This is a genomic window from Streptomyces sp. NPDC007872, assembly GCF_042868165.1.
In the GTDB taxonomy this organism is placed as follows: Bacteria; Actinomycetota; Actinomycetes; order Streptomycetales; family Streptomycetaceae; genus Streptomyces.
The window spans coordinates 171,294-227,533 of sequence record NZ_JBIAEA010000010.1; the positions used below are offsets into that span (position 1 = coordinate 171,294).

The following is a 56,240-nucleotide window of genomic DNA, read 5'->3' on the forward strand; positions in this document are numbered from 1 at the left end:
GCAGCCGCTCCAGGTTCTCCGGGCGGGTGTACTCGGGACCGTAGACGATCCGCAGGTACTCCCGGCCGCGGACCTTCACGCCCGGCTGGACGAGCCGGCCCTTCCCGTCGCGGACCAGCGCCGCCAGCGGCTTGACGACCATGCCCTCGCCGCCCGCGCCGGTCAGCTCCAGCCACCAGTCGACGCCGGCGCGGACCGAGGCCTCGTCGCCGGTGTCGACGACGAGCCGGCGGGTGACCCGGACGAGGCCGGTCGGATCGTGCTCCACGAGCCGGTCGAGCCACGCGAGCTGCTCGTCGTGCGGCACGGCCGCGAGCGAGCGCCCGCGCGCCGCCAGGAGCTGGAAGGGCGCGAACCGCACGCCCTCCAGGCCCTCGGTCGGCCAGCAGTACCTGCGGTAGGCGGCCGTGAAGGCCGCCGCGTCCACCGCCCGCTCCCGCTGCCGGTCGAGCAGCCCGCCGACCCCTTCGACCCCGCGCTCGGCCGCCCGCCGCAGGGCCTCGACCGCGCCGGGCAGCACCGCGCCCGAGGCGGCGCCGACGGCCGCGTACTGCGCGCGGAGCAGACCGGCCGACTTGAGCGACCACGGCATCAGCTCGCCGTCGAGCAGCAGCCAGTCCGTGTCGAGCTCCTCCCAGAGTCCGGCGGCCCCGATGGCCGCCCGCAGCCGTGCGAGGACCTCCTCGGTGACGGCGGCGTCGTCGAAGAAGGGGCGTCCGGTACGGGTGTGCAGGGCGCCCGTCACCCCGTCGGCGCCGAAGCGCTCGCGGGCCGCGTCGGCGTCCCGGCACACCAGGGCCACGGCCCGGGAGCCCATGTGCTTCTCCTCGCACACGACCCGTGCGACGCCGTCGGCCCGGTACTGGGCGAAGGCCTCGGCCGGGTGCTCCAGGTAGCCCTCCTCCTTGGAGGTGGCGGTCGGCGCCATGGTCGGCGGCAGGTGGGCGAGCAGGCGCGGGTCGACCGCGAACCGGCTCATGACCTCCAGGGCCGCCGCCGCGTTCTCCTCGCGCACGGCGACGTTGCCGTGGTGCCGGGTCTCCACCGTCCGCCGCCCGTGCACGTCGGCCAGGTCCAGGGGGCGCCCCTGGTGCCCGCCGGGCGCGGCGGTCGCGAGCGGCCGGGCCGGCTCGTACCAGACCCGCTCGGCCGGTACGTCGACGAGCTCGCGCTCCGGCCAGCGCAGCGCGGTCATCCGCCCGCCGAAGACGGCCCCGGTGTCGAGGCAGAGGGTGTTGTTGATCCAGGAGGTGTTCGGCACGGGGGTGTGTCCGTAGACGACGGTGGCCCGGCCCCGGTACTCCTCCGCCCACGGGTAGCGCACGGGCAGCCCGAACTCGTCGGTCTCGCCGGTGGTGTCCCCGTACAGCGCGTGCGAGCGCACCCGGCCGGAGGTGCGGCCGTGGTACTTCTCCGGCAGTCCGGCGTGGCAGACGACGAGGTCGCCGCCGTCGAGGACGTAGTGGCTGACGAGCCCGTCGACGAACTTCTCCACCTCGGCCCGGAACTCCGCGCTCTCGCCCTCCAACTGCTCGATGGTCTCGGCCAGTCCGTGGGTCCGCTGGACCTTGCGGCCCTTCAGCCAGCGGCCGAGCTTGTTCTCGTGGTTGCCGGGGACGCACAGGGCGTCGCCGGAGGCCACCATGGACATCACGCGGCGCAGGACGCCCGGGGAGTCGGGGCCCCGGTCGACGAGGTCGCCGACGAAGACCGCCGTGCGCCCCTCGGGGTGGTGCCCGTCGACGTAGCCGAGCTTGCCGAGCAGGGTCTCCAGCTCGGAGCTGCAGCCATGGACGTCGCCGACGACGTCGAAGGGGCCGGTGAGGTGGCGCAGGTCGTTGAAGCGGCGCTCCAGGACGACCTCGGCGGCCTCGACCTCCTCGACGGACCGCAGCACGTGGACCTTGCGGAAGCCCTCGCGCTCCAGGCCCCGCAGCGAACGCCGCAGCTCGCGGCGGTGGCGCTGGATCACGTGCGCGGGCATGCCGGCCCGGTCGGGGCGGGCCGCGTTCCGTTCGCGGCACACCTGCTCGGGCAGGTCGAGGACGATCGCGATCGGCAGCACGTCGTGCGTCCTGGCCAACCGCACGAGCTGCCGCCGCGCCTCCTGCTGGACGTTGGTGGCGTCGACGACGGTGAGCCGTCCGGCGGCCAGGCGCTTGCCGGCGATGTGGTGGAGGACGTCGAAGGCGTCCCGGCTGGCGGACTGGTCGTTCTCGTCGTCGGCGACGAGGCCCCGGCAGAAGTCGGAGGAGACGACCTCGGTGGGCTTGAAGTGGCGCCGCGCGAAGGTGGACTTGCCGGAGCCGGTGGCGCCGACGAGCACGACGAGGGAGAGGTCGGTGACGGGCAGGACCCGGCGTGCGGCGGTGGTGTCGGTGACGGCGGTCATGCCTGCCCCTCCTTCTCGTTCTCGTCGTCTCCGGTGGCGGTGCGGGTGAAGACGGCCATCTGGGTGGGCGGTCCGACCTCGGGGTCGTCGGGGCCGACGGGGGTGAACCCGGCCTCGTACCCGTACTCCTCCGCCACCCGGGCCGCCCAGCTCCGGAACTCCTCGCGGGTCCACTCGAAGCGGTGGTCGCTGTGCCGGACGCGCCCGGCGGGCAGGGTCTCCCAGCGCACGTTGTACTCGACGTTCGGCGTGGTCACGAGGACCGTACGGGGCCGGGCCGAGCCGAACACCGCGTACTCCAGGGCCGGCAGCCTCGGCAGGTCCAGGTGCTCGATCACCTCGCTGAGCACGGCCGCGTCGTAGCCGGTCAGCCGCTTGTCGGTGTACGCGAGGGAGCCCTGCACCAGGGTCACGCGGGCGGCCTGCCGCTCCCCCATCCGGTCGAGCCGCAGCCGGCGCGCGGCGACGGTCAGGGCGCGGACGGACACGTCGACGCCGACGACCTCGGTGAAGCGCGGGTCCTTGAGCAGGGCCTGCACCAACTGGCCCTGTCCGCAGCCCAGGTCGAGCACGCGCGCCGCCCCGGCCCCGCGCAGCGCGGACAGGATCGCGTCCCGCCGCCGCTGGGCGAGCGGCACCGGGCGCTCCTCGGTGTCGGTCGTCTCGTCGACGGCGTTGTCCACGTCCTCGACGTCCAGGCCCTCGGCCTCGGCGAGCCGGACCAGTTCGAGCCGCTCCGTCGCCTCCCGGGCCAGGCCCCGGCGGCGGGAGAGGTAGCGGTCCGTGATCAGCTTCCGCTCGGGGTGTCCGGCGAGCCAGCCGTCACCGGCGCGCAGCAGCTTGTCGACCTCGTCGGGCGCGACCCAGTAGTGCTTGGCGTCGTCGAGGACGGGCAGCAGGACGTAGAGGTGGTTGAGGGCGTCCGCGAGCCGCAGCTCGCCCTCCAGGACGAGGCGCACGTACCGCGAGTCGCCCCACTCGGGGAACTCGGCGTCCAGCACGACCGGTTCGGCCTCCACCGCGGACCAGCCCAGCGGACCGAACAGCGCGCGCACCAGGTCCGCGCCGCCCCGGGCGGGGAGCGCGGGGACCTCGATCCGCAGCGGCAGCGGCGCGGCGGCCCGCTCGGGCATCGCCTTGCAGTCGCCGTGCAGCGCGCTCTTGAAGACCTTGGCGAGCGCGACGGCGAGCAGCGAGGACGCGGCGTAGGGCCGGTCGTTCACGTACTGCGCGAGCGCGGAGTCCGGGGCGCCGCCCCGGCCCTTGCCCTTGCCACGGCGCACCAGCGCCACGGGGTCCACTTCCAGGAGGAGCGCCGCCGTGCACCGCTCGGCGCTCGCCTCGGGGTAGAGGACGTGCGCGGTGCCGTGCGAGGTCGGGAACGACTGCGCCCGCTCGGGATGCTTGTGCAGCAGGAAGCCGAGGTCGGTCGCGGGTCGCTCCGGGTTGCCGGTCGTACTGATCGTCAGGAACACGTCTTCGAGTATGGTGCGGCCCTCCCCCGCCCCACCAGGCATTTTCCGTGCGCCCGGAGGGGCGGGTCCGGACGTGCGGGGCCGAATGCGCGAAGCCGGACGCACGGGGCCGGACGCGCGGGGCCGGACGCGCGGGAGGCTTCCGGCTCAGCCGGTGCCGTCGGCTCCGGCGTCGGCCAGGGCCGCGGCGAGGGCGGTGATCGTGTCCGGGCCGACCCGGCAGCAGCCGCCGACGAGCCGGGCGCCGGAGCGGACCCAGGCGGCGGCCCGCCCCGGGTCGAAGGCGGACCCGCCGCGCCAGTCCCGCGCCCCGGCGTCCCAGCGCTCCCCGCTGTTGGGGTAGACCACGGCCGGTTTCCCGGTCACGGCGACGGCCGTCTCCACGGCGGGTCCCGCGTCGGCCGGGTCGCAGCAGTTGACCCCGACCGCCACCACCCGGTCGTTCCCGGCGGCGACCGCGAACGCCTCCGCCAGGTCCTGACCGGCCCGGGTCCGCCCGCCCTCGACCGTGTACGACAGCCACACGGGCATCCCGCACCCCTCGGCCGCCCGCAGCAGCGCCTCCGCCTCCTCGGCGTCCGGCACCGTCTCCAGGGCCAGGACGTCGGGCCCCGCCGCCGCGAACACCTCGATCCTCGGCCGGTGGAACGCCTCGAGTGCGCGCACGGAGAGCCCGTACCGTCCCCGGTACTCGCTGCCGTCCGCCAGCATCGCGCCGTACGGCCCGACGGACGCGGCGACCCAGACCTCCTCCTCCGCGACGTCCGCCGCCGACCGCGCGAGCTCCACGCTCCGGGCGAGCAGCCGCGCCGCCTCCTCCCGGCCCGTGCCCCGCCGGGCGAAGCCCTCGAAGGTGGCCTGGTAGCCGGAGGTGATGAGCACCCGCGCCCCGGCCCGCACGTACGCCGCGTGCGCCTCCTCGATCCGCTCGGGTCCGTCGGCGAGGAGCCGCGCGGACCAGAGCGCGTCCGAGAGGTCGCAGCCCTGGGCCTCCAGTTGATCGGAGAGCCCGCCGTCGAGGACGAGGACCTCCGCCCGGAGGGCCTCGTCGAGCGCACGGACCGGTCTCATCGGCTCGCTCCTCCCGCTCAGCCCAGTTGCGACTGGACCTGGGCGGAGATCAGCTCCAGATGGTCCAGGTCGTCCAGGTCCAGGACCTGGAGGTAGACCCGGGAGGAGCCGATGGCCGCGTACCGGCCGAGCCTGTCGACGACCTCGGCGGGCGAGCCGGCCAGACCGTTCGCCCTGAGCTCGTCCACGTCCCGCCCGATGGCGGCGGCCCGGCGGGCCACCTCGGCGTCGTCCCGGCCGACGCAGACGACCAGCGCGTTGGAGTACACCAGGTCGTCGGCCGACCGGCCGATCGCCTCGGCGGCGGCCCGCACCCGTCCGAACTGCTTCTCGCTGTCCTCCAGGGAGGCGAACGGGATGTTGAACTCGTCCGCGTACCGCGCGGCGAGCCGGGGGGTGCGGGTCGCGCCGTGCCCGCCGATCAGGACCGGGATCTTCTCCTGGAGGGGCTTGGGCAGCGCCGGGGAGTCGGTGAGCCGGTAGAACTCCCCCTCATGGGTGAACGTCTTGCCGACCTCGGTCTCCCACAGACCGGTGACGATCGCCAACTGCTCTTCGAGGCGGCCGAACTTCTCCTTCGGGAAGGGGATGCCGTAGGCCTTGTGCTCCTCCTCGAACCAGCCCGCGCCCAGGCCCAGTTCGACCCGGCCGCCGGACATCCGGTCGACCTGGGCGACCTGGATGGCGAGGACGCCGGGGAGCCGGAAGGTGCCGGCCGTCATCAGTGTGCCGAGGCGGATCCTCTTCGTCTCCCGGGCCAGGCCGGCCAGGGTGATCCAGGCGTCCGTCGGACCGGGCAGGCCGTCGGCGGACCCCATGCTGAGGTAGTGGTCGGAGCGGAAGAAGGCGTCGAAGCCGAGCTCCTCGGTGGCGCGGGCCACGGTGAGGAGGGTGTCGTAGTCGGCCCCCTGCTGGGGCTCGGTGAAGATGCGAAGATCCATGCCTCCATCCTGCACCGTCGCGTACGGGCCGACCTCCCCGCCGACACCCCGGCCGGGCGCCTTGACCGGGCCGGACAGGCAGGGCCGGTCGAGCCGGGCCGGGCGCCTTGGCCGGGTCCGGCCGGGCCGGGCGGATCGGTCGAGGCGGCAGGCCCGGTCGAGGCGGCCGCGCCGGCCGGGCCGGAGCGCGTCAGCACGACGGCTCCCGGCGTGGGGTCGCGCGGCCCCGGGCCGGGTCGGGCGGGCGGGCCCGCTCGCCGTCGCGGACGGCCAGACGCCGTAACATCCCGCGCACCCGGTCACCCGACTCGTCGGTGGCGTCGATCGCCTCGATGCACTGCCAGTAGAGCCCCTCCTCGTCGGTGGCGCAGGCCACGCCCACCAGGGCGATCCCCACCTCGGCGAGCAGCTCCCCCAGCGCGGTCAGCGTCCGGTGGGGGTCCGTGACCTCGGTCAGCCGGGCCGCGCGCGGCCCTCCGGCGCCCCACACCGCCGGATACTCCCCGATCTCCCCCAGCCCGCGCGCCTCGCCGCGCAGCTCCTGCGGCCCGCAGAGCGCGAGACGACTCCCTATCGCCTGGGCGAGGGCCTGGGCCTGCCAGGCCTCCGCCACGATGTCCTGTGCCGTCCCGCTCTCCACCAGCGCGTGCCGGCCGAGCGCGATCAATCGCTCCGCTTCCATCAACACCGCCCCCGTTCCCACGACTTGCCACCCACTCAGTCATTACCCAGAGTGAGACAGCCTGAGCCCAAACACCAGAGGAATTCGGAAATCTGTGGACAGGAAGCCTGACGGGGAAAAGTCGATCACTCCGAAGAGTGACGATCTTGATTCAGGAGCCCTCCTCACCCCCTCCGCCCCGCCGCTTGGCGGGGAATCGGAGTTCGTTGCGGTCGATCTTGGCCGCGAGCGCCGCGAGCGGGTCGATCCCGAGCGCGTCGCAGAACTGGAGGAGGTAGGCGAGCACGTCCGCCACCTCGTCGGCGACCCGGTGGGCCGACTCCGGGTCCTCCATCACCCGCTCGGCCTGCTCGGGCGTCAACCACTGGAAGATCTCCAGGAGTTCGGCCGCCTCCACGCTGAGGGCCGCCGCCAGGTTCTTGGGCGTGTGGTAGGGCTGCCAGTCGCGGGCCGCCGCGAACGCGACCAGCCTGCGCCGGAGCCCCGCCACACCGTCGTCCGTCACACCGCCGCCCGTCGCGTCGCCGTCCGTCACACCGTCGTTCTTCGTGTTCTCGTCCGTCACCCGTCCAGGTCTACCACCGTCACCCCGGGCGTCCGGCGCGCTTCCGCCGCCGTCCGGTCCCCCACCGTGCCCGCGAGGCGGATGTGCCCGTCCCCGGCGATCTCCACGGCGAGGCGGAGCAGTCCGCCCGACTGGCGCCGGTCCAGGCCCCGGTCGAGGCCGTCGGCCAGCAGCGTCAGGCTCTGCATGGCGTCGGGCACCTCGGCGACGCGGTCCATCTCCAGGACCCCGGGGCCCGTGAGCAGGGTGAGGGCGAGCGCCAGGTAGCGCAGTTCGCCGTCGCCGAGGCGGCCGAGCGGGGTCTCGGGCCGGCCGCCCCGTTCGAGCACCGTCCGGACGGTGCCCTCCGGGAGCTCCCGCACCCCGAGCCCCGTGACGGTCCCCGCGCAGCCCGCTCCCGCCACGGTGGCCAGGCGGTGGTGGCGGCGCGGGCAGTCGTTGTGGGTGCGGTGCAGGACCTCGGCGAGGTTCCGGCAGTCGCGCCGCAGCCTCCCCTCGCCGGGCGGCACGGGGGCCCGCATCCGGTCGGGCCGGGGGTCGCAGGCGAAGGCGGACCGCAGCCCGACGACCACCTGCTCGGCGGCGGCCAGGACCTCCAACTGGCCGGGGGTCTTGCCGGCGACCCGCAGCGGCAGCAGGGCCGTGCCGAGGAGGTCGTCGGGGAGCGGGGCCCTGGTGACGGGGGTGGCGCCCGCCGTGTGCCACTCGGCCTGGACGGTGCTGCGGCCGGGGTCGCGCAGGGCGGTGGCGAGCAGGGTGCGGCCCCGGGCGGTGAGCCGTTCGCCGACGATGCGGAGCCGGGGCTCGGCCTGCACGGCGAGGTCGAGGCGGACGGGGCCGCACGGTCCGTCGACGGTGCACCCGATGCGGAAGCCGCGCCGGCCCTGGGCGTCGGGCCGGGCGCGTTCGGGGACGAGGTCGGCGGCGTCCGGGAACACCTCGTCGAGCGGGTCGCCCGCGCAGAGCCGGGCCAGCGCCTCGTACGCCCGCAGGGTGGTGGTCTTGCCGCTGCCGCTGGGCCCGGCGAAGAGGGTCACGGGCCCGAGCGCGTGCGTGGCGGAACGGCGGCCGGCGAACGCGGAGAGGCGCAACTCGGTGACGGCGGGCCGGGCGTCGGACCGCCCCTCCTGCCCTTCCCGGGACTCCTGCCCTTCCCGGAACTCCCGGGCTCCTCGGGACTCCCGGACCTCCTGAGTCTCCCGGGCTTCCGGTACGACCGGGCCCCGCGCCTCGGGGACCGGGGCACGGGGCCGGGTGACGCGCGGAAGGGGAGCGCCCCTCCCGGGAGCGGGCACGGACGCGGGCACGGACACCGACGCCGGCACGGACACCGACGCCGGCACGGACACGGGTACGGACGCGGACGCAGGCGTGGGCGCGGCGGAGGTGCGGGCCTCCGGGACGCGCGGCCCGGCAGAGGGGACCGCGTCGGAGGAGGGAACGGCGCCGGGAGCGGGAGCGGCGTCGGGGACGGAAGCGGGAGCTGCGGGGGAAGCGGGGTCGGAGGGGCGGTTCTTCGACGTGCTGGCGAGCGCGGAGCCGCAGGTGAGGTCCATGTCCGGACCGTACGCAGCCCTTTCCGCGACGAACCGTTACGCCGGGGGGACCTTCCTACGATCGGGGGACGCCGGCGGCCCGGCCGCCCACGACCTCCTCCTCGTCCGCACCCTCCGCGCCCTCGACCTCCGTGCCCGCCGGGGCGAGGAGGAAGACGTTCCGGTCGACGCGGTGCATCCCGCTGCCGAGCCCGAAGACGACGCCGCTGCTGAAGTCGAGGATCCGCTTGGCGACCTCGGTGTCGGCGCCGGTCAGATCGAGGAGCACCGGGATCTGGGCGATGAGGTACTCGGCGACCTCGCGGGCGTCGGCGAAGACCTGGACGCGGAGCACGACCATGCGGCGCTGCTCGGCGGATTCGTACTGCTCGGGGATCGTGCGGTGGTCGACCCTGGACGGCCATTCGTCACGGCCGCGCAGGGGCACGACCTGCGCGAGGCCCTCCCACTGCTCGTCGGTGACGTCGTACCTCTCGTACCTACTCATGGGTCCATCCTCCCGCTCCTCACCCGTTCGGCCCAACAACGACACGACGTGATGACGGCGTGGCGGCCGGTCGGGCCCGAAGCTCACCCGGTCGGCCCACTCCCCGACCCGCTCCCCCGCCCGTTCACCGACCCGCTTCCCGGCTCGTTCCGGGCCGGTGGCGGGACGGAGTACGTCACGGTGGCCGAGGCCGCCAGTTCGTCACCTTCGTCGCGGAGTTCGGCGAGGACCACGCAGAGGCGCCGGCCGAACTTGGCCATGCGCGCGTGGGTGCGGAGGAGGCCGGGCCGGGGGCGGTTGAGGTAGCTGATCTGGAGGGAGGTGGTGAGCGCCATGGGGGTGGGGCGGCCGAGCCGGGCGTTGATCAGGAGGAAGGCGGCGAGGTCGACGAGTCCGGCCTGCTCGGGTCCGGAGACCGTGCCGCCGGGCCGGGTGCGCAGCCGCGCCCCGTCCGCCTCCATGAGCAGGTGGGTCCCGCTCGCCTCGGTGACCCGGCAGGCCGTGTAGTCGGGGAACTGACGCCGGACGAGGGCGTTGAGCTCGTCCGGTGAGAGCGGGGCGGGGGCCGCCGCGCCCACGACCGCGCCCACATCCACACCCCCAGCCGCACCCGCACCCGCACCCGCACCCGCACCCGCACCCGCACCCACGACCGTCACCTCCGCCCCCGCCCCCGCACCCGCCCCCGTCATCAGGCGAAGCTCTTGGCGAGCCTGCGGAGGCCCTCCCTGATCTCGTCGGGCGAGTGCGTCGTGAACGAGAGCCGCATGGCGCCCGGGTCCGGGTCGCCGCAGAAGAACGGTGCCCCCGGCACGTACGCCACCTCGTGGCCGACGGCGGTCTTCAGGAGCTCCGTGGCGTCGTACCCCTCGGGCAGGGACGCCCAGATGAACATGCCGCCCTCCGGCCTGTTCCACCGGCTGCCCTCCGGCAGCGCGGCCGGCAGGCCTTCGAGCATCGCGTCCCTGCGCTCCTGGTAGGCGGCGCGGATCACCGCCACGTGCGCGTCGAGGTCCCTGTCGCGCAGGTAGCGCGCGGCCGCCGCCTGGTCGATGGTCGAGGTGTGCAGGTCGGCGGCCTGCTTGGCGATGACGCAGGAGCGGCGCAGTCCGGCGGGGGCGCGGAGGTAGCCGAGCCGGAGGCCGGGGGCCATCACCTTGGAGAAGGAGCCGAGCAGGACGGTGCGGTCGGCCGCCGCGGGATCGGCGGCGATCCAGGGGACGCGCTCGCCGTCGTAGCGCAGTTCGCTGTACGGGTCGTCCTCGACGATCCAGAAGCCGTGGCGGGCCGCGGCCTCGGCGACGGCGGCGCGCCGCTCGGCGGGGAGGGTGCGGCCGGTGGGGTTCTGGAAGGTGGGGACGACGTAGAGGAGGGTCGGCTTCTCGCGGGCCGCGATCTCCTCCAGGGCGGCCGGGAGGAGGCCCTGGTCGTCGGTGGGCACGGGGACGACGCGGGCGCCGGCGAAGCCGAAGGTCTGGAGGGCGGCGAGGTAGCAGGGGTTCTCGACGAGGACGACGGCGCCGGGTTCGACGAGGGCGGTGGTGAGCAGCGTGAGGGCCTGCTGCGAGCCGGTGGTGACGAGCAGGTCGTCGGCGCCCGTGGGCAGCCCGCGCGCGGTGAGCCGCTCGGCGACGGCGGTGCGCAGCTCCGGGTCGCCCTCGGTCGTCGAGTACTGGAGCGCGTGCCGCGGGTTCTCCGCGAAGACCCGGTCGTACGCGTCCCGCATCCCGGCGACGTCGAACAGCTCGGGGGCGGGCAGGCCCCCGGCGAAGGAGATCACCTCGGGTCGCGCCGTGAGCGCCAGGATCTCCCGTACCGGCGACGAGCCGACGTTCGCCAGCCGGGAGGCGGCGGCCGGCACGGGCGCGGAGGGGGTGGCGGAGGCGGCGTTCGCGGGCGTGGAGGCGGCAGAAAGCATGGCGTCAGCATATAGAGATTCAAGGCGGTGTCCAGGTCGTTCGATTCGCGCCCGGCGTGACCGAGTTGACGCACTCCGGGGCCGTCTCCGGGGGAATTCCGGGTCCGTTCCGGCCACACTGCGGGCCGCAGGATTCCGGCCGCGCGGACCGAATTCGGAAGATCCCCCTCCCCCGTTCCTCTCCGCTGGTCGCCACCGGAAAGGGTGCCCTCTTCGATCTTCTCCGGTGCTGTCCGAAGCGCTACGGTCCGCCCTTGATCGAAAGGGGTGCGCGGGGCGTCCGCCTCCGGGAAATCGGCCATTCCGGTACGGGGTCTCATTGATGGGAGACAGCGTCGTGGATACCGTTCCCCCGCTCCACCACCGCGAGGTCCGCGGGCTCCTGGTCGCAGTCGAACGAGCGAGGCGAGTGGATCACCATGGCATCTTTCCTTCCCGCCGACGAGGTCGTCGTCGTCCGCACTCCCGAGGAATTCCTCGCCATGCCCGAGGAGTACCGGGAGATCGCCGTCCGGGGAATGATCGTGAACACCGAGGGCGAGCTCTCGGGGGCCGACGACTACATCCAGGTGTTCCTGCCGCTGGCGCCGGACGCCGAGGAGCGGCAGGTGTGCGCCGAGCGCGCCGTCGAGGAGTACGACCACTACAAGATCGGCAAGCGGGTCCTCGCCGACATCGGCATCGACACCGGATACATGGAGAAGCAGCGCCTCGCCGACCGGGACCTCTTCGCCGGTCACGAGTTCCACACCTGCACCACCTGGGCGGAGCGCGGGATCTTCTCGTACATCGGCGAGGAGACCGCGATGGTGATGATCTCCGAATTCGCGCAGAGCAGTTACAAGCCGTGGGCCGAGGCCGTGCGCACGATCATTCTCGACGAGAAGATCCACATCGCCCACGGCGCCCGGGTCTGCCGGAATCTGGCCCGTACCGAGGAGGGCCGGGAGGAACTCCAGCGGGGTCTCGACCGGTTGTGGCCGGGATTCGTCCGGATCTTCGGCAGCCCGCGGTCGGAAAGGGCGAAGCTGGCGGTCCGTTTCGGGCTGCGGCAGACCACGAACGGCGAGGCGCGCGACATCTGGCGGGAGAAGGTCACCCCGCGGATCAAGAGCCTCGGTCTGAAGGTCCCCGAGTAGCAGTTCCCGTCGAGGAACACCGAGGAGTCCCGTCCATGGCCACCCCCCTGACCATCACCCCGCGTCCGCTCGGCCGCCGCGAGGCGAAGGAGCGCACCGCCGCGCTCCTGGCCGAACGGCCCGACCTCGCCCCCCGGCTGCACCGGCTGCGCCGGCTCGGGCGCGAGGTCCGCTCCTGCGAGGTCCACCTCACCAACACGTGCAACATCCGCTGCAAGGGCTGCTGGTACTTCGAGGGCGGCTTCGACACCGCCGTCCGCGAGCTGTCGGACGTGGACCGGATCCGGTCCTTCGCCCGCCGGCTGCGGGACGAGGGGGTCAACCAGGCGACCCTGATCGGCGGCGAGCCGACCCTGGTGCTCAAGCGCGTGGAGGCGTTCGTCGAGGAGCTCCCGTACATCACCATCTCGACCAACGGCCTGCGGCCGATGCCCCGGCAGGGCTTCGAGCACATCGCCGTGGCCGTCAGCATCTTCGGCGGCGGGCCGCTCGACGACGACCTGCGGGCCATCCGGGTCAACGGGTCGAAGTTCACCGGCCTGTTCGACACGGCGCTCTCGCACTACCGGGACGACCCGCGCGTGCTGTTCATCTTCGCGCTCTCCGAGGCGGGGCTGCGGTACCTGGAGCCGACCGTCCGCAGGATCGCCGAGAACGGCAACCTCGTCACCTTCAACTTCTACAGCGAGCACGGCACCGACAGCCCGATCCGGATCGAGAACGAGCGGCGGGTCCTGGAGGAGGCGCTGCGGGTGAAGGAGGCGTACCCGGAGGCGGTGGTCAGCCACCCGTACTTCATCCGCAGCCTGATCACCGGCACCTCGCACTGGGGCGCGCGCTTCGGGTACGACGTCTGCCCGAGCCTCAGCGTCGACCACCCGGACCACGAGGAGCGGGTCGCCAACGGCAATCCGGTGATCCCGGGCTTCGCCGCCTGGGGCGCCGACTACGAGTCGCTGCAGTTCTGCTGCACCTCGGGCGACTGCGGCGGCTGCCGCGACAGCCAGGCCGTCTATAGCTGGCTGGTGGTGAGCGCCGCCCGCTTCCTGGACAGCGCCGAGCGCCTGGAGGAGTGGGTGGAGATCGCGGAGAGCTACTGGCGCCAGTGGCACTGGTCGCCGTACCACGCCTCGAAGCTCCCCCCGGAGCACACCTCCTGAGTTCCCCGTCCTTCCCCCTCCGCCGCCCCACACGCACGGGAGAGTCATGTCCGACACCCTGGACCGCGCCACCATCGAGCAGTTCATCACCGACGCCCTGGTCGAACTCGGCGTCGACGCCTCCGACGTGCGCCCCGGGGCCGCCCTGGACGACCTGGAGATCGACTCGCTCGACATGGTCGAGCTCGCGCAGTCCGTGAAGCGGGACCTGGGCGTGCCGGTCCGCACGAAGGACTTCGACGGGATCGACACCGTCGGGGAGATCCTCCGACTCTGCTACGAGAAGGCCGGAGTTGAGTGACGCGGCACGGCCCCGCGCGCGGGAGGCGGTCGTCGTCACCGGGTTCGGCGCCGTCACCCCGCTGGGCGTCGGCGCCGACGTCCTCCACGAGCGGGCCGTCGCGGGCGCGTCGGCCGCCGCCGGGAGCCGCCCGGCGGTCCGGCACGCGGTCTTCGCGCCCGCCGACCACCTGCCGCGCGCGCTCGTGCGCCGCACCGACCGGTTCACCCACCTGGCCCTGGTGGCGGCCGGCGAGGCCCTCGCGCGGGCGGGCCTCCGGCCGGGCGGCGCCCCGCCGTGGCGGCCCGAGCGGGTCGCCTGCGTCATCGGCTGCGGGCTCGGCGGCACGGCCTCCTTCGAGGCGCAGCGCGAGGTGTACGGGACGGAGGGCGCGGAGTTCGTGTCGCCGCTGATGGTCCCGCAGATGATGGCGAACGCGGCCGCCGCCCACCTCTCCATGCGGTACGGCTTCCGGGGCGAGAGCCTCTGCGTGGCGTCCGCGTGCAGCAGCGGCGCGCAGGCCGTCGGCGCGGGGATGCGGCTGCTGGCCGCCGGGGCGGCGGACGCCGTCGTGGCCGGCGGCGCGGAGTCGGCCGTCTCCGACCTGGTGGCCGCCGCGTTCGCCAACGCCGGCGCGCTCTCGCCGGGCGGGACGGCCCGGCCCTTCGACCGGGACCGGGACGGCTTCGTCATCGGCGAGGGGGCCGGGATCCTCGTCCTGGAGACGGCGTCCGGCGCCGCCGGGCGGGGCGCCGAGGTCCTCGGGACCGTACGGGGGTACGGGGCGACCTCCGACGCCCATCACGTCACGGCCCCCGACCCCACCGGCGGCCCGGCCGCGCGGGCGGTCGCGCTGGCGCTGCGGGAGGCGGCGACGGAGCCGGGGGAGCTGGCGTACGCGAACGCCCACGGGACCGGCACCGCCCTCAACGACCGCCTGGAGTGCGAGGCCCTGCGGCACGCCCTCGGGGCCGGCGTCCTCGCGGGGCTGCCGCTCTCCTCCTCCAAGGGCGCCCTCGGCCACCTCTTCGGCGCGGCGGGCGCGGTCGAGGCGATCGTCACCCTCCAGGCGCTGCGGCACGGCACGGCGCCCCCGACGGCGGGGCTGCGCCGGCCGGACCCGGCGCTCGGCGGCCTCGACCTCGTCCGCGGGGCGGCACGGAAGCTGACCGCACGCGCGGAAGGGGCGTCCGACGGCGGCGCGGGGGTCCTCGTGGGGCTCTCCACCTCGTTCGGTTTCGGCGGACACAACGCGGCCCTGGTCCTGGCCGCGGAAGGACGGTCCTGATGCGCGCGTCCCGCGACTCCCACCACGCCCCCGACCCGCTCGGCCTCGCGGGGCGCCGCTATCTGGTGACCGGGGTCCTCAACGACGACTCGATCGCCTGGCACACCGCCCGCGCGCTCCAGGAGGCGGGCGCGGAGGTGCTCCTCACGGGCTTCGGACGCACCCGGCGGATCACGGAGGCGGCGGCCGCGGGCCTTCCGTACCCGGCCGACGTCCTCGAACTCGACGTGACGCGCCCCGAGGACCTGGACGGGCTCACGAAGGAGCTGGAGCGCCGCTGGGGCGCGGTGGACGGCGTGCTGCACGCGATCGCCGCCGCGCCCAGGTCCGCCCTCAGCGGCAACTTCCTCACGACCTCCGTCGAGGACGCGACGCTCGCCCTGCGCACGGCGGCGTTCTCGCTGCACTCGCTGACCACCGCGCTCGCCCCGCTGCTGCGGCAGGGCGGGGGCGGCGGCCCGGCCCGGGGCAGCGTGGTCGGCCTGGACTTCGACGCGTCGGGGGCGTGGCCGGGGTACGACTGGATGGGGGTCGGCAAGGCCGCGCTCGGCTCGGTCTGCCGCTACCTCGCGCTCTACCTCGGGCACTCCGGGATCCGGGTCAACCTGGTGGCGGCCGGGCCGGTGGAGACCGTGGCCGGGCGGGCGGTCGGCACCTTCGACCGGATCGCCGACCGCTGGGAGCAGGAGGCCCCGCTCGGCTGGAACCGCACCGATCCGGCCCGGCTCGTCGGCCCCGTCCTGTTCCTGCTCTCGGACCTGGCGGCGGCCGTCACCGGCGAGATCGTGCACGCCGACGGCGGGATGCACGCCGTCCGCATGGGCGCCCAGGCCGCCGGTGAGCCGCCGGGGCCCGGCGCCCCGCCCCGTACCGCACGGGAGGAGCGCCCGTGACCGCCGCGATCGTCGGCACCGGTTCCGCGCTGCCCGAACGGACCGTGCCCAACAGCCACTTCGAGGCGATCGGGTCCTCCGACGCGTGGATCGTGAAGCGGACCGGCATCCGGGAGCGCCGCTTCCTGCCCGAGGACGGGCACCTGGCCGATCTCGCCCTGGCCGCCGCGCGGGAGGCGCTCGCCGGGTCGGGGCGCACGGCGGCCGACGTGGGGCACGTCGTCGTCGCGACCACGACCCCCGACCGGACCACGCCCGGTCTGGCCGTGGAGGTGGCCGCGCGGCTCGGCGCGGACCGGGCCGCCGCGTTCGACCTGCACGCGGCCTGCGCCGGGTTCGTGTACGCCCTGGACCACGCCGTCGCCCTGATCGAGTCCGGCCGGGCCGGGACCGTCCTGGTCTGCGGCGCGGAGGCGCTGACCCGGATCACCGACCACGAGGACCGGTCGACGGCGGTGCTGCTCGGCGACGGGGCGGGGGCGGTGGTCGTGGCGGACGTGGCCGGCGCCACCCCGGACGCCGTGCCCGCGCCCGCGTTCCGGCTCGGTTCGGACGGGAACCTGGTCCCGCTGCTCCACGCCGACCGGTACGACCGGAAGCTGCGGATGGACGGCCCCGAGATCTTCGTGCACGCCGTGGAGAAGATGAGCGCGGCGGCCCGGGAGGTCCTCGCGCGGCGGGAGCTGACCGCCGACGACGTGGACCTGTTCGTCGCCCACCAGGCCAACGCGCGGATCGTCCGGGCGGTGGGCAAGGAGCTGGGCGTCCCGCCGGAGCGGCTCTACCTGAACGTCGACCGGGTCGCCAACACCTCCTCCGCCTCCATCCCGATCGCCCTCCACCAGGCCCGCGGGGAGGGCCGCCTGGGCCGGTCGGGCCTGCTGGGGGTGGCGGCGTTCGGGGCGGGGATCACCTGGGGCGCGGGGGTGATCGGATGGCGCCTGGAGGAGGGGTGAGGAGCGAGGAGACGGTGGGGACCGGGAAGGCGGCAGGGGTCCGGGGCGGGACGAAGGCCGGAGAAACGGCAGGGGACGGGACGAGGACCGGGAAGGCGGCAGGAGTCCTGGGCGGGACGAAGGCGGCTCCCTTCCCCGTGCTCGCCGAGCCCGTCGCCCCGGACGGCGCCCGGCTCGTCGTCCGCGTCCACGCGCGCCCCGAGCCCACCGCCCCGGTCGTGGTGGTGCTGCCCGCGATGGGCACGCCCGCCCGGCACTACACCCCGCTGGCGCGGGCGCTGCACCGGCGCGGGGCGACCGTGGTGACGGTGGACCCGCGCGGGCACGGCGAGAGCGTCCCGGTCCCGGCGCGCGGGGTCCGGTTCGGCTACCGCGAGCTCGTCGAGCACGACATCGGCGCCGTCCTCGACGCCGTCGCACGCGCCTTCCCCGGCGCGCCCCGGCTGATCCTGGGGCACAGCCTCGGCGGACAGCTCGGCCTGGTCCACTGCGGACTGCTCCGGCCGCACCTCGACGGGGTCGTCCTGGTGGCGAGCGGCTCGGCCTGGTGGCGGACGCTCGGCCCCTCGGGGGCGCGATGGCTCGCGCGGAGCCTGCTCTGCGTGGCGGGTGCGGAGCTGCTCGGGTACTGGCCGGGCCACCGGCTCGGGTTCGGCGGGCGCGAGTCGGTGGGCCTGATGCGGGACTGGGCCCGGCAGTTGAGGACGGGACGGTACGCCGCCGACCACGAGGAGGCGCTGCGGGGCGTCGCCCTGCCCGTGCTCGCCGTGGACGTCGAGCACGACGCCCTCGCGCCGGCCCGGGCCGTGGACCACCTGTGCGCGAAGCTCCCCTCGGCCCGCGTCGAGCGCTGGACCTACCGGACGGCGGACGCGGGCGGCCGGGACCTGGACCACTTCCGCTGGATCCGGCACAACGCGGGCCTGGTGGAGCGGATCGCGGCCTGGGCGGGATTCCCGGAGCCCGCCGGGGAGGCCGGGGACGCCGGCCGGAGCGCGTCGGCCGCGTCGGGCGCCCCGGCGTGAGCGCCCGGCGCGGGGCGCCGCTGCTCGGCGCGCTGCTGCCCGAGGGGGCGTACGGCGCCGAGGAGACCGGCGACCCCGAACCGGCGGGGCTCTTCCCCGAGGAGGCCGCCCTCGTGGCGCGCGCGACGCCGGGCCGGCGGCGCGAGTTCACGACGGCCCGGCTCTGCGCCCACCGGGCCCTCGCCGCCCTGGGGGTGCCCCGGGCCCCGCTCCTGCGGGGGCGGCGCGGGGCGCCCGCGTGGCCGGCGGGCACGGTCGGCGGCCTCACGCACTGCGCGGGGTTCCGGGGCGCGGCGGTGGCACCGGCCGCCCGCTTCCTCGCGCTCGGCATCGACGCCGAACCGCACGCGCCCCTGCCGCCCGGGGTGCGCGGGGCGGTGGCCTTCGGCCCGGAGCCGGCGCACCTGCGCGAACTGGCCGCCCGGCGGCCGGACATCGCCTGGGACCGGCTGCTGTTCAGCGCGAAGGAGTCCGTCTACAAGGCCTGGAGCGGGTACGGCGGCGCCTGGCTCGGCTTCGAGGACGTCGAGGTGGCGTGGGAGGCCGCCCCGGACCCGTTGCCGCCCCCGGAAGCGCGTACGGACGACCCCGCGGCCACCGGCCGCTTCCGGGCCCGTCTGCTCGTCCCGCCGCCGGAACCGGCGTCGCCGGGGACGCCCCCGGGACCGTGCCGTCTCCCGTCCCTCCTCCGCGGCCGCTGGCTCGTCCGCGACGGCCTGCTCCTGACCTCGGTCGCCGTCCCCCGCCCCGTACCGCGTCCGCACCGACACCCGCACCCGTCCCGTACGGCCCCGAAGGAGTCCGCCCGATGACCGCCGACGACGGAACCGTCCCCGCGCTGCTCGACCGGAGCGCCCGCGCGCACCCCGACCGGACCGCGCTGCGGCTCGGTGCCGACGAGGTGACGTACGGGAGGCTCGACGGGCTCGCCCACCGGACCGCCGCGCTGCTCCGCTCGCGCGGGGTGCGGCCCGGGGACCGGGTCGCCGTCGCGCTCCCCAACAGCACGCTGTTCGCCGCGCTCTACTACGGGATCCTGCGCGCGGGCGCGATCGTCGTCCCGCTCAATCCGCTCCTGCGCGCCGGGGAGGTCCGGCACTGCCTGGCGGACGCCGGGGCGGCGCTGCTGCTCTCCCGGCCCGGGGACGGCGGGGAGGCAGCCGAGGGCGCCCGCCTGGCCGGCACCCCGCACCTGGCGGTCGAACCGGCGGAGTTCACCGCGCTCCTGGCCGTCCACGCGCCCGCGCCGGGCGTCACGCCCCGTGCGCCCGGGGACACCGCCGTCGTCCTCTACACCTCCGGTACGACGGGGGAGCCGAAGGGGGCCGAGCTGACCCACGAGAACATCCGGCGCAACATCGACGAGGGGGTGCGGGTCCTGGAGCTCGGGGCCCCGGACGTGGTCTTCGGCGGGCTGCCGCTCTTCCACTCCTTCGGGCAGGTGATGGGGCTCGGCTGCGCGGTGGCCGTGGGCGCCTGCCTGACCCTGATGAGCCGTTTCGACCCGGCGGGCGCGCTGTCGCTCGTGGTCCGGGACCGGGTGACGGTCTTCCTCGGGGTGCCCACGATGTACGGGCTGCTGCTGCGGCACCCGGAGCGCGCCCGGTACGACGTCTCCTCCCTCCGGGTGTGCCTGTGCGGCGGTTCGCCGCTGCCGGTGGCGGTCCACGCGGGCTTCGAGTCCGCCTTCGGCTGCGCGGTCCTGGAGGGGTACGGCCTGTCGGAGTCGTCCCCGCTGGCGTGCGTGAACCGGATCGGCCGGCCGCGCGTCCCCGGCACGATCGGCGTCCCGGTCGACGGGGTGGAGATGCGGGTGGTGGACCGGGACGGCAAGGAGGTGCCGGACGGCGAGGCCGGGGAGATCGTGATCCGGGGCCACAACGTGATGAAGGGGTACTGGCGCCGCCCGGAGGCCACGGCGGAGGCGGTGCGGGACGGCTGGCTGCACACCGGCGACCTCGGCACCCGGGACGCCCGGGGCGACTTCCGGGTGGTGGACCGGCTGAAGGACGTGGTGATCAGGGGTGGGTTCAACGTCTACCCGAGGGAGGTGGAGGAGGTCCTGCACCTCCACCCGGACGTGGCGGAGGCGGCGGTCCTCGGGGTCCCGCACCCGGTCCACGGCCAGGAGGTCGCCGCCGCCGTGGTCCTGCGCCCCGGCCGGTACGTCTCCCCCGCCGAGCTGCGGGCCCACGTGCGCGAGCGGGTCGCCCCGCACAAGTATCCGCGCCGGATCTGGCTCGCCGACTCCCTGCCGAAGGGGCCGACGGGCAAGGTTCTCAAGCGCGCGATCGTCCCGCCGGGCGGGGAGCCCGGCTGATCCGCCCGCCACCGGCGTAGGGGAGGTCCCTCGTTCCCTCCCGGGAGGGGCCGGTGCTCTGGCCGGGGAGCCGGGGGGCGCCTAGCGTGCGTCCATGACCACAGACGTCGCCGGGGGCGGCATCGGCCGTCGCCCGGTCCCCGACGCCTCCGACGCCGTCGCCGGCGAGGTGGCGGAGCTGCTCGCCCGCCATGGCGGGGTCGTCGTCCACGGGCCGTGGGGCGCCGGGAAGAGCACCCTCCTGGAGGCCGTGTGCCGGCGCTGGAGCGGCGGGGTCCGGCGCGTCCGCAACCGGCCGGGGGACGAACTGCTGCCCTGTTCGGGTCTGGTGCAGCTCTCCGAGGAGTTCCTGCCGTACGCGGGCGGGGAGGTCGACGCCGCGACCAGGCTGCGGCTGCGCGTCCTCGTCGCGCGGACGCTGCGGGAGGCGCCGCGTCCGCTGGTGGCGGTGGACGACGTCCAGTGGCTCGATCCGGTCAGCGCCGACGTCCTGGGCCACGCGGCCGGAGCGGTGGGGCGGGACCGCCTCGCGGTGGTCGCGGCGGAGCGGACCGTGGGGCCGCCGCACCGCGCCGCGGAGCTGCTCGGCGGCCATCCGCCGGTCGTCCCGGTGCCCCCGGCGGGACACGAGGAGGTCGCCGACCGGTTGGAGGCGCTCGGTCTCCCGGCGCGCTGGAGCGCGGCCGTCCTGCGCCACTGCGGCGGCAACCGCGCCCTCCTCGCGGCCTGTTGCGAAGGGCTGGCACGGCGGCCGCCCGCGCGGGGCGGGCCCCTCGGGCCCCTGCCCCTCGACGGTCTGGAGCGGGCCGACGCGCTCGCCGACGCGTGGTTGCGCACGGTGCCGGAGGAGGTGCGCCGGACGCTGCGCACGGCGGCCCTGGCGCACCGGCCCGACACCGACCTGCTGTACCGGGCGGGCCGCCGGGAGGCGCACGACCACGTCGCCCACGCGGTGCGCGCCGGTCTGCTGACCACCCCGGACGGCCCGGACGGCACCGGCCCGACCGCCGTGCGGTTCTCCGCCCGGGCCCTGGCGCGCGCCGCCGCCGCGGCCGGCACCGCCGCCGAGCGCCGCCGTGACCACGAGGCCCTGGCCGCGGCGGTGTCCGACCCGGTGCGCGCCGTGTGGCACCGGGCGACGGCCACGGAGGGGACCGACCGGCCGGCCGCCGAGGACGCCGCGCGGGCCGCGGTGGCCGCGCGGGCGGCGGGCGACCGGGGCCTGGCCTCCGGACTCCTGCTGCTCGCCGCGCGGCTGACCCCGCCCCACCTGCCGGGGCCGCGGTCCGAACGGCTCGCCGAGGCCGCCCTGGACGCGGCGGCGGCGGGGGACGTCGGGGGCGCCCGCCGCGCGGCCGCGTGCCTCGTGCGCGAGCACGGCGCTCCCGAGCAGCGGGTGAAGGCGCTGCTGGCGGTCGTCGACGCCTGCGGGCAGGACCTGACCACCACGGAGACGCTGTTCGCCGCGGCCCGTGGCGCCGCCCGTGACGACCCGCGCCTGCTGGCCGCCGTCGAACTGCGGGCGGCCATCCGGGCCAACGTCGCCGCGGAGGACTTCGACGGGGCCCTCGCCCACGCCCGCACCGCCGCCGCGCTGGCCCGCGGCGCCGGCGACGACGCCCTGCACGCGGCCGCCCTGACGATGGCCGCCCGCATGGAGCGCGTGCTGGGGCGGCCGGACGACGCGCGCGCCACCCTGCGGTCGGCGCTGTCCCTCGCGGTGCCGCCGCACGCCCTCGGGGTCGCCAACAGTCCCGAGTACCTCGGGGCCCGGCTCGCCGTCTTCGACGGGCACCTGGCGCGGGCGCGCACCTCGCTGCTGGCCCTGCTTCCCGTGGCGCAGGCCGCCGGGGGCGCGGAGGACCTCACCGACCTGTGCCGCAGCCTGGCCGAGGCCGACGCCGGGCTCGGTGCCTGCGCGGACGCCCTGGCGTGGGCGGCGCGGGCCCGGTCGTACACCCGGGAGGCGAACCTCTCCCCCGGCCCCGTCTGGTACACCTCCGCCCTCGTCCACTGTCACGGCGGTTCGTTCGAGGAGGCCGGGGACTACGCCCTGCGGGCCCTGCGGGCCTCCCGGTCGGAGGGGGACCGGCTCCACACCACGCGCGGTCTGTGGATCGCGGGGGCGGTGCACCTCCACTGCGGGCGGATCGGGCAGGCCCTCGCCGCCTTCGAGGAGCTGTCCGCCGGCGGGGGGTCGTCGCGGCCGGACGACCCCGTCGCCCTGCGGTGGCAGGCCGACGCCGTGGAGGCGTTCGCGGCCGCCGGGCTCCTGGAGCGGGCGCACGGGATGCTGGACCGCCTGGACGGGGCGACCGCCGCCCACGCCCCGCACGCCTTCGCGCGCGCCACCGTCTCCCGGGCCCGCGCCCTGTGCCTCGCGCGGGCCGGGGACCTCGACCGGGCGGCCGGCGCCTTCGAGGAGGCCGCCGCCGCGTTCGCCGCCCTCGGCCGGCCCGTCGAGCAGGGGCGCACCCTGCTGGCGTGGGGACGGGTCGAGCGCCGGCGCCGGCGGGTCGCCACGGCCAAGGCCGTGTGGGAGCGGGCCCGTTCCGTGTGCGCCGGGGCGGGCGCGCACCCGTGGTCCGCGCTCGTGGACGGGCACCTCGCCCGCCTCGCGGGCTCCGCGTCCGGGGCCGCCGGTCCGGACGGCGGGGAGGCGTACGGGCTGACCGAGCGCGAGTGGCTGCTCGTCCGCCTGGTCGCCGGGGGGAGGAGCAATCCCGAGGCCGCCCACCGGCTGTTCGTCTCCCGCAAGACGGTGGAGGCGATGCTCAGCCGCGTCTACCGCAAGGTCGGGGTGCGCAACCGCACCGAGCTCGCCGCGCTCGTGGGGCCCGGCGAGGGCGTGTGAACGGGCGCGCCCCGGGCCCCGGTCACGGGACCGGGGCCCGGGGGCGGGAGCCGGAGGGGGTCAGGACCAGACGGTGAAGGTGGCCGTGGCGGACGCCTTCTTCCCGGTCGCGTCGGTGACGGTCAGGGTGACGTTGCGGAAGCCCCAGGCGGTGGGGGTGCCGGAGACGAGCCCGCTCGCCGCGTCGATCCCGAGGCCGGCGGGCAGGCCGGTCGCGGAGAACGCGTACGGCGCGGTGCCGCCGCTCGCCCGGAGGGCGAGGCTGAAGGGGCGTCCGACGGTGAGGTTCTGGTTGCCGGGGGCGGCCAGGACCGGGCTGCCCGTGCCGGGGGCCGTGACGGTCCAGGTGAAGGAGGTGGAGCCCTTGCGGCCGGCGGTGTCGGTGGCCGTGACGGTGACGGGGGAGGTGCCGGCCGTGGTCGGGGTGCCGGATATCGTCCCGGTGGCCGGGGCGACGGACAGGCCGGCCGGGAGGCCGGTGGCGGACCAGGTGTAGGGGGCGGTGCCGCCCTCGGCGCTGTTCCTCAGCTCGACGGGCGTGCCGGTGGGGCTGGTGCGGGCGGAGACGGCGGCGACGGTGACCTCGCCGGGCTGCGGGGTCGAGGTGACCAGGGAGGCGCCGAACTTGGCGAGGGCCTCGTTCACGGGCTGGAAGATGGTGAACTTCTCGCCGCTGCCCGAGGAGCAGGTGGCGCTGCCGCCTCCGGAGTGCAGGCCCACGGCCTTTCCTCCGGTCGCGGTGACGTAGGAGCCGCCCGAGTCGCCGCCGGCGGAGCAGGCGCTGGAGTAGGACAGGCCGTTGATGACGACGTTGCCGTAGTCGACGCTCTGGTTCACCTTGGTGACCTCGCCGCACTGGAATCCGGTGGTCTGGCCGGAGCGGCAGATCGCGGTGCCGACGACGGCTTCGGCGCTGCCGGTGAGGGTGACGTCGCCCTTGCCCCATCCGGAGACCGCCGGGGCCGTCTGCCAGTCCGCCCGGTCGACGTCGACGATCCCGAAGTCGCCCTCCGCGGCGTTGACGCTGCCGGTGCCGTTCTTGTTGGAGGTGCCGACGCGGGTGCCGTCCTTGCCGTAGGCGGCCTGGTCGGCGTCGTCGGTGCAGTGACCGGCCGTCAGGAAGGCCTTCGTCCCGCCGGAGCGGGTGACGGAGAAGCCGATGGAGCACGGGCTCTCCGTGCCCGGCACCCACTTCTCCCCGCCGACCACGTTCCCGCCCTGCTGCCGGGGCGCGTCCCCGGACTCGGTGACCCCCACCAGGTCGCCGAGGCCGGCGAGGCGGGTCCTGAACGCGTCGGTGGCGGCGGTGGCCCGGGCGGGGTCGAGGACGACCTCGACCCGGTTGCCGCGCACGTCGGGTCCCCAGGAGAGCAGGCCGGGCACGTTCTCGGCCCACCGGCCGACCTGCCGGGCGGTGGCGTCGAGCGCGGCGGCGGAGTGCCGGACCCGCTGGGCGACGGCTCCCGCCCGGCGGACCGCGTCCGCGTCGGCGCCGGTGGTGACGGCGGCGTGCAGGCGCCCGTCGGAGGCGTCGAACCACAGTCCCGAGACGCGGTCCCCCACCGTGGCGCGCACGGCGGTCGCGACCCGTTCCGCGGCCTGTTCGGCGGCCATCCGGTCGCGCACGCCCTCGGCGGAGAGACCGAGGTCGCGGCCCATCGCCGCGCGCACGTCGGCGGGCACCGGGGCGGTGGGGGACGGAGCCGGAGGACCGGCGTGGGCGGGGAGGACTCCGAGCCCGACGACGGCGGTGACCGTCGCGAGTCCGGTGAGGAGGGGGCGGTGCCGTACTGGACGCATGGGAGCGTTCCCTTTCGCGGAGGGGGAAGGGGGCCGGCGCGGACGGGCACCAGGGGGATTCCGTCCGGCGCCCCGCCGCCGGGGACTGGGCACAGCCTCGGGGGTCGTCGGCCGTCGTGAACAGCGGGGAACTCCCTTGCGTCCCGGGAGCGTTCTCCGCCCTGTCCGCGGGGCACGGGAGCACCGGCGCGAAGTTTTTTCCGACGCGGGGCGTTTACGCGAGCCCGATTGGTCCAGACGAAGAACTGACAAGTTCCTTATGTGACGGACTGGAGAAGCATCGTGGGCATCATCGCGTGGATCCTCATCGGCCTGATCGCCGGCGCCATCGCCAAGGCCCTGATGCCGGGCAAGGACCCCGGCGGCCTCATCATCACCATGCTCATCGGCATCGCCGGCGGTCTGCTCGGCGGCTTCCTCGGCAAGGTCCTCTTCGGTGTGGACTCCGTCGACGGCTTCTTCGAGATCTCCACCTGGGTCGCCGCGATCGTCGGTTCCGTCATCCTGCTGGCCCTCTACCGCCTCGTCACCGGCAACCGTCACTCGCACCGTCACGCGTAACCCGCGCAGACCGCACGTCGGTTCCCGAACGGCTCCCACCCCTGCACGCAGGGCGGGAGCCGTCGGCGTTTCCCGCCGGTCGTCGGGACGGCCGACCGGCCCGGCGGCCGCCGGGGCGGGGTGCGTCAGGCGGCCGTCGGACGGGGTGCGTCAGGCGCCCGCCGGCCCGTCGCGGCCCTCGGCCCACAGGGAGCGGACGTGGCCGAGGTGGCGGCGCATGCAGGCCTCGGCCCCGCGCGCGTCCCCGGCGATCATGAGGTCGAGGAGTTCGACGTGCTCCTCGGCGGAGGAGACGAGCAGTCCGGCCTCGTCCAGGCCCGTCAGGCCGTAGAGGCGGGAGCGCTTGCGCAGGTCCCCGACGGTCTCGACGAGGCGCTCGTTGCCGGAGAGGCCGAGCAGGGCCAGGTGGAAGCGGCGGTCGGCCTCCAGATAGCCGATGAGGTCGTGCTCGCGGGCGCGGGCGACGATCTCCTCGGCGACCGGGCGGAGTTCCTCCAGGCGTTCCCGCGCGGCCGTCTTCGTGACCCGGCCGACGGTGGGCACCTCGATGAGGGTGCGCAGTTCGGTGTACTGGTCGAGGTCGCGCTCGCTGACCTCGGTGATGCGGAAGCCCTTGTTGCGGACGGGCTCGACCAGGCCCTCCCGGGCCAGGTCGAGCATGGCCTCGCGGACCGGGGTCGCGGAGACGCCGAGGTCGCTCGCGAGGCCGGGGGCCGAGTAGACCTGGCCGGGGCGCAACTCCCCGGCTATCAGGGCCGCGCGGAGGGCGTGCCCGACCTGGTCGCGGAGCCGTTCCTGCGCTCTGACGAGGCCGTACTGCTTCAGGTCACCCATGCGTGCGTCCTCCGAGAAGTCACGGAGGAGCATCGTACAATGTCACGTTTCGCCGTCCGGGCCACTCCTCTCCGCCCGGTTCAGAGCAGGAAGCCGGCCGGGAACGGGTCGTCCGGGTCGAGGAAGTACTGGGCCGTGCCGGTGATCCAGGCCCGGCCGGTGACGGTGGGGACGACGGCGGGCAGCCCGCCCACGGTGGTCTCGCCGACGATCCGGCCGGTGAACTCGGTGCCGATGAAGGACTCGTTGACGAAGTCGGCACCCGGGGCGAGCAGCCCCCGGGCGTGCAGTTGGGCCATGCGGGCGCTGGTGCCGGTGCCGCACGGGGAGCGGTCGAACCAGCCGGGGTGGATGGCCATGGCGTGGCGCGAGCGGATGGCGTCGGAGCCGGGCGCGGCCAGGTAGACGTGCTTGATCCCGGCGATGGCGGGGTCCTCCGGGTGGACCGGCCGGTCGGGTCCGGCGTCGATCGCGGCCATGACGGCGAGTCCGGCGGCGAGGAGGTCGTCCTTGCGGTCGCGGTCGAAGGGCAGTCCCAGGGCGCCGAGGTCGACGAAGGCGTAGAAGTTGCCGCCGTAGGCGAGGTCGTAGGTGACGGTGCCGTACCCGGGCACGTCCGCCTTGAGGTCGAGGCCGACGCAGTAGGAGGGGACGTTGGTGAGCGTGACCGCCTTCGCGGCGCCGTCCTCCACCCGTACGTCGACGCTCACGAGCCCCGCCGGGGTGTCGAGGCGGACGGTGGTGACGGGTTCGGCGACCGGCACCATGCCCGTCTCGACGAGGACGGTGGCGACCCCGATGGTGCCGTGGCCGCACATCGGCAGGAGCCCGGACACCTCGACGTAGAGGACGCCGTAGTCGGCGTCGGGGCGGGTGGGCGGCTGGAGGATCGCGCCGCTCATCGCCGCGTGGCCGCGCGGCTCGTACATGAGGAGGGTGCGGAGGTGGTCGAGGTGCTCGGCGAAGTGGAGCCGCCGCTCGGCCATCGTGGTGCCGGGGATCGTCCCGAGGCCTCCGGTGATCACCCGGGTGGGCATGCCTTCGGTGTGGGAGTCCACCGCGTGGTAGACGTGGCGGGTGCGCATGGGTCCCCTTCTGTCGGTGTCGTGAGGACGGGCGGGGTGACGGACGGGGGCGCGAACGGGGTTACGCGTGGCCCTCCGCGAGGACCTTCTCCGTGGCGGCCCGCACGGCGGCCTCCTGCTCGGGCGCGAGCGGCAGCCGGGGCGGCCGGGAGACGCCGCCGTGGTGTCCGGCGAGGTCCATGGAGAGCTTGATCGCCTGGACGAACTCGGTCTTCGAGTCCCAGCGGAAGAGCGGGTGGAGGGACCGGTAGAGCGGGAGGGCGGTGTCGAGGTCCCCGGCGACGGCGGCCCGGTAGAGGGCGGCGCAGGTGCGCGGGAGGGCGTTGGGGTAGCCGGCGACCCAGCCGACCGCGCCGGCGAGGGCGAGTTCGAGGAGGACGTCGTCGGCGCCGGCCAGCAGGTCGAGTCCGGGGGCGAGCTCGGCGATCTCGTAGGCGCGGCGGACGTCCCCGCTGAACTCCTTGACGGCGACGACGCTGCCGTCGGCGTGGAGCCGGGCGAGGAGGGCGGGGGTGAGGTCGACCTTGGTGTCGAGGGGGTTGTTGTAGGCGACGACGGGCAGGCCGACGGCGGCGACGGCGGCGAAGTGGTCGCGTACGGCCGCCTCGTCGGCCCGGTAGGCGTTGGGCGGCAGGAGCAGGACGGAGCCGGCGCCGGCCTCGGCGGCCTGTTCGGCCCAGCGGCGGGCCTCGGCGGCGCCGTACGCGGAGACGCCCGGCATGACGCGGGCCCCGTCCCCGGCCGCCTCGACGGCGGTCCGCACGACCCGGGCGCGCTCGTCGTCGGTGAGCGTCTGGTACTCGCCGAGGGAGCCGTTCGGGACGACTCCGTCGCAGCCCTCGGCGATCAGCCGGGCCACGTGGCGCGCGTAGGCGTCGTGGTCGACGGAGCCGTCGTCGCGCAGGGGGAGGGCGGTGGCGACCATGATCCCGCGCCACGGGCGGTCGCGGTGTGCGGGGGACGGCGCGGAGGATCGCTCGGGGGCTTGCTCGCTGACCATGGAAGGACTCCCTTGTGTGGTGTGTGACATTTTATTGATGGGCCGACGGGCCACAAGAGGCCCGGGTGCGCCCGATTCTGATGCCGGGTCAGTTCTCGGTGCGGCCCTGCTCCGGGAGGTCCGCCAGATGGCGGAGCGGTACGGGGCAGGAGAGCGGGCGCCGGTCCGGGGCGGCTTCTCCCCCGGCCGCCCGTCCGGCGAGGGCGGCCACGGCGGGGCCGCACGTCCGGCCCTGGCACCAGCCCATGCCGGCGCGGGTGAGCAGCTTGACCGTACGGGCGTCCCGGGCGCCCAGGGCGTCGACGGCCTCCGCCACCCGGGCGACCGTCACCTCCTCGCAGCGGCAGACCTCCGTGTCGGGCCGCAGCCATCCGGTCCAGCCGGGTCCTGGCCGGTGCACGGCGCCCATCGCCTCCGCGAAGGCGCGCAGCCGGTCGCGGTGGCGCCGGAGCGCGGCCTCGCGGGGCTCCGGCGTCCGGGCGCCGAGGAGGGTGCGGGCGCTGAGGCGGGTGCGGGTGCGGGTGCCGAGGAGGGTGCGGGCGATCGAGAGCGCCGCCAGCTTCCCTTCGACGACCGCGAGTCGGGCGCCGCCGATGCCGCCCGCCTCCCCGGCGGCCCAGACGCCGGGGACCGAGGTCGACTGCTCGGCGTCGAGGACGAGGGCGGCCGTTCCGTCGGCGCTCGCGCGGGTCGCGCAGCCGAGGGCCGTGGCGAGTTCCAGTTGCGGGACGAGGCCGTGGCCGACGGCGAGCGCGTCGCAGGGGATCCGGCGGCCGGTGCCCGGCAGGGGGCGCCAGTCGGGGTCGAGCCGTGCCACGGTCACCGCCTCGACGCGCCCGGAGCCGTGGGCCTCGACGACCGCGTGACGGGCGAGGAGCCTGGTGCCGTGGCGCAGCAACGCGCTTCCGTGCAGGGCTCCTTCGGCGAGCTTGGCGGGGTTGCGGAGGAGCGTGGGGACGAAGCCGGAGTAGCCGAGGTACGCACCGGCCTCGACGACGGCGGGGACGCGGGCGCCCGCCGCCGCGAGGGAGCCGGCGACCGCCAGGAGCAGGGGGCCGCTGCCGGCCACGACGACCCGGCGGCCGGGCAGGACGAGCCCGCCCTTGAGCATCGCCTGCGCTCCCCCGGCGCCCACCACGCCCGGCAGCGTCCAGCGGGGGAAGGGAAGTTGGCGCTCGTGGGAGCCGGTGGCCAGGAGCACCGCCCGGGCCCGGACGGTCGCGGCGGTCTCGTCGGGCCCGGCCACGGCGTGCAGCCTCCAGCCGGTGGCCTCGGGCAGCACCGTCCAGACGTGGTGTCCGGGCAGGTGGACGATCCGGCCCGCCCGGACGAGGCCGTCCAGGGCCGCCGCGCGGCGGGTGAACTCCCGCCAGTCGTGGTGGAGCGCCCCGGGCCGCCGCGCGCCCAGCTCGGGCGCGGGGTGCCGGTGGTACTGGCCGCCGGGCCGGTCACCGGCGTCGACGAGGACCACCCGGAGGCCCCGGCGGGCCGACTCCACGGCGGCGGCGAGGCCGGCGGGCCCGGCGCCGACGACGGCGAGGTCGAACGGCCCGGACGGTTCTGGCGGCTCGGGGGGCCCGGACGACTCTGGCGGCTCGAAGGGCCCGGACAGCCCGGACAGCCCGGACAGCCCGGACGGCTCAGACGGCTCAGACGGCGAGGTCGGCACGGCCCGTTCCCTCCTGTGTCGTGACGGCGTCGCCGGGGCGGGCCGGGGTGAGGCAGGCCCGCCGGTTGGGGCGCCCGTTGACCGTGACGAGGCAGTCGAAGCAGCTCCCCATGCCGCAGAAGACCCCGCGCGGCGCCCCGGTGTTCCTGGTGGTGCGCCAGGTCAGGATGCCCGCGCCCCACAGGACGGCCGCGACGGACTGGCCGTCCAGGGCGGGGAGCGGGCGCCCGTCGAACGTGACGGTGAAGGCGGTCTCGGCCCGGCCGCCGACCAGGGCGCGCGGGGTGCGGCGTCGTCTCATGGGGTGCTCTCCCGTCGTCCGGCGTCGGAGGTGTCGTCGAAGCGTTCGGGCCGGAAGGGCGCCGGGTCCACGCCCGCCGTCCCCGCCGTCCCCTCCGCCCTCTCCCCCGCGCCGCCCGTGAGCGCGGCGGCGATCAGGAGCCCCGTGGCCGGGGCGAGGCCGATGCCCGCGCCCTCGTGGCCGCAGGCGTGCAGCAGCCCGGGGACGCGCGGGTCGGGGCCGATCGCCGGCAGGTGGTCCGGCAGGTAGGGGCGGAAGCCGTGGTAGGCGCGCAGCACCCGCACGTCCGCGAGGACCGGGAAGAGCGCGGCGGCCCGGACGGCGAGCCGGCGCAGGGCCTCGGTGGACAGGGAGCGGTCGAAGCCGACGCGTTCGCGGGTGGCGCCGATGAGCACGGGCCCGGCGGGGGTGCCCTCGACGACGGCCGAGGACTGGAGCGCGGCCGAGCCGCTGGCGACGTCCGCGATGTAGTCGGCGGCGTACACCTTGTGCCGTACGACCCTGGGGAGGGATTCGGTCACCAGGACGAAGCCGCGCCGGGGCCGTACGGGAAGCTCTGTGCCGGCGAGCGCGGCGACCGCGCCGCCCCAGGTCCCGGCCGCGTTGACGACGGCGGGGGCGGTGAGGTCGCGGCGGGGCGTGCGGACCCCGCGCACCGCTCCGGAGGGGGTGCGGAGGACGTCGGTGACCTCCTCGCCTAGGTGGACGGCGGCGCCGGAGGCGGCGAGGAGGCGGGCCGCCGCGCGGGCGGGCTGGACCTGGGAGTCCTGCGGGTAGTGGAAGCCGCCCGCGAGGCCGTCGGCGAGGTGCGGTTCCAGGGCGCGCAGCCCGTCGCCGGGGACCTCGGCGGCCTCGACGCCGGCCGTCCGCTGTCCCTCCGCGAAGGCGCGCAGGGCCTTGAGGGCGGTCGGGTCGGGCGCCACGACGAGGCCGCCCTTGGCCTCGTACTCGACGTCGGGCGGGAGCAGGCCGGCGAGGTCGCGCCAGAGGCGCGCGGAGAGCAGGGCGAGGTCGAGTTCGGGTCCGGGTTCCTTGTCGGAGACGAGGAGGTTGCCCTCGCCGGCACCGGTGGTGCCGCCCGCGACGGGGCCCCGGTCGACGACCGCGACGGAGAGGCCCGCGCGGCCCGCGAAGTACGCGCAGGCGGCTCCGACGACGCCCGCGCCAATGACCACGACGTCCGGGCTCTGGCTCTTGGACACGACAGTAAGGTGCCACCTTCCCTTGAGGAGGAACAGGACAAGGAACGGGAACGGGAACGGGAGCAGGTCCGGGGCCGGAGGGCGCGTCGGGGGTCGCCCGGCCCGGCGCCCTCCGGACCCGGTGCGCGCGGCTCAGCCGCGCAGCGGTCCCTCGCAGGTGTAGCCGGAGGTTCCCGCGCGTCCGCCGGTCCAGATGTCGACGGGGCCGAAGGAGCAGTCCATGTCGGCCAGGTTGTTCGAGGCCGCGCCCGCCCGGTCGAGGAGGAAGTAGTCGACCGTCTCGGACATGTCCTTGAAGACCTGGTCGGCGCTGGCCGCGTTCGCGAGGTTGGCCGTGACGCGGCCGGTGCAGACGAAGCGGCGTCCGCCCGGCGCGCCGGTCTCCGCGCAGGCGGGGGTGTTGGAGGTCGCGGCGGCGAAGGAGGCGGCGACCTCGGAGGCCTTGGAGTCCCGCAGCCGGTCGTTCGGCGTGAAGGTGGTGACCGGCACGTACAGGCGGTCCACCTCGGCGATCCGGGCGTCGAGGAAGGAGTCGTAGCCGCGCTGGAGCGCCGTGTCGGAGCCGAGCCGCGCGCGCCAGGCGTCGTACGCGGACACGTTGTTGCCGCGCAGGTGCCCGTACATCTCGCGCAGCAGGGACGGCTTCTCGGTCCAGAGGTACTCGAAGAAGGTGCCGGCGTAGGGGTAGAAGCGGAACCCGTCGCCGTCGTAGGTGGCGTTCAGGAGCTGACGTACCGTCATGCGCGGTCCGCCGCCCGCCGTGTCGGAGATGACGCCGCGGACGAGCGACTTGCGGACGGCGACGCCGTTGTCGCGGGTGGAACCGGCGAAGAACTCGGCGGTGCCCTCGTCCATGGCGGTGGTGCGGTCGTTCTGGTACCAGGGACCCTCGCCGAAGAAGCCGGGCACGGCGTACCGGCCGTTCAGGTAGTGCGTGTACTCGTGCCGGAAGAGCTCTTCGAGGGTGAGCGTGGAGTCCTGCGGGACGCGCCGCTCGTAGGTGTAGAAGGTGGCGCCGCGCTCGATGTAGATGCCGCCGTTGTTGGTGTCCATCCCGGTCAGGATGGGGTGGTACTGCTCGTAGTCGGCGCGCGAGGCGTACAGGACGATGTTCAGCGTGGAGTTGGGGTCGCCGGCCAGGGGCTCCTGGGTGCTGAGGACGCGGTGGAACTGCGCCTTGACCCGCTTGCTCGCGTAGTAGAGCGTGTCGACGGTCGCGCGCGGGAGGCCGGTGCGGACCTTGATGGCCCCGTTGTCGTACGTGTAGGCGTACGGGAAGATCCGGCGCTCGATGTCCTCCTTGCACACCCTGTAGGGGGCGCAGGCCTCGTAGAAGTTGAGCCAGGAGACGAGCGAGGCCCACGGGGCGCTCGCGGTGCCGAAGGTGGTCTCGACCGGGCCGAGCAGGGCGCCGAGGTCGGCGACGACGCCGGTGCGCAGGCCGTCGATCTGGCCGAAGCGGCCGTACTCGCTCAGCGCGTCGCGGGCGACCCAGGCGTTGGCGGTCCCCTTGAGGTGCCCGTGGCCGGAGAAGGCCTTGAAGGCGGCGCGGTACGCGGGGTCGGCGGCGGCCGCCGCGTGGAAGGCGGCGTCCCGGTTGCCCGGGTAGACGCCGAGGTAGTTGACGGAGAGCGCGGCGAGCGCGGCGTTCGCCCAGGCCGGGTCGAGGCGGGTCGCGGTGTGGTCGGCGTCCATGGTCGCCAGGACCTTGCGGATCAGGGGCAGTTGGTGGTGGCGCAGGCCGGGCGCGCTGGCCGCGTAGAGCGCCTCGCGGAGGGTGGCGGCGTTGGCCGGGGTGGCGTCGAAGGTGCGGGCGGCCGTGCCGTAGTCGGCGACGGCGCGGCGCACGGCGTCGACGGTCGGGGCGTCGGTGGTGTCGATCTCGTCGCGCGAGAAGTCGTGGTAGGCCACCGCGTGGAGGTAGGTGAACAGCTCTTCCAGGTGGGTGGAGTTGCGTCCGTCGTGACTCGCGGCGAGCGAGGAGGCGCGCCGGGCGACGGCCTGGACGTGGGCGTCGGACATGACCGGGGCGAGCCGGGCGTCCCAGGTCCATATGAGGTCGCGCAGACAGCCGTCGGCGGTCACGGCGGGGTCGGTGAGGAAGTCGGCGAACCGCTCGGGGGCCAGGCCGGTGACCCCGTCGAGGGTGCAGGGCGCGGCGGCGCCCTTCCGGATCCCGCGCGGCGCGGGGGCGGCGGCCTCGGCAGGTCCGGGGATCCGGCCGGCGGCGGTGCCGCCCGGGGCGGGTGCGGGGGCGGCGGTGGCCGGGGGCGCGGCGGCGAGGCGGTCGACCTCGTCGTACGGGTGCGGCCGGGCCTCGGCGGCGTGCGGCGCGCTTCCCGCGGTCGCGGTTCGTTCGGCGGCCTGACTGACGGTCTGCCCGAGCGGTACGAGCAGGCCGGCCGCCAGGACGGCGGCGAGCAGGGTGGTGCGCACGGATCTGTGCTGGGACACCAGAACTCCTGTGTCGGGAGGGGGATGTGGGGGTGGTTCCCAGTCAACTCGCCTGGCTGTGCGTCGAGTTGACGTCGATTGCAGCTTCGGTGCGAGCAGTACCATAGTAATGTGAAATTGCACTGACAAGGGGTGGGCGGGAACCGGGCGGGGAAATCACGGTGGCGGCTGCCGGTTTCGGGGATCGGGCGGGACCCGCCGGGGCCCCGGCGCCGTCCCGGCCTCCGCGACCCCGGATGATCGGACGCATGCTCGTCTCGTCCGTGTCCGTGCTCGCCCTGGCCGTGGTGCTCGTCTGCGCCGTCGTCCGTCCCTTCCGCCTGCCCGAGGCGGTCTTCGCGCTGCCCGCCGCCGGCGCCGTCCTCGCGGTGGGGGCGGTCACGCCCGACGCCGTGCGCGAGGAGGCCGAGCGGCTCGGGCCGGTGATCGGCTTCCTCGCGGCCGTCCTCGTCCTCGCCCGGCTCTGCGACGACGAGGGCCTCTTCCAGGCCTGCGGGGCCTGGATGGCCCGCTGGTCCCGCCGCCGGCCCCGGCGGCTGCTCGGCGCCGTCTTCGGCCTCGCCTCGCTGATCACCGCCGTGCTGAGCCTGGACGCGACGGTCGTCCTGCTGACCCCGGTGGTCTTCGCGACGGCCGCCCGGATGGGGGCGCGGCCCGCGCCCCACGTCTACGCGAGCGCCCACCTGTCGAACACGGCCTCGCTGCTCCTGCCCGTCTCGAACCTCACCAACCTGCTCGCCTTCACGGCCACCGGCCTCGGCTTCACCCGGTTCGCGCTCCTGATGCTGCTCCCCTGGCTCACCGCCGTCGCGGTCGAGTACGCGGTCTTCCGGCGCTTCTTCGCCCGCGACCTCGCCGCTCCGGCCGACGACGCCGAGCCGCCGGAGCCCGTCGCGCTCCCGCTCTTCGCCCTGGTCACCGTGGCCGCGACCCTCGCGGGCTTCGCCGTCGCCTCGGCCACCGGGGTGGACCCGGCCTGGGCGGCCGCGGCGGGCGCCGCCGTCCTGGCCGTACGCGCCCTGGCCCGGCACCGCACCACCCCCCGCGCGCTGGTGCGCGCGGCCTCGCTGCCGTTCCTCGCCTTCGTCCTGGCCCTGGGCGTCGTCGTCCGCGCCGTCGTCGACAACGGCCTGGGCACCGTCCTCGCCCACCTCCTGCCCGACGGCACCTCCCTGCCGGCCCTGCTCGGCACCGCCGCGCTCGCCGCCGTCCTCGCCAACCTCATCAACAACCTGCCCGCGACCCTGGCCCTGGCGCCGCTGGCGGCCCCCTCGGGACCCGGCGCGGTGCTCGCCGTCCTGATCGGCGTGAACATCGGCCCCAACCTCACGTACGCGGGCTCCCTCGCCACCCTCCTGTGGCGGCGGATCGCCCACCACCACGAACACCCGGTCGACCTGGGGCGGTTCACCCGCCTCGGGCTGCTCACCGTGCCCGCCGCCCTCGTCGCCTCGACGGCGGCCCTGTGGGTCTCGCTCCTGTTCCTGGACGGATGACCGGCATCCGCGCCACCCGGGAACTCCCGGCGGCACTGCTAAGTTCTACACATACGTAGAAGCAGGTAATCGACATCGGGAGTGCTCATGGCCCTGTGGGACCGCGTCAAGGAATCCGCATCGACGATGCAGACCCAGTTGGTGGCGAAGAAGAACGACCTGAAGAGCGGCGCGTTCCGGGACGCGAGCATGGCCATGTGCGCCCTCGTCGCCGCCGCCGACGGCACGATCGACCCCACCGAGCGCCGCCGGGTCGCCCAGCTCATCGCCACCAACGAGGTGCTGCAGAACTTCGACGCGCTCGACCTCCAGCGCCGCTTCGACGCCAACCTGGACAAGCTCACCGCCGACTTCGACTTCGGCAAGGTCGGCGTCCTCCAGGAGATCGCCAAGGCCAAGAAGAAGCCGGCCGAGGCCCGCGCCGTCGTCCAGATCGGCATCGTCATCGGCGGCGCCGACGGCGACTTCGACAAGACGGAACAGGCCGTGGTCCGCGAGGCGTGCTTCACCCTCGGCCTGCCGCCCCACGAGTTCGACCTCTAGGGGCCGTCCGGCGGATCGGGACCGGGCAGGGCGCGGCGTCCGGTGCACGGGGTCCCCGGGTCCGCAAGGGTCCGGGGAAGCGTCGCGAGACGCCGGAGCGGGTCGGCGGAGGGCGTCCCGGGGTCGACGCGCGATCCCGGGCGACGCGGTCGGGACGGACCGCTCCGCCGTCGGTGAACACCACCCCGAACGGGTGCGACGGTCCTTACCGTCCAGGCGTATGACGACGATCACGACCCGTACGGTCAGCTACCCGGCCGACGACCTGACGATGGCCGGACACCTCGCGCTCCCGGCCGGTGCCGGGCGCCGGCCCGCGGTCCTGGTCGGACCCGAGGGGACGGGGCTCGGTGACGTCGAGCGCCGCCGGGCCGACGCCCTGGCCGAACTGGGGTACGTGGCGCTGGCCTTCGACCTCCACGGCGGGCGTTACCTGGGTGACCCCGGGGAGATGCTGGCCCGTTGCCTGCCGCTGCTCGCCGACCCCGACCGGATGCGAGGAATCGGCCACGCGGCGCTCGACGTGCTGCGTGCCGAACCACGGGCCGACCCCGACCGGATCGCCGCCATCGGCTACGGCACCGGGGGCGCGGTCGCACTGGAGCTCGGTCGCGACGGCGTCGGCCTGCGCGCGATCGGGACGGTCAACGCGCTGACCACGGGCCGACCGGGCGAGGCGGCGCGCATTCGCTGTCCGGTGTGGGCCGGGGTCGGGTCGGAGGACCCGATCATGCCGCCCGCCCAACGGGACGCGTTCGCCGAGGAGATGCGGGCCGCGGGCGTCGACTGGCGCCTCGTGGTCTACGGAGGGGCCCTCCACGCCTTCCACCACCCGCCGGTCGACCACCCCACGGTCCCCGGCGTCGGCCACCACCCGCGGCACGCGCGGCGAGCCTGGCGTGACGTCGTCGCCCTGCTCGCCGAGTGCCTGCCCGTCACGGACTGATCCGATCGGCGCCCGGCGTCCGCTCCTGCTCGCCACCGCCGTCCACGGGCCGCCCGCCCCGCCGTGACGGGCCGCCGTCCGCTACACCGACGTGGTCGCCGCGTGCAGCACGAAGTACAGCGTGACCGCCGAGTTGGCCGAGGACAGGGCCGAGACCGTCGTGCCGAAGGCGGCGCCCCAGGCGGCCAGGCCGGCGGCCGTGCAGACCGGCGGCCAGGCGCGGCCCATCGGGGCCGGGCGCATCAGGGCGGCGACCCGGCGGGGCACCGGGCCCACCGCCGCCAGGGCGGGGAGCGTGGCGGCGGGTGCGCGCGGGGCGAGCAGGGCGGCCTTGCCGATCGCCCGGGCCACGGTGCGGCGGCTGCCGACCTCGGCCGCCGCCTCCTCGTCGGCCCACCGCTCGGCGGTGTACGCGACGGCGGTGCGCAGCGGGCGCAGGAACGGGTTGGCGCGGGCCGCCAGGTGGACCGTCAGGAGGTGCCGGTGGTGGCCCCCGTCCAGATGGGCCCGCTCGTGGGCGAAGAGGGCCCGGCGCTCGGCGGACCCGAGCCCGGCGAGCATGCCGGTGCTGACCACGACCCGGCCCCGGCCGCGCCCCCGGCCGCCGGGGAGCGCGTACGCGTACGGGGTGCGGTCCGGCAGCACCGCGACGGACGTCGGCGGCAGCCCGGCGAGCGCGCCCGCCGCCCGGCGGCGCACCCGCAGTTGCCGCCGGGCGGCGACGCCGCAGGAGACGAGGACGGCGAGGAGCGCGGGGATGGCCGCCCGGCCCGCGATCTCGTCGTACGGGACGGCCGCCCGCACGTCGGGGTCCGACCAGCCGTCGGGGAGCGGGTTGCCGGGCAGTTGCGCGGTGCCCACGATCACGAGCAGTCCGAGGCAGAGCGTGCTGCACACGGCGGAGACGCCGGCGACGGCGGCGAGCAGCCGGGTCGCGGTACGGGGGTGGAGCCGCTGTTCGGCGAGGCGGGCGACCGGCCACGCGGTGAGCGGAAGGACCAGGGGAAGGAAGACGAAGACTCCCATGCCGGTCAGCCTTCCTCCTCCCCGGCCTCAGGGGAGGGGAGTTCGGCCTCCGGGGAGAGGAGTTCACGGAGGAGTCGCTCGTCGTTCGGCGAGAGCGCGGTCACGAAGCTGGCCAGGACCGCCTGGCGGTCCGCCCCGGCGTCCAGGACCTTCCGCATCCGCAGGGCGGCGAGTCCCGCCTCGTCCGCGACCGCCGTCCACCGGAAGGACCGGCCCGCGCGCTCGCGCTCCACGGCGCCCTTCGTCCGCAGCCGGGTCAGGATGGTGATCACGGTGGTGTAGGCGAGGCCGCCGCCGAGGCGCTCGCGCACCCACGCCACGGGCACCGGCTCGGACGCCTCGCGCAGGACCGCGAGCACCTGGGCCTCCAGCTCGCCCTGCCCGCGCCTGCGCGCCGAGGGCTCCGCCCCGTCCTCGCTCCGGTCCACCATGCCGCCGCCCTTCCGTTCCCGATGTTCCCGACGTGCCCGATGTTCCCGGCCTCCCCGGCCTTCCCGTCGTGCCCGACGGCCCCGTCCGCCGCCCGTCCGCCGCCCGTCCGGTCGGCAGGCCATCGTACGAGGGGATCGTACGGAGCGGGCGGAGGAAGCCGTACGTCCCGGGCCGTCCCGGGCATCCCGCCCCTCCCCGGCGGAAAGGAACTCGGGTAGCCTCGCGGGGCTCGGGAAATTCACCGCCGGAATACCGGCGTGGGGCGTCAATGGGTATCGGCACCCATGTTCCGCAGGCCTGCGACGTGGGACAATGGGGTACTTTCACGACGCGGGAGCACGATTTCACGGCTCGGCGCGAGGACGCGCACGCGGGAACACGCGGGCGCGAAAGCGCGAGCCGATCAACGGGGGCCAGGGGGCGCGGCACATGGTGTGGTTTCTCGGATTCGGAATCGCGGGACTGGTGGTCCTGGCCCTCTCCCTGGTTTTCGACGGCGTCCTGGAAAGCGTCGGCATCGGCGTGGACGGATTCCTGTCCCTTCCGGTGATCGCCGGCTTCGTGTCGGCCCTCGGCTTCACCGGGGCCATCGCCACCGGCGCCGCCGGTGCGGGCGCCGTCACCGCGACCCTCGTCGGGGCCGTCGCGGGCGCCCTGGTGGGCTGGCTGACCTGGCGGTTCAGCCGGGTCCTGCTGCGGGACGACGCGCCCGCGCCCCGGGGCGAGGACCTGACGGGGTCGTCGGGCAGGGTCGTCACGTCGATCCCCGCCGCCGGTTACGGCGAGGTCCTGCTGTATCTGAGCGGGCAGCCGGTGAAGTACGCGGCGAAGGCCGCCGCACCGGTGGCGCGGGGCGCCGAGGTGTGGGTGGAGTCCGTCCTGTCGTCGACGTCGGTCGCCGTCCGCCCCGTCGAGCGCTGACCCCGCCGCCGCTTTCTTCTTCGTTCCACTCCTTTCTCACCCACGTTCCACGCAAGGGGATTTCGCCATGAGTCCTGTATTGACAGCGGTCCTCGGGATCGTCGTCCTGGTCGTTCTGCTCGGTCTCGTCGTCGTCACGCGCTACAAGGTCGCGGGGCCGAGCGAGGCGTTCATCATCACGGGCCGGCGCGGCAAGAAGGCCACCGATCCCGCCACCGGCCGCGTCTTCACCGACAACAGCGGCCAGAAGGTCGTGGTCGGCGGCGGCGTGTTCGTCGTGCCGTTCGTGCAGCAGAAGTTCACCCTCGACCTCTCCAGCCGGCACATCCCGGTCGCGGTGCGCGGCGCGGTGACCCTGCGCGGCGTGAAGGCGAACCTGGAGGGCGTCGCGATCGTCAAGGTCGGCGGCACCGAGGACTCGATCCGGGCGGCCGCGCAGCGGTTCCTGATGCAGCAGGACGGCATCGTCGGCTTCACCCAGGAGGTGCTGTCCGGCGCGCTGCGCTCCATCGTGGGCCGCATGTCGGTCGAGGACATCATCCGCGACCGCGCCGCGTTCGCCGGCCAGGTCGCCGAGGAGGCCGAGGCCAGCCTGTCCGGCCAGGGCCTGGTCCTGGACGCCTTCCAGATCCAGGACATCACCACCGAGGGCTCCTACCTGGAGGACCTCGGGCGCCCCGAGGCCGCCCGCGCCAAGCAGGAGGCGGACATCGCCGAGGCCGTCGCCCGCCGCGCCGCCGAGCAGGCCCGGCTGAAGGCGGAGGAGGAGATCGCCGTCGCGCAGCGGACCCTCTACCTGAAGCAGGCCGAGATCAAGGCGCAGACCGACGAGGCCGCCGCCCAGGCCAACGCCGCCGGCCCCCTCGCCGAGGCCGCCCGCCAGCAGGACATCCTCACCGAGCAGGAGAAGGTCGCCGAGCGGCAGGCCGCGCTGACCGACCGCCAGCTCGACACGAAGGTCCGCAAGCCCGCCGACGCCGCCCGCTACCAGGCCGAGCAGGAGGCCGAGGCCCGCCGGATCGCCCTGGTCAAGCAGGCCGAGGCCGACGCCCAGCGCTCCCGCCTGACCGGTGAGGGCGAGAAGGCGCACCGCGCAGCGCTCGCCGACGCCGTGCGGATCGAGGGCGAGGCCGAGGCCGCCGCCATCGCCGCGCGGGGCTCCGCCGAGGCCGAGGCGATGCGCAAGAAGGCCGACGCCTTCGCCCAGTACGGGGACGCGGCCGTCCTCCAGATGCTCGTCGAGGTCCTCCCCCAGGTCGTCGCCAAGGCGTCCGAGCCGCTGTCGGCCGTCGACAAGATGACGGTCATCTCCACCGACGGGGCCAGCCAGTTGTCCCGTACGGTCGCGGACAACGTCGCCCAGGGCGTGGAGCTGCTCTCCGCCACCACCGGGGTCGACCTGGCGCAGCTCCTCCAGGGCATCACCCAGAAGCGGAAGGCGAACGGGGCGGAGCCGGCGAAGCCCCGGGGCGACCAGAGCGAGGCCGTCGAGATCACCGGCTGAGGAACGGAACGACGAAAGGCCCGGGGGAACGCGCCCCCGGGCCTTTCGCGCACGCGCGACGCGGCGTCAGGCGCGGCCGGACGCCCCGCTTCCCGCCTCCACGTCGTCACTGCCGGCCTTGGTGAGGTCCGCGGCGGGCTCCGCGGGCTCCGCCCCGTCTCCCGCGGCCGGAGTCGTCGGCGTGCCCCGGCGACGGGCGAGGTGGGCGGCGATCGGCTCGGTGAAGCGGGCGGTGAGCGGCCCGATCACGACGAGGACCAGGACGTAGGCGGTGGCGAAGGGTCCCATCTGCGGCTGGATTCCGGCGCTGACGGCGAGTCCGGCGATGACGATGGAGAACTCGCCGCGCGCGACCAGCGTGCCGCCCGCCCGCCAGCGGCCCTTGACCCCGATCCCGGCCCGGCGCGCGGCCCAGTGGCCGGTGGCTATCTTGGTCAGCGCGGTGACGATCGCCAGGGCGAGCGCCGGCAGGATCACCGGCGGGATGCTGGCGGGGTCGGTGTGCAGGCCGAAGAAGACGAAGAACACCGCGGCGAACAGGTCCCGCAGCGGGCTCAGCAGGGTGTGCGCGCCCTCCGCGACCTCGCCGGAGAGGGCGATGCCGACGAGGAACGCGCCGACGGCGGCGGAGACCTGGAGCTGCTGGGCGACGCCGGCGACGAGCAGGGTCAGGCCGAGGACCACCAGGAGCAGCTTCTCCGGGTCGTCGCTGGAGACGAACCGGGAGATCAGGCGCCCGTACCGGAGGGCGAGGAAGAGCACGAGTCCGGCCACGCCCAGGGCGATCGCGAGCGTCACGCTGCCGGCGGCGAGGCCGACGCCGGCGAGCAGGGCCGTGATGATGGGCAGGTAGACGGCCATGGCCAGGTCTTCGAGGACCAGGATGCTGAGGATCACCGGGGTCTCGCGGTTGCCCAGGCGCCCGAGGTCGCCGAGGACCTTGGCGATGACCCCGGACGAGGAGATCCAGGTGACGCCCGCCAGGACGACGGCGGCGACCGGCCCCCAGCCGAGCAGCAGCGCGGCGACGGCGCCGGGCAGGGCGTTGAGGGTGAAGTCGACGAGCCCGGCCGGGTACTGGGTCTTGAGGTTGGAGACGAGGTCGCTCGCCGTGTACTCGAGGCCGAGCATCAGGAGCAGGAGGATGACCCCGATCTCGGCGCCGATGGCGACGAACTCCTCGCTGGCGCCGAGCGGCAGCAGGCCGCCGTTGCCGAAGGCGAGGCCCGCGAGGAGGTAGAGCGGGATCGGGGAGAAGCTGAACCGGGCCGCGAAGCGGCCGAGCAGGCCCAGGCCGAGGATGATGGCGCCGAACTCGATCAGGAAGACAGCGGAGTGCACCCTCGCCTCACTCCCGACCGAGGATCGCGGCGGCGGCGTCGACGCCCTCGCGGGTGCCGATCACGATGAGCGTGTCGCCGCCCGCGAGCCGGAAGTCCGGCGTCGGGGACGGGATCGCCCCGGAGCGGCGCAGTACGGCCACGACGGAGGCGCCCGCCTCGGTGCGCATCCGGGTGTCGCCGAGCACGCGCCCGTTCCAGTGGGAGTGCGCGGACAGCTCGATCCGCTCGGCGACGAGTCCCAGGTCCGTGGTGTGCAGGACGTTGGGGCTGTGGTGCGCGGGCATCAGCGCGTCGATCAGGGAGGCCGTCTCCCCCTCGGTGAGGTGGAGGGACTGGGCGCAGGCGTCGGGGTCGTCGGCCCGGTAGACGTTCACCGTCCGCGTTCCGTCGCGGTGCGCGATGACCGAGAGCGCGCGGTGCTCGCGGGTGGTGAAGTCGTACTGGACTCCGATGCCGGGCAGGGGTGTCGTTCTGGTCCGCGGGGCAGGCACTGGCCCGTCGCCTCCTGTCGTCGTGACCGGCAGCGGCCGGTCGGGGCCGGTCGCCGGCCTTTCGTGGAAAGGGATGTGCCACGGGGGGAACGGCGCCGTCCCGCACCCCGCGGCCCCGTCATGGTGCCATCCGCGGGGAGACGCGGAACATGGGTGTCAGCACGGATGGACAGAAGCCCGACAAAGCGGTCAGGATGAGGCGGGGACACGGGTCCCGCCGCGGGCCGGGGGGCACCCGCGGTGAGTATCGGACGGCCGGGCCGGGGTGCCGGGTCCGGGGAGAGGCGGGACGGTGTCGCTGTACTGGCGCCTCTTCCTGCTGAACGCCGCGATCCTGGTCGTCGCCGTGCTGCTGCTCTTCGGTCCCGTCACGGTCTCCACCCCGGTCCTCGTCGGCGAGGCGGTCGTCCTCGTGGCCGGTCTGGCGGCGATGCTCGCCGCCAACGCCTTCCTGCTGCGGGTCGGTCTGGCGCCGCTCCAGCGCCTCACGCGGGTGATGCGGGCGGCGGACCCGCTGAGGCCCGGCCGGCGCGCGGAGGTGACGGGGCGCGGCGAGATCGCCGACCTGACCCGTACGTTCAACACGATGCTCGACCGGCTGGAGGCCGAGCGGGCCGCGAGCAGCGCCCGGGTGCTCTCCGCGCAGGAGGCCGAGCGGCGGCGGATCGCGCAGGAGCTGCACGACGAGGTGGGGCAGACCCTCACCGCCGTGCTGCTCCAGCTCAAGCACTCCGCCGACCACGCGCCCGCCGGTCTGCGGGCCGAGCTGCTCCAGGCGCAGGAGACCACCCGGGGCAGCCTGGACGAGATCCGGCGGATGGCGCGCCGGCTGCGGCCGGGCGTCCTGGAGGAGCTGGGGCTGCACAGCGCGCTCAGGTCGCTGGCGTCGGAGTTCTCCACGCGCGGCCTGACGGTGCGGCCCCGCATCGACGCCGGCCTGCCGAAGCTCGACCACGAGACGGAGCTGGTGCTCTACCGGGTGGCGCAGGAGGGCCTCACCAACACGGCCCGCCACTCCGGGGCGAGCCGCGTCGACCTGCGGCTGCGGCTCCTGCCCGGGGGCGGGGTGGGACTGCTCGTACGGGACGACGGGCGGGGCGTCGGGGACGCGCCCGAGGGCGCCGGGCTGCGGGGCATGCGCGAGCGGGCCCTGCTGATCGGCGCGGAGCTGACGGTCCGTGACGGCCGGGACGGGGGGACGGAGGTCCGCCTGGACACCACCGGCGGCGGCGCGGGGGTCCGTACGGACACGGGGAGCGGTACGGAGGAGGGGGCGTCGTGACCGGCGGCATCGGGTCCCGTACGGACACGGGGAGCGGGGACGTCACGGCCGGAGCGCGGCCGACGCGCATCCTGCTCGCGGACGACCACGCCCTGGTGCGCAACGGGGTGCGGCTGATCCTCGACGCCGAGCCGGACCTCACGGTCGTCGCCGAGGCCGCGGACGGGGCGGAGGCCGTCGCCCTGGCCCGCTCCGAGCGGGTCGACCTGGCCGTCCTCGACATCTCCATGCCCCGCCGGACGGGGCTCCAGGCGGCCCGCGAACTCAGCCGCCTCCAGCCGGAGCTGAGGATCCTGATCCTCACGATGTACGACAACGAGCAGTACTTCTTCGAGGCCCTCAAGGCCGGGGCGAGCGGTTACGTCCTGAAGTCCGTGGCCGACCGCGACCTGGTGGAGGCGTGCCGGGCGGCGGTGCGCGACGAGCCGTTCATCTACCCCGGCGCCGAGACCGCCCTGATCCGCACCTACCTCGACCGGGCGGAGCAGGGCAGGCCCCTGCCCGACAAGGCCGTCACCGAACGCGAGGAGGAGATCCTCAAGCTCGTCGCGGAGGGCCACAGCTCGAAGGAGATCGCGGACCTGCTCGTCATCAGCCCCAAGACCGTCGAGCGCCACCGCGCCAACCTGCTCCAGAAGCTGGGCATGCGCGACCGCCTCGAACTCACCCGCTACGCGATCCGGGTGGGCCTGATCGAGCCGTAGGGCTGCCGGGGCCGGAGGTCCAGGAGGCCCGCAGCAGCTCCTCGTACCGCGTCACGCCCTCCCGGTCGCCGGCGATCGCCGCGTAACGCCAGGTCCGGCCGTCCGGCGGCGGTCCGGCGTAGAGGACGACCCCCTCGCCGCGCGCGGGGTCGTAGGCGAGCCGTGCGCCGCGCAGCCGCTCCACGGCCTCGCCGAAGGGGTACGCGGCCGGGGCCCGCACCCTGCCCGTCGCCCAGACCGGGTCACCGGCTCCGGCCCGCGCCGCGAGGCGGGCCACCATGGCCCGCGGGGTGGTGGTGGCGGTGCGCCGCACGTTGCTCTCCCCCGCGTAGACCTCGCCGTCGGGCGTCACCATCGCGTCGAGGCCGAAGGGCCCGGCGTACCCGCGCGCCGCGAGGAAGCCGCCCAGGGCGTGCCCCCAGGCCTCCAGCGTGGCCGCGAGGTCCGCCGCCGGGGCGGACAGGGGCGAGAGATAGCCGGTGAAGGCGCCCCCCTCGGTCCGCATCTCGCCGCTGAACAGCGCTCGCGTCCCGTCGGGGCCGGTCTCCATCTGGACGCTCACCGACCGGGCCACGTCGATCCGCCGCTCGACGACCCACAGCCCCTGCGGGCCGCCCACCGGCGCGAGTCCGCCGCCGGTCCACGGATCCGGCGCGCCCGCGGCCTCCGGGAGGAAGAGCATGCCGTGGCCGCCCGCCGACCGGTCGGGCTTGACCACGACCCGCCCGTGTGCGGCGAGGAGTTCCCGCACGGCGTCCGGCACCCCGGCGCGGCGGCGGACCCGGCCGTCCGGCAGCCTCATGCCCAGCGCGAGCGCCGCGTCCCGGAACCCGGCCTTCGTGTTGAGCAGTCCGGTCACGTCGAGCGCGGCCTCGGCCGCCGCCACGGAGGCGTACGGGGCCACGGGGACGCCCAGGCCGCGCGCGAGGCCGATCGCGGCGCCGTCCAGGGCGGTGGGCAGGACCGCCCCGGGGGGCCGGCCGGCCGTCGCCGCCCGTACCGCCTCGACGACCCGGTGGCACGGGTCCGCCCCGGGCGGGACGACCACCGCGACCGAGTCCCGGGGGACGCCGGTCAGGTCGCGGACGTACTCCAGGAACTCCTCCCCGACCGGCACCGGGGACACCAGGACGTCGCCCGGCCGCAGCAGCCACGCCTCCCGCGGCGCCTGCTCCGCCCAGGCGCGGAGCACCTCGCGCTCCTCCGGGTCCACCGCGAGGTCGGAGACGAGGTTGGCGTAGAGGACCAGAGGGCCGCCGGGCTCGTCCGGTTCCACGGGGTCCACGGGGTCCATGGGGTCCTTCCGGTCAGACGCTGACGTGCAGGACGCAGATGTCGTCGCGGCGGGTCGCCGGGTCGACGAGCGCCTCCAGGACGGCGTCCAGGGGGCGCGGGCCGTCGCCGAGTTCGGCCACCGTGCGGGCCAGGTGGCCGAGGCCGTCGTCGAGGAGCACGCCCGGGGCCTCGACCAGGCCGTCGGTGAAGAACAGCAGGTGGTCGCCCGGCAGCAGGCGGATGGCCGACGAGTCGTAGTGCGGCGCGGTCGTGGCGCCCAGGAGGACGCCGCGGGGCGACGGCAGGTAGCGGGCCTCCCCGTCGCGCAGGAGCAGGGGCGGCAGGTGGCCGGCCTGCACCCAGGTGAGGACCCCCGAGGAGGGCTCGTACCGTCCCATGACCATCGTGGCCGTGCTGTAGGCGCGGTCCGCGCTGTGCCACAGGAGGGTGTTGAGCCGGGCGAGGATCGTGGCGAGCGGGGTCCCGGTGATGGCCATGCCCTTGGCGGTGAAGCGCAACTGGGCCATCGTGGCCACGGCGTCGAGCCCGTGGCCCGCGACGTCGCCGACGACGAGCAGGGCGCTGCGGTCGGGCAGTTCGATGGCGCTGTACCAGTCGCCCCCGACGTTGAGCCCCTGCTGGAGGGGGCGGTAGGCGACGTCGACGGTGAGGCCGGCCAGGCACAGGGACTGCTGGGGAAGGGGCAGCAGGGCGTGCTGGAGCCGGGCGGCGAGGGCGCGTTCGGTGGTCAGCGTCTCCTGCTGCGCCAGGGCGGCCCGTTCGCGTTCGAGGAGCTGCTCCTTGGTCCGCTGCACGGCGGTGAGGTCCTGGAAGAAGCCGTGGACCTCGACCGGGGAGCCGTGGGCGTCCGCCTCGGCCTCCGCGACGATCCGCAGGTGCCGGACCTCTCCCCGGGGGGTGGTGATGCGGAAGGTGTGGTCGATGGGCCGCCCGTCCCCGAGGAGGCGCCGCACCTCGTCGCCCAGGGCGGGCAGGTCCTCGTCCAGGACGTGTCCGGGCAGCTCCTCCAGGGTCATCGGGCCGAGGGAGGGGTCGCGGGCGAAGATGTCGTAGACCTGTTCCGACCAGGTGATGGCGTCGCGGACGAGGTCCCAGTTGGCCCAGCCCATGTTCCCCAGGCGCTGCATCACCTCCAGGCGGCGCTGCTCGCGCTCGCCGCTGTCGAGGCGCACCCAGGAGACGACCAGTCCGCCCTGGCCGGCCGTCGCGCGGACGGCGAAGCGGGAGAGGTGGGGGATGCCGGCGAGCACCTCCTCGTACGCGAAGGGCTCGCCCTCGTAGCGGACGCCGTTCTCCAGCGCGTCGAGGTACCCGCGCCACAGGGCGGTGCCGAGCACGCTCGGGTACGTCTCCAGGACGCTGAGGCCCACCAGCTCCTTGCCCCTGCGGCCGCCGACGTCCAGCGCGTCGGGCGAGGCGGCCGCGATCCGGAAGTCCGCGACCGCGCCGTCCGTCCCGTACAGCGGCATCAGGAAGATCGCGGAGCCGGGCAGTCCGTCGAACAGCTCCTGGACCGCGGCGGCCGTGAGGGCGGGCGGGCGCGTGTCCGCGGCCGTCACCGCCGGCTGCCGGCGGGCCACGTAGCGGCCCGACGAGAAGGCGGAGCCCCCACCGGCCGTGCGGGAGAGCGCGGTGGCTCCCCCGAAGCCGCTGTTTCCCGGCTCAGGCACGTCCGGCTCGTCGCGGCTACCCGTCATGGGACGAGCATGCCACGGATGGGCTCCGGGGCTCTCGGACGGCCTTGCCCCGCCATCCGTTTCCGGAGCCGGGCCGGTCGCTCCGTCCCGGCCCGTGGCGGGGCCGGTGTGTCCAGTCGCGCTCTAGGTCGCCGCTCCACAATGTGCGGTACTGCGGAAATCGGCGGCACGGGCGGTGTGGAAGCCGCGGGCCGCGACCTAGGGGAGGCTCTCTTGCGGTTCCGGATCTTGGGCACGGTGGCAGTCGGCGTCGGAGGCGCGGTCCACGCCGTTCCGGGGCTTCGGCAGCGGTGCCTGCTGGCGAGTCTGCTCATCCACGCCCCCGCGGTGGTGCCCGTCTCGGCGCTGTACGACGAGCTGTGGGGGGAGAACCCGCCGGCGACCGTGGAGAACGCGCTCCAGGCGCACGTCTCGCGGTTACGGCGCACGCTCGTGCATCTGGCGGGGGACCCGGCGGCGGACCTGGTGCGGACGCGGGGGGCCGGGTACAGCCTCCAGGTGGCGCCGGAGGACATCGATGTCCACCGGTTCCGGGGGCTCATACGCGGGGCCCACCGGGCCATGGAGGCGGACGACCCGGCCGGCGCGCTGGAGTCGCTGGAGCGGGCGCTCGGGATGTGGCGCGGGGCGCCGCTGGGGGACGCCGCCGCCGGGCCGCTCTGCGCGAGCGCGGCCACGGAGTGGGAGGAGGAGTACCTGTCCGCGCGCGAGGACGCCTTCTGGCTGCGGCTGCGGGCCGGCGAGGCGATGCGGGTCGTCGGCGAGCTGAAGCGGATGAGCGTCGCCCACCCGTGGCGGGAGCGGACCACGGAACTGCTCATGGTGGCGCTCTACCGGAGCGGCCGGCAGGCCGAGGCCGTCGGCGTGTACAACGCGGCCCGGCTGCGGCTCGCCGACGAGCTGGGCATGGAGCCCTCGCCGAAGTTGCGGCAGTTGTTCCGCCAGATGCTCAACCAGGACCCGGGGCTGCACGGGTCCACCGCCCTGCTGCGCGCGAGCGCGTGAGGACGGCGCCGGCCCCGCGGTGGTCGCCGCGGGGCCGGCGGGCGGTCACGCGGAGCCGCCGCCGGGGAGCAGCCGGTGGAAGCCGGTGTACTCGGCCAGCGCCGCCGGCAGCACCACGGAGCCGTCCTCCCGCTGACCCTGTTCCAGGAGGGCGGCGACGGTCCTTCCGATCGGCAGGCCGGAGCCGTTGAGCGTCGCCGCGGGCCGCCGGGAGCCGCCCGCGCGGTAGCGCAGGCCGGCCCGGCGGCCCTGGAAGGTGCCGCAGTCCGAGACCGAGGAGATCTCGCGGTAGGCGTCGCTGCCGGGCAGCCACACCTCGACGTCGTACGTCTTGCGCGCGGAGAACCCGATGTCGCCGGCCGGCAGGAGGACCACGCGGTACGACAGTTCCAGCCGCCGGAGGCACTCCTCCACGTGCGTCAGCATCAGCTCCAGCTCCTCCCCCGCGTCCTCCTCCCGGCAGACGCGGACCAGTTCCACCTTCTCGAACTGGTGCAGGCGGAGCAGGCCCCGGGTGTCGCGGCCGTAGGAGCCCGCCTCGGCCCGGTAGCACGGGGTGCGGGCGGTCATCGCCAGCGGCAGCCGGCGCTCGTCGAGGGTCTCCCGCGCGAGCAGGTTGGTCAGCGGCACCTCGGCGGTGGGGATCAGGAACAGTTCGCGGCCGCCCACCGAGGTGGCGAAGAGGTCGTCCTCGAACTTGGGCAGTTGGCCCGTCCCGGTCATCGTCTCGCGGCTGACCAGGTGCGGCACCGCGTACTCGGTGTACCCGTGCTCCCGGCCGTGCAGGTCCAGGAGGAAGGAGCCCAGGGCGCGTTCAAGCAGGGCGCCCGGGCCGACGGCGACGCTGAACCGGGCGCCGGACAGCCTTCCCGCCGCGGCCGTGTCCAGGATCCCGAGGCTCTCGCCGAGGTCGGCGTGGTGCCGGCCGAGGCCGGGCCCCGAGCCGCGGTGCGGGCCGACGCGGCGGACCTCCACGGCGTCCTTCTCGTCGAAGCCGTCGGGGAGGTCGTCGGCCGGCAGGTTCGGCACCGTCAGCAGGAGCCGTTCCAGGTCTCCTTCGGCCTCCCTCGCCTCGGCTTCGGCGGCCTGCACCCGGTCCCGGAGGCGGCGGTTGCGTGCGCGCGGGTCCTCCCCGGCCGGGTCCGCCGGGACGGACGGGTCCGCCGGGACGGACGGGTCCGCCGGGACGGACGGGTCCGCCGGGCGGCCCTTCCGGGACGCCTGTCTCAGCTCCGCCCGCAGGCCGTTCACCGCCTCCAGCGCGGTGGCCCGGCGCCGCTGGGCGGCCCGGAGTCCGTCGAGGTCGAACGGATGGCCGCGCCGGGCCAGGCGGCGCTCCGTCTCCGGACCGCTGGCGATCAACTCGCGTACGTCGTGCACGTCGTTCCCTCCGGGGCGGATGGGCGGGGGTGGGCGGAAGGGGGTGGGGGTACGGGGGGGGGCGGGTCAGGCCGGTTCCGAGACGGGGGCGGGGGTGCGGGGCTCCGCCGCCGGGTCCGTCCGGGCCGGCTCGGGGGCCAGGTGCGCGGCGGCCAGCGCGCGGTAGCGGTCGGGGGCGGCGGCGCGCAGCCGCAACGCCCACAGCACGCCCGCCGCGGCGATCAGGACGATCGCCCAGGGAAGGCGCGCGACGACTCCGCCGGTCGCGCCGGTCAGCACGTCGAAGTTGCCGACCACCAGCCACACCGTGGCGGCCAGGCCGGCGAAGCCCAGCAGCGGCGCCACGACTCCCCGCCAGGGGCCGGCTGCGGTGTCCTTGCGGCGCAGGGCCACGGCGGAGAGCGCCGACAGCGCCTGGAGGGCGACGATGCCGAGGGTGCCGAGGCCGAGCATGCTGGTCGTCATGTTCGCGTACGGGTCCAGGCCGCCGACGGCGAAGACGGCGGCGACCACGGCACAGACCGCCACCTGGACGAGGCCGGCCAGGTGCGGCGAGCCGAACCTCGGGTGCAGCCGGCCCAGCGGGCGGGGCAGCAGGCCGTCGTCGGCCATCACCTGCGCGTACCGGTTGGCGGCGCCGTGCAGCGCCAGCGTCGCGGCGAACAGGCTGGTGCAGAGCATGATCTCCAGGGCGGTGGCGCCGGCGGCGCCGAGGTAGTCGCGGCCCAGCGCGAAGAAGAGGTCCCCGAGGCTGTTCCCCGCGGTCTCGCGGACCTGCCCGGGGCCGATCGCACCGACCGCGGCCCAGCTTGTCAGGGCGTAGAAGACGGAGATCAGGAGGGCGGCGAAGTAGGTGGCCCGCGGGACGCTGCGGCGCGGGTCGCGCGCCTCCTTGCCGTACAGGGCGGCCGACTCGAAGCCGATGTACGACACGAAGGCGAACATCAGCGAGACGCCGAGGCCGGGGCCGGTGGCAGCGTGCCAGGAGAACGAGGAGGCCGGCAGGGCCCGCAGGCCGTGCCGGGCCAGTACGGCGACGTCCAGGGCGGCCAGGACGCCGATCTCGGCGATCATGAGGACGGCCAGCACGCGGGCGCTGAGGGCGATGTCCCGGTACCCGAGGACCGCGAGGAGCACCAGGACGATCGCGGCGCACCACTCCCACGACAGGTGCACGCCGTGGCCCGCCAGCACCAGGCTGGTGAAGTAGCCGGACGCGCCGACCAGGCCGATGGTGGCGCAGTTGTAGGCGACGACCGCCGTCCAGCCGCCGCCGACCGCCAGCGGCCGGCCGAGGCCGTCGGCGATGGAGGCGTAGAAGCCGCCGGAGCCGCCGGTGCGGCGGGCGCTGACCGCGTACCCGACGGAGAAGCAGAGCAGGGTGGCGCCGGCGAAGAGGAACGCCGCGGGGACGCCTTCGGCGGTGCCGATCGCGAACGCCAGGGGGACGGTGCCGACCATGGCGGAGAGCGGCGCCGCGGCGGCCACGATCATGAAGACGATGTGGCCGGTGGTGAGGGATCCGCGCCCCGGGGGCGGGGCATGTCGCGCGTTCGTCGTCATGAGGGGCTCCTGGGGGTCGGGGCCGTGCCCCGTCCGGCGGGCGGGGCGCGTGAAGGGGAGGGGGCGGGGACTCGGGCCCGGGCGGGGGTTCAGGCCCGGGCGAGGGCGAGGACGGCGTTCTGGCCGCCGAAGCCGAGGGAGTTGCTCAGGGCCAGGTCGTAGTGGGTCGCGGTGGCCGTGGTGGTGAGCTTGAGGTCGCAGTCGGGGTCGGGGACGTCGAGGTTGGCGGTGGGAGGCACCACCTGCTCCTCCAGGCCGAGGACGGTGAACGCGGCCTCGATCGCGCCGGCCGCGCCCAGGAGGTGGCCGGTGACGCCCTTGGTGGAGGTGACGAGCGGGTCGTCGAGCACGCGGCGCACCACCGTGGCCTCGGTGAGGTCGTTGAGGCGGGTGGCGGTGCCGTGCGCGTTGACGTGGCCGACGTCGGACGGGTGGCAGCCGGCGTCGGCGAGCGCGGCGCGCATCGCCGCCTCCAGGCCGGTGCCCTCCGGGTGCGGCGAGGTGAGGTGGTGGGCGTCGGCGGAGGCGCCGTACCCGGCGACCCGGGCCCGGATCCGGGCGCCGCGGGCACGGGCGTCGGCGGCGCGTTCGAGGACCAGGACCCCGGCGCCCTCCCCCGCCACGAAGCCGTCGCGGTCCGTCTCGAAGGGGCGGGAGGCGGCGGCCGGGTCGTCGGCGCGGCGCGAGAGCGTGCCCATGCGGGCGAAGCCGGCCATCACCAGGGGCGTGATCATGGCCTCGCTGCCGCCGGTGAGGACGAGGTCGCACCGGTCGAGGAGGAGCAGGTCGCGGGCGGTGCCGATGGCCGTGGTGCCCGAGGCGCAGGCGGTGGCGACCACCAGGTTGGGGCCGGTGGCGCCGAACTCCATGGCCGTCTGGCCGGCGAGCATGTTGGGAAGCTGCATGGGCAGGAGCAGCGGGGAGACGTGGCGCGGGGAGCGTTCGAGCAGCACCCGGTGCTGCTCCTCCACGGTGCCGGGTCCGCCGTCGGCGCAGCCGAGGACCACGCCGACGCGGGCGCCGTCCCAGGTGGCCGGATCGAGGCCGGCGTCGGCGATCGCCTCGGCCGCGGCGACCAGCGCGAACTGGGTGAAGCGGTCGAGCCGGTGGGCCCGGCGGGCGCCGAGCAGGGCGTCCGCGTCCCATCCCGGCACCCGGCAGGAGATGGCGACCGGGTGTCCTTCGAGGACGGGGTCGGCCGCCGCGGCCGGGCGCCCGGCGCGGATGCCGGCCCAGCTCGCGGCGGTGCCGATCCCGGCCGGGGTGACCAGGCCGAGACCGGTGACGGCGATGTCGGTGCCGGTCATCACACCCGCGCGCTTCCCTGCTCGATCAGTGCCAGCATGTCGCCGACGGTCTCGGCCTCCAGGAGTTCGTCGTCCGAGACGGAGACGCCCAGCTCGGTCTCCAGGACGAGGGAGAGCTCGACGACGGCGAGCGAGTCGAGTTCGATGTCCTCCCGGGTGGCGTCCAGGGTGATCTGCTCGGGGCTGACCTTGAGCTTGTTGACCAGGATTTCCTTGAGCTGCTCGAACATGGCGCGGGTGCCTCTCTGGTGAGTGGGTGTCAGGTGGTGCGGTGGGTGGGGCGCGGCCCCGGCCCGGGCTGGAGCTCGGGCCAGGTGAGGGTCGCCGCGCCCCAGGAGAGACCGCCGCCGAAGGCGGTCAGGAGCAGCCGGTCTCCGGCCCTCAGGCTGCCGTCGGCGGCGCTCTGGTCCAGGAGGAGCGGGATCGAGGCGCCGCCGGTGTTGCCGACGTGCTCGATGTTGGAGAGCTGCCGCGCGGGCTCGATGCCGAGGCGGTCGGAGACGGCGGTGAGGATGCGCGCGTTGGCCTGGTGGGCGGCGAAGCGGTCGACGTCCTCGGGGCGCCAGCCGGTGTCGGCGAGGGCGTGCAGGGAGGCCGCGGTCATCCGTTCCACCGCGTGCCGGTAGGTGGCCCGGCCGGCCATCCGGAAGTACTCCTCGCCCGGCTGCGGGGGGAGGCCGGAGGAGCGCTGGCGGGAGCCGCCGGCCGGCACGGTGATGAGGTCGCTCAGTTCGCCGTCGCTGCCGAGGACGAGGGAGCCGAGGGCGCCCGGTTCGTCGGCGGTGCCCGCGCGGAGCACCACGGCTCCGGCGCCGTCGGCGAAGATCACGGCGGTGCCGCGGTCCTCGGGGTCGACGATCGTGGTGAAGGCGTCGGCGGCGATGACCAGGACGCGGTCGGCGAGGCCGGTGGCGATGTGGCCGGCGCCGGTCGCGAGGGCGTAGAGGAAGCCGGCGCAGACGGCCGCGACGTCGAAGGCGGGGACGCCGCCGAGGCCGAGCCGGGCGGCGACCGCCGGGGCGGTCGCCGGGCAGGGGTGGTCGGGTGTGGTGGTCGCCAGGACCACCGCGTCGACCTGGGAGTCGTGGGACGACTTGAGGGCCTGCAGGCCGGCCTCGACGGCGAGGTCGGAGGTGGCGGTGCCGGGGGTGACGACGTGCCGGGCGGCGATGCCGGTCCGGGTGCGGATCCAGGCGTCGGAGGTGTCCAGCCGGGCCACCAGGTCGTCGTTGGTGACGACCGTGGGCGGTACGTGGCCGCCGATCCCGGCGAGGACGGCCGCCCGCCCGGCGGGGGCGGAGAAGGAGCGGCCGGTGCGGGGCCGGGGGCCGGCGGGGAGGTCGGCGCCGTTCACGGCCGCTCGCCGCGCACGGTCGCGTCCGCGGGCAGGCCCATGTAGGCCATGCGGCTCGCGGCCATCTCGTCGGTCCACCGCTCGGCCATGTCGTACCGCTGCTCGGGGGTGGTGTCGAGCAGGCGCACGCCGGGCCAGACCTCGTAGTCGCCGATGACCCCGGCCTGTTCGGCCATGCCCCGCTGGAAGAGCTCCTCGCGGTGCAGGACGTAGGGCCGGTCGGGCACGCGGTCCCACAGTTCGGTGCCGGCGGCGAGGATCTCGCGGAGGCGGGGCAGGTACTCGGGGTGGCTCCGCAGGTGGTCGCGCAGGATGGTGCTGGCGACGGTGAGGTGCCGGATCTCGTCGATGGCGGTGCCGCGCGAGATCTCCTGGGTGGCCTCGGACAGCGGGGTCCACTTGCGCTCGCTCAGTTCGGCGGCGGGGGCGAGGACGCCCTCGATGACGATGGCGAAGACGGCCACGCCGCCGTAGAAGTCGTTCTGGTCGCGGACGATCTCCAGGGTGAAGTCCTCGACGGGCTGGAGCACCTCGCGCCGGTAGTCGGCGGCCATGGCGTCGATGTCGGCGAGCAGCGTGCGCTGCGGCAGGCCGAGTTCGACCAGGTGGTTGCGGAAGACGCGGGCGTGGCGGGCCTCGTCCATGAGCTGGGTGGCGTAGAACTCCATCTCCGGGACGGAGGGGGCGCGGGAGACGTAGTGGCCCAGCAGGCGGGTGGCGATCTCCTCGGAGAGGCTGCGGAAGCCGAACTCCAGGACGAGCGCCTCGCGGAGCGGGCCCGGCCGGCGGAGGAAGTCCGGGACGTCGGCCTTCTCGTGGTGGCCGGTGGCCCCGCGGTCGCGGAGCGTGCCCTGGGCGACCTCGGTGAACCAGTACGCGAGGTCGCAGTGGTCCGGGCCGAGGGTCAGTTCCTTGGCCCCGTCGAGCAGGCCGGGGGCGGTGTCCCAGTCGGCTTCCCTGGCGGTGGGCGTGTTCATGAGGGCACGTTCTCCTTGGCGGACGGGACGGTTCGCGGGCCGGCCGGGACCGGTGCCGGGCCGTCGTCGGGCAGGACGCCCTCCCCGTACTCCGCGACCGGGATGAGCTTTCCGGCGAAGAGCTCCCCGGCGCTGCTGACCAGCGGGTCCCCCTCGGCGGTGGCGGCGTGGACGACGGCGCCGAGCAGCAGCTCGTGGTCGCCGACCCGGAAGCGGCCGACCACCCGGCAGTCGTAGTGGGCGAGCGCGCCGCGGAAGAGCGGCGCCCTGGAGTAGGTGGCGGGGTCCCAGTCGATGCCGTGGAACTGGGCGGCGCCGTCGGGCCGGGAGCTGCCGGCGAAGTGGCGGGCCAGGTGGTCCTGTCCGCCGCTGAGCACGTTGACGGCGAAGCGGCCCTCGGCGGTGGCGAGTTTGGCCAGGACCGAGTCCGGCTTGAGGCACACGCCCAGGACCTGCGGGCGGCGGGAGATGCGGACGACGGTGCTGACGGTGGTGCCGTGGCGGTGGCCCTCGTGTTCGGCGGTGAGCACCGACACCGGGGTGGCGAGCCGGCGCAGGGCCCGGTCGTGGGTGCTCCAGCGGTCGCGCAGCGTGATCCTGCTCATCGGGCCGCTCCCCCGCCGGTCGGGACGGTCTCCTCGCGCGGATCCGCCGGGGCGCCGGGGACGTGCCCGACGGGGACCGGGGTCTCGGCGTGGCCGACCGGCTTGGGGTGCGGGAGGCCGAGGTCGTCCAGGAGGCGCAGGTAGCCGGGCTGGCGGACGGGCTCGAAAGGCAGGGCGAACGGCTTCATGAAGTTGCCGAACAGGCCCCGGTCGCCGAAGAGGTGGAAGGGGATCACCAGCAGCGCCCACTCGGGGCGGACCAGCCAGCACCACAGGGCGGCGACGGCGGCCTGGGTGATCAGGCTGTGCATGACGTTGTAGGCGACGTAGTAGCCCTTGTGGATGGGGCGGCCGCCGGCCCGGCGGAAGGCGAGGGCGCCGGGGATGTAGCCGATGAGGTCGATGTAGAGGAAGAGGCCGATGGCGGGCAGCCAGCGGATCTCGTCGAAGTGCCATACGA

General features: G+C 75.3%; 51 protein-coding genes (2 of these 51 cut by a window edge). 19 read left to right on the forward strand and 32 right to left on the reverse strand.

What is annotated here, in order from left to right:
* The 10 genes from ACFYNX_RS29495 to ACFYNX_RS29540 all read right to left on the reverse strand — a co-directional run.
* On the reverse strand, positions 1-2,392 hold the 5' portion of the coding sequence (locus ACFYNX_RS29495) for a polynucleotide kinase-phosphatase (protein ID WP_388665684.1). 164 nt of this gene lie to the left of the window's left edge; the window shows 2,392 of its 2,556 coding nt (coding positions 1-2,392); the start codon lies at positions 2,390-2,392; its stop codon lies off the left edge, out of view.
* Positions 2,389-3,867: a 3' terminal RNA ribose 2'-O-methyltransferase Hen1 gene (locus ACFYNX_RS29500; RefSeq protein WP_388665686.1), complete on the reverse strand. Its 1,479-nt coding sequence runs from the start codon at positions 3,865-3,867 to the stop codon at positions 2,389-2,391. The genes ACFYNX_RS29495 and ACFYNX_RS29500 overlap by 4 nt, the downstream gene beginning before the upstream one ends.
* Positions 3,868-4,014: 147 nt before the next feature.
* Positions 4,015-4,938 carry a homocysteine S-methyltransferase gene (gene mmuM, locus ACFYNX_RS29505; RefSeq protein WP_388665688.1) on the reverse strand — a complete coding sequence of 308 codons (924 nt, stop codon included), beginning with the start codon at positions 4,936-4,938 and terminating at the stop codon, positions 4,015-4,017.
* A gap of 17 nt (positions 4,939-4,955) precedes the next feature.
* A complete protein-coding gene (locus ACFYNX_RS29510) occupies positions 4,956-5,879 on the reverse strand; it encodes an LLM class F420-dependent oxidoreductase (protein ID WP_388665690.1) in 924 nt (307 codons plus the stop codon).
* Between the two features lie 190 nt (positions 5,880-6,069).
* Positions 6,070-6,561, reverse strand: a complete 492-nt coding sequence (locus ACFYNX_RS29515) for a DUF6099 family protein (protein WP_388665852.1) — start codon at positions 6,559-6,561, stop codon at positions 6,070-6,072.
* 151 nt (positions 6,562-6,712) lie between these two features.
* Positions 6,713-7,066 (reverse strand): nucleotide pyrophosphohydrolase, encoded by a 354-nt coding sequence (locus ACFYNX_RS29520; protein ID WP_365541922.1) that lies wholly within the window; start codon positions 7,064-7,066, stop codon positions 6,713-6,715.
* 56 nt (positions 7,067-7,122) lie between these two features.
* The gene (locus ACFYNX_RS29525; RefSeq protein ID WP_388665854.1) at positions 7,123-8,217 is read right to left on the reverse strand and encodes an ATP-binding protein; all 1,095 of its coding nucleotides are present in this window, start codon (positions 8,215-8,217) and stop codon (positions 7,123-7,125) included.
* A gap of 520 nt (positions 8,218-8,737) precedes the next feature.
* Positions 8,738-9,169 (reverse strand): cell division protein SepF, encoded by a 432-nt coding sequence (locus tag ACFYNX_RS29530; protein WP_125667861.1) that lies wholly within the window; start codon positions 9,167-9,169, stop codon positions 8,738-8,740.
* A gap of 83 nt (positions 9,170-9,252) precedes the next feature.
* Entirely contained in the window at positions 9,253-9,759 is a 507-nt protein-coding gene (locus ACFYNX_RS29535; protein WP_388665692.1) for a PaaI family thioesterase, read from the reverse strand.
* Positions 9,760-9,860: 101 nt separating this feature from the next.
* Complete coding sequence (locus ACFYNX_RS29540; protein WP_365541801.1) at positions 9,861-11,087, reverse strand: PLP-dependent aminotransferase family protein; 1,227 nt, start codon at positions 11,085-11,087, stop codon at positions 9,861-9,863.
* 419 nt (positions 11,088-11,506) lie between these two features.
* On the opposite strand from ACFYNX_RS29540, the gene ACFYNX_RS29545 reads away from it, so the two are divergent.
* The 10 genes from ACFYNX_RS29545 (at position 11,507) to ACFYNX_RS29590 (ending at position 23,002) form a co-directional block, all read left to right on the forward strand.
* The gene (locus tag ACFYNX_RS29545) at positions 11,507-12,226 is read left to right on the forward strand and encodes a Phenylacetic acid catabolic protein (protein ID WP_365541803.1); all 720 of its coding nucleotides are present in this window, start codon (positions 11,507-11,509) and stop codon (positions 12,224-12,226) included.
* 35 nt (positions 12,227-12,261) lie between these two features.
* A complete protein-coding gene (locus ACFYNX_RS29550) occupies positions 12,262-13,386 on the forward strand; it encodes a radical SAM protein (protein WP_388665695.1) in 1,125 nt (374 codons plus the stop codon).
* A gap of 46 nt (positions 13,387-13,432) precedes the next feature.
* Entirely contained in the window at positions 13,433-13,687 is a 255-nt protein-coding gene (locus tag ACFYNX_RS29555) for an acyl carrier protein (protein ID WP_125668427.1), read from the forward strand.
* Positions 13,680-14,954, forward strand: coding sequence for a beta-ketoacyl-[acyl-carrier-protein] synthase family protein (locus ACFYNX_RS29560; protein WP_388665697.1), 1,275 nt, complete (start codon positions 13,680-13,682; stop codon positions 14,952-14,954). The genes ACFYNX_RS29555 and ACFYNX_RS29560 overlap by 8 nt, the downstream gene beginning before the upstream one ends.
* Complete coding sequence (fabI, locus tag ACFYNX_RS29565) at positions 14,954-15,847, forward strand: enoyl-ACP reductase FabI (protein WP_388665699.1); 894 nt, start codon at positions 14,954-14,956, stop codon at positions 15,845-15,847. Before ACFYNX_RS29560 ends, fabI begins: the two co-directional genes overlap by 1 nt.
* Positions 15,844-16,803: a beta-ketoacyl-ACP synthase 3 gene (locus ACFYNX_RS29570; RefSeq protein ID WP_388665701.1), complete on the forward strand. Its 960-nt coding sequence runs from the start codon at positions 15,844-15,846 to the stop codon at positions 16,801-16,803. Before fabI ends, ACFYNX_RS29570 begins: the two co-directional genes overlap by 4 nt.
* 137 nt (positions 16,804-16,940) lie before the next feature.
* A complete protein-coding gene (locus tag ACFYNX_RS29575; RefSeq protein WP_388665703.1) occupies positions 16,941-17,828 on the forward strand; it encodes an alpha/beta fold hydrolase in 888 nt (295 codons plus the stop codon).
* 20 nt (positions 17,829-17,848) lie between these two features.
* Positions 17,849-18,640, forward strand: coding sequence for a 4'-phosphopantetheinyl transferase (locus tag ACFYNX_RS29580; protein WP_388665856.1), 792 nt, complete (start codon positions 17,849-17,851; stop codon positions 18,638-18,640).
* Positions 18,637-20,148 (forward strand): long-chain fatty acid--CoA ligase, encoded by a 1,512-nt coding sequence (locus ACFYNX_RS29585; protein ID WP_388665705.1) that lies wholly within the window; start codon positions 18,637-18,639, stop codon positions 20,146-20,148. Before ACFYNX_RS29580 ends, ACFYNX_RS29585 begins: the two co-directional genes overlap by 4 nt.
* A gap of 94 nt (positions 20,149-20,242) precedes the next feature.
* Positions 20,243-23,002, forward strand: coding sequence for a LuxR C-terminal-related transcriptional regulator (locus tag ACFYNX_RS29590; RefSeq protein WP_388665707.1), 2,760 nt, complete (start codon positions 20,243-20,245; stop codon positions 23,000-23,002).
* A 60-nt stretch (positions 23,003-23,062) separates the two neighbouring features.
* Here ACFYNX_RS29590 and ACFYNX_RS29595 read toward each other — a convergent pair whose 3' ends face one another.
* A complete protein-coding gene (locus ACFYNX_RS29595; RefSeq protein WP_388665709.1) occupies positions 23,063-24,802 on the reverse strand; it encodes a putative Ig domain-containing protein in 1,740 nt (579 codons plus the stop codon).
* 282 nt (positions 24,803-25,084) lie between these two features.
* Between ACFYNX_RS29595 and ACFYNX_RS29600 the strand changes: the two genes are divergently transcribed.
* Positions 25,085-25,363 carry a GlsB/YeaQ/YmgE family stress response membrane protein gene (locus tag ACFYNX_RS29600; RefSeq protein WP_388665858.1) on the forward strand — a complete coding sequence of 93 codons (279 nt, stop codon included), beginning with the start codon at positions 25,085-25,087 and terminating at the stop codon, positions 25,361-25,363.
* A gap of 150 nt (positions 25,364-25,513) precedes the next feature.
* Here ACFYNX_RS29600 and ACFYNX_RS29605 read toward each other — a convergent pair whose 3' ends face one another.
* The 7 genes from ACFYNX_RS29605 to ACFYNX_RS29635 all read right to left on the reverse strand — a co-directional run bounded on the left by ACFYNX_RS29605 (position 25,514) and on the right by ACFYNX_RS29635 (position 33,908).
* A complete protein-coding gene (locus tag ACFYNX_RS29605; protein WP_365541823.1) occupies positions 25,514-26,197 on the reverse strand; it encodes a GntR family transcriptional regulator in 684 nt (227 codons plus the stop codon).
* Positions 26,198-26,277: 80 nt separating this feature from the next.
* On the reverse strand, positions 26,278-27,282 hold the full coding sequence (locus ACFYNX_RS29610; protein ID WP_388665711.1) for a proline racemase family protein: 1,005 nt from the start codon (positions 27,280-27,282) through the stop codon (positions 26,278-26,280).
* A gap of 61 nt (positions 27,283-27,343) precedes the next feature.
* Positions 27,344-28,282 carry a dihydrodipicolinate synthase family protein gene (locus ACFYNX_RS29615; protein ID WP_365541827.1) on the reverse strand — a complete coding sequence of 313 codons (939 nt, stop codon included), beginning with the start codon at positions 28,280-28,282 and terminating at the stop codon, positions 27,344-27,346.
* Between the two features lie 88 nt (positions 28,283-28,370).
* Complete coding sequence (locus ACFYNX_RS29620) at positions 28,371-29,894, reverse strand: FAD-dependent oxidoreductase (protein WP_388665860.1); 1,524 nt, start codon at positions 29,892-29,894, stop codon at positions 28,371-28,373.
* 37 nt (positions 29,895-29,931) lie between these two features.
* Positions 29,932-30,252 carry a (2Fe-2S)-binding protein gene (locus tag ACFYNX_RS29625; RefSeq protein WP_388665713.1) on the reverse strand — a complete coding sequence of 107 codons (321 nt, stop codon included), beginning with the start codon at positions 30,250-30,252 and terminating at the stop codon, positions 29,932-29,934.
* Positions 30,249-31,454 (reverse strand): NAD(P)/FAD-dependent oxidoreductase, encoded by a 1,206-nt coding sequence (locus ACFYNX_RS29630; protein ID WP_388665715.1) that lies wholly within the window; start codon positions 31,452-31,454, stop codon positions 30,249-30,251. The genes ACFYNX_RS29625 and ACFYNX_RS29630 overlap by 4 nt, the downstream gene beginning before the upstream one ends.
* 132 nt (positions 31,455-31,586) lie before the next feature.
* Positions 31,587-33,908: a collagenase gene (locus tag ACFYNX_RS29635; protein WP_388665717.1), complete on the reverse strand. Its 2,322-nt coding sequence runs from the start codon at positions 33,906-33,908 to the stop codon at positions 31,587-31,589.
* Positions 33,909-34,156: 248 nt separating this feature from the next.
* Between ACFYNX_RS29635 and ACFYNX_RS29640 the strand changes: the two genes are divergently transcribed.
* From ACFYNX_RS29640 to ACFYNX_RS29650, 3 genes are all read left to right on the forward strand, one after another.
* Complete coding sequence (locus tag ACFYNX_RS29640) at positions 34,157-35,404, forward strand: SLC13 family permease (RefSeq protein WP_388665718.1); 1,248 nt, start codon at positions 34,157-34,159, stop codon at positions 35,402-35,404.
* A gap of 87 nt (positions 35,405-35,491) precedes the next feature.
* The gene (locus ACFYNX_RS29645) at positions 35,492-35,947 is read left to right on the forward strand and encodes a tellurite resistance TerB family protein (protein WP_388665719.1); all 456 of its coding nucleotides are present in this window, start codon (positions 35,492-35,494) and stop codon (positions 35,945-35,947) included.
* A 220-nt stretch (positions 35,948-36,167) separates the two neighbouring features.
* The gene (locus tag ACFYNX_RS29650; protein WP_388665721.1) at positions 36,168-36,893 is read left to right on the forward strand and encodes a dienelactone hydrolase family protein; all 726 of its coding nucleotides are present in this window, start codon (positions 36,168-36,170) and stop codon (positions 36,891-36,893) included.
* A gap of 81 nt (positions 36,894-36,974) precedes the next feature.
* Here the strand turns inward: ACFYNX_RS29650 and ACFYNX_RS29655 are convergent, their stop codons facing one another.
* Together ACFYNX_RS29655 and ACFYNX_RS29660 are read right to left on the reverse strand one after the other, a co-directional pair.
* Positions 36,975-37,919 (reverse strand): M56 family metallopeptidase, encoded by a 945-nt coding sequence (locus ACFYNX_RS29655; RefSeq protein WP_365541841.1) that lies wholly within the window; start codon positions 37,917-37,919, stop codon positions 36,975-36,977.
* A gap of 5 nt (positions 37,920-37,924) precedes the next feature.
* Positions 37,925-38,350 carry a BlaI/MecI/CopY family transcriptional regulator gene (locus tag ACFYNX_RS29660; RefSeq protein WP_388665723.1) on the reverse strand — a complete coding sequence of 142 codons (426 nt, stop codon included), beginning with the start codon at positions 38,348-38,350 and terminating at the stop codon, positions 37,925-37,927.
* Between the two features lie 430 nt (positions 38,351-38,780).
* Here ACFYNX_RS29660 and ACFYNX_RS29665 point away from each other — a divergent pair, with 430 nt between their 5' ends.
* Together ACFYNX_RS29665 and ACFYNX_RS29670 are read left to right on the forward strand one after the other, a co-directional pair.
* Positions 38,781-39,272, forward strand: a complete 492-nt coding sequence (locus tag ACFYNX_RS29665; protein ID WP_388665725.1) for a hypothetical protein — start codon at positions 38,781-38,783, stop codon at positions 39,270-39,272.
* A 67-nt stretch (positions 39,273-39,339) separates the two neighbouring features.
* Positions 39,340-40,776 (forward strand): flotillin family protein, encoded by a 1,437-nt coding sequence (locus ACFYNX_RS29670; protein WP_388665727.1) that lies wholly within the window; start codon positions 39,340-39,342, stop codon positions 40,774-40,776.
* A 66-nt stretch (positions 40,777-40,842) separates the two neighbouring features.
* On the opposite strand, the gene ACFYNX_RS29675 is transcribed toward ACFYNX_RS29670, so the two are convergent.
* Entirely contained in the window at positions 40,843-42,117 is a 1,275-nt protein-coding gene (locus tag ACFYNX_RS29675; protein ID WP_365541849.1) for a cation:proton antiporter, read from the reverse strand.
* A 7-nt stretch (positions 42,118-42,124) separates the two neighbouring features.
* Positions 42,125-42,610 (reverse strand): cation:proton antiporter regulatory subunit, encoded by a 486-nt coding sequence (locus ACFYNX_RS29680; protein WP_125664877.1) that lies wholly within the window; start codon positions 42,608-42,610, stop codon positions 42,125-42,127.
* Between the two features lie 292 nt (positions 42,611-42,902).
* Between ACFYNX_RS29680 and ACFYNX_RS29685 the strand changes: the two genes are divergently transcribed.
* Entirely contained in the window at positions 42,903-43,892 is a 990-nt protein-coding gene (locus ACFYNX_RS29685) for a sensor histidine kinase (RefSeq protein ID WP_365541851.1), read from the forward strand.
* A gap of 8 nt (positions 43,893-43,900) precedes the next feature.
* Positions 43,901-44,596 carry a response regulator transcription factor gene (locus tag ACFYNX_RS29690; protein WP_365541925.1) on the forward strand — a complete coding sequence of 232 codons (696 nt, stop codon included), beginning with the start codon at positions 43,901-43,903 and terminating at the stop codon, positions 44,594-44,596.
* On the opposite strand, the gene ACFYNX_RS29695 is transcribed toward ACFYNX_RS29690, so the two are convergent.
* Together ACFYNX_RS29695 and ACFYNX_RS29700 are read right to left on the reverse strand one after the other, a co-directional pair.
* Positions 44,556-45,890, reverse strand: a complete 1,335-nt coding sequence (locus ACFYNX_RS29695) for a peptide ligase PGM1-related protein (protein WP_388665730.1) — start codon at positions 45,888-45,890, stop codon at positions 44,556-44,558. The genes ACFYNX_RS29690 and ACFYNX_RS29695 overlap by 41 nt on opposite strands.
* Positions 45,891-45,903: 13 nt before the next feature.
* Entirely contained in the window at positions 45,904-47,589 is a 1,686-nt protein-coding gene (locus ACFYNX_RS29700; RefSeq protein WP_388665732.1) for a PP2C family protein-serine/threonine phosphatase, read from the reverse strand.
* A gap of 237 nt (positions 47,590-47,826) precedes the next feature.
* Between ACFYNX_RS29700 and ACFYNX_RS29705 the strand changes: the two genes are divergently transcribed.
* Positions 47,827-48,594: a BTAD domain-containing putative transcriptional regulator gene (locus ACFYNX_RS29705; RefSeq protein WP_388665734.1), complete on the forward strand. Its 768-nt coding sequence runs from the start codon at positions 47,827-47,829 to the stop codon at positions 48,592-48,594.
* A gap of 45 nt (positions 48,595-48,639) precedes the next feature.
* On the opposite strand, the gene serS is transcribed toward ACFYNX_RS29705, so the two are convergent.
* From serS to ACFYNX_RS29745, 8 genes are all read right to left on the reverse strand, one after another.
* On the reverse strand, positions 48,640-49,974 hold the full coding sequence (gene serS, locus ACFYNX_RS29710; RefSeq protein WP_388665736.1) for a serine--tRNA ligase: 1,335 nt from the start codon (positions 49,972-49,974) through the stop codon (positions 48,640-48,642).
* Positions 49,975-50,040: 66 nt separating this feature from the next.
* On the reverse strand, positions 50,041-51,537 hold the full coding sequence (locus tag ACFYNX_RS29715) for an APC family permease (protein WP_388665738.1): 1,497 nt from the start codon (positions 51,535-51,537) through the stop codon (positions 50,041-50,043).
* A gap of 89 nt (positions 51,538-51,626) precedes the next feature.
* Entirely contained in the window at positions 51,627-52,844 is a 1,218-nt protein-coding gene (locus tag ACFYNX_RS29720; RefSeq protein ID WP_388665740.1) for a beta-ketoacyl-[acyl-carrier-protein] synthase family protein, read from the reverse strand.
* Positions 52,844-53,074 (reverse strand): phosphopantetheine-binding protein, encoded by a 231-nt coding sequence (locus ACFYNX_RS29725; RefSeq protein ID WP_365541865.1) that lies wholly within the window; start codon positions 53,072-53,074, stop codon positions 52,844-52,846. Before ACFYNX_RS29725 ends, ACFYNX_RS29720 begins: the two co-directional genes overlap by 1 nt.
* 29 nt (positions 53,075-53,103) lie before the next feature.
* On the reverse strand, positions 53,104-54,108 hold the full coding sequence (locus ACFYNX_RS29730; protein ID WP_388665862.1) for a beta-ketoacyl-ACP synthase III: 1,005 nt from the start codon (positions 54,106-54,108) through the stop codon (positions 53,104-53,106).
* A gap of 86 nt (positions 54,109-54,194) precedes the next feature.
* Positions 54,195-55,175 carry a VlmB-like protein gene (locus ACFYNX_RS29735; RefSeq protein ID WP_365541867.1) on the reverse strand — a complete coding sequence of 327 codons (981 nt, stop codon included), beginning with the start codon at positions 55,173-55,175 and terminating at the stop codon, positions 54,195-54,197.
* Positions 55,172-55,780: a flavin reductase family protein gene (locus ACFYNX_RS29740; protein WP_365541869.1), complete on the reverse strand. Its 609-nt coding sequence runs from the start codon at positions 55,778-55,780 to the stop codon at positions 55,172-55,174. The genes ACFYNX_RS29735 and ACFYNX_RS29740 overlap by 4 nt, the downstream gene beginning before the upstream one ends.
* Positions 55,777-56,240: the 3' portion of a hypothetical protein gene (locus tag ACFYNX_RS29745; protein ID WP_388665743.1), read on the reverse strand. Its footprint extends 91 nt past the window's final position; the window shows 464 of its 555 coding nt (coding positions 92-555); its start codon lies beyond the right edge, outside the window; the stop codon is at positions 55,777-55,779. Before ACFYNX_RS29745 ends, ACFYNX_RS29740 begins: the two co-directional genes overlap by 4 nt.

Coding starts and splice junctions, on each gene's coding strand:
- ACFYNX_RS29665 (WP_388665725.1), top strand. CDS start 38,781: ATGGTGTGGTTTCTCGGATTCGGAATCGCGGGACTGGTGGTCCTGGCC.
- ACFYNX_RS29610 (WP_388665711.1), bottom strand. CDS start 27,282: ATGCGCACCCGCCACGTCTACCACGCGGTGGACTCCCACACCGAAGGC.
- ACFYNX_RS29590 (WP_388665707.1), top strand. CDS start 20,243: ATGACCACAGACGTCGCCGGGGGCGGCATCGGCCGTCGCCCGGTCCCC.
- ACFYNX_RS29700 (WP_388665732.1), bottom strand. CDS start 47,589: ATGACGGGTAGCCGCGACGAGCCGGACGTGCCTGAGCCGGGAAACAGC.
- ACFYNX_RS29595 (WP_388665709.1), bottom strand. CDS start 24,802: ATGCGTCCAGTACGGCACCGCCCCCTCCTCACCGGACTCGCGACGGTC.
- ACFYNX_RS29585 (WP_388665705.1), top strand. CDS start 18,637: ATGACCGCCGACGACGGAACCGTCCCCGCGCTGCTCGACCGGAGCGCC.
- ACFYNX_RS29605 (WP_365541823.1), bottom strand. CDS start 26,197: ATGGGTGACCTGAAGCAGTACGGCCTCGTCAGAGCGCAGGAACGGCTC.
- ACFYNX_RS29725 (WP_365541865.1), bottom strand. CDS start 53,074: ATGTTCGAGCAGCTCAAGGAAATCCTGGTCAACAAGCTCAAGGTCAGC.
- ACFYNX_RS29615 (WP_365541827.1), bottom strand. CDS start 28,282: ATGGTCAGCGAGCAAGCCCCCGAGCGATCCTCCGCGCCGTCCCCCGCA.
- ACFYNX_RS29735 (WP_365541867.1), bottom strand. CDS start 55,175: ATGAACACGCCCACCGCCAGGGAAGCCGACTGGGACACCGCCCCCGGC.
- ACFYNX_RS29510 (WP_388665690.1), bottom strand. CDS start 5,879: ATGGATCTTCGCATCTTCACCGAGCCCCAGCAGGGGGCCGACTACGAC.
- ACFYNX_RS29555 (WP_125668427.1), top strand. CDS start 13,433: ATGTCCGACACCCTGGACCGCGCCACCATCGAGCAGTTCATCACCGAC.
- ACFYNX_RS29670 (WP_388665727.1), top strand. CDS start 39,340: ATGAGTCCTGTATTGACAGCGGTCCTCGGGATCGTCGTCCTGGTCGTT.
- ACFYNX_RS29740 (WP_365541869.1), bottom strand. CDS start 55,780: ATGAGCAGGATCACGCTGCGCGACCGCTGGAGCACCCACGACCGGGCC.
- ACFYNX_RS29695 (WP_388665730.1), bottom strand. CDS start 45,890: ATGGACCCCGTGGACCCCGTGGAACCGGACGAGCCCGGCGGCCCTCTG.
- ACFYNX_RS29550 (WP_388665695.1), top strand. CDS start 12,262: ATGGCCACCCCCCTGACCATCACCCCGCGTCCGCTCGGCCGCCGCGAG.
- ACFYNX_RS29645 (WP_388665719.1), top strand. CDS start 35,492: ATGGCCCTGTGGGACCGCGTCAAGGAATCCGCATCGACGATGCAGACC.
- ACFYNX_RS29515 (WP_388665852.1), bottom strand. CDS start 6,561: ATGGAAGCGGAGCGATTGATCGCGCTCGGCCGGCACGCGCTGGTGGAG.
- ACFYNX_RS29655 (WP_365541841.1), bottom strand. CDS start 37,919: ATGGGAGTCTTCGTCTTCCTTCCCCTGGTCCTTCCGCTCACCGCGTGG.
- ACFYNX_RS29715 (WP_388665738.1), bottom strand. CDS start 51,537: ATGACGACGAACGCGCGACATGCCCCGCCCCCGGGGCGCGGATCCCTC.
- ACFYNX_RS29720 (WP_388665740.1), bottom strand. CDS start 52,844: ATGACCGGCACCGACATCGCCGTCACCGGTCTCGGCCTGGTCACCCCG.
- ACFYNX_RS29540 (WP_365541801.1), bottom strand. CDS start 11,087: ATGCTTTCTGCCGCCTCCACGCCCGCGAACGCCGCCTCCGCCACCCCC.
- mmuM (WP_388665688.1), bottom strand. CDS start 4,938: ATGAGACCGGTCCGTGCGCTCGACGAGGCCCTCCGGGCGGAGGTCCTC.
- fabI (WP_388665699.1), top strand. CDS start 14,954: ATGCGCGCGTCCCGCGACTCCCACCACGCCCCCGACCCGCTCGGCCTC.
- ACFYNX_RS29530 (WP_125667861.1), bottom strand. CDS start 9,169: ATGAGTAGGTACGAGAGGTACGACGTCACCGACGAGCAGTGGGAGGGC.
- ACFYNX_RS29650 (WP_388665721.1), top strand. CDS start 36,168: ATGACGACGATCACGACCCGTACGGTCAGCTACCCGGCCGACGACCTG.
- ACFYNX_RS29660 (WP_388665723.1), bottom strand. CDS start 38,350: ATGGTGGACCGGAGCGAGGACGGGGCGGAGCCCTCGGCGCGCAGGCGC.
- ACFYNX_RS29640 (WP_388665718.1), top strand. CDS start 34,157: ATGCTCGTCTCGTCCGTGTCCGTGCTCGCCCTGGCCGTGGTGCTCGTC.
- ACFYNX_RS29625 (WP_388665713.1), bottom strand. CDS start 30,252: ATGAGACGACGCCGCACCCCGCGCGCCCTGGTCGGCGGCCGGGCCGAG.
- ACFYNX_RS29545 (WP_365541803.1), top strand. CDS start 11,507: ATGGCATCTTTCCTTCCCGCCGACGAGGTCGTCGTCGTCCGCACTCCC.